The 57,059-nt window shown below is 71.2% G+C and carries 50 protein-coding genes and 2 tRNA genes (2 of these 52 running past the window's edge); 36 read left to right on the top strand and 16 right to left on the bottom strand.

The annotated features are described in order from the left end of the window. The 4 genes in view from dnaN to ACFYPG_RS11435 are tightly spaced (at most 40 nt apart) and all read left to right on the top strand, a layout consistent with a single transcriptional unit that may run on beyond the window. On the top strand, positions 1-900 hold the 3' portion of the coding sequence (gene dnaN, locus ACFYPG_RS11450) for a DNA polymerase III subunit beta (protein WP_210782097.1). The gene continues 234 nt to the left of window position 1, outside the view; the window shows 900 of its 1,134 coding nt (coding positions 235-1,134); its start codon lies off the left edge, out of view; the stop codon is at positions 898-900. Between the two features lie 40 nt (positions 901-940). Then, complete coding sequence (gene gnd, locus ACFYPG_RS11445; RefSeq protein WP_091396544.1) at positions 941-1,813, top strand: phosphogluconate dehydrogenase (NAD(+)-dependent, decarboxylating); 873 nt, start codon at positions 941-943, stop codon at positions 1,811-1,813. 16 nt (positions 1,814-1,829) lie between these two features. Then, positions 1,830-2,963: a DNA replication/repair protein RecF gene (gene recF / locus ACFYPG_RS11440; RefSeq protein ID WP_355004555.1), complete on the top strand. Its 1,134-nt coding sequence runs from the start codon at positions 1,830-1,832 to the stop codon at positions 2,961-2,963. Beyond that, complete coding sequence (locus tag ACFYPG_RS11435; protein ID WP_387351642.1) at positions 2,953-3,567, top strand: DUF721 domain-containing protein; 615 nt, start codon at positions 2,953-2,955, stop codon at positions 3,565-3,567. Before recF ends, ACFYPG_RS11435 begins: the two co-directional genes overlap by 11 nt. Positions 3,568-3,577: 10 nt before the next feature. Here the strand turns inward: ACFYPG_RS11435 and ACFYPG_RS11430 are convergent, their stop codons facing one another. Next, positions 3,578-3,805 carry a hypothetical protein gene (locus tag ACFYPG_RS11430; protein WP_355004557.1) on the bottom strand — a complete coding sequence of 76 codons (228 nt, stop codon included), beginning with the start codon at positions 3,803-3,805 and terminating at the stop codon, positions 3,578-3,580. Positions 3,806-3,930: 125 nt separating this feature from the next. On the opposite strand from ACFYPG_RS11430, the gene ACFYPG_RS11425 reads away from it, so the two are divergent. Continuing rightward, positions 3,931-4,419 carry a MarR family transcriptional regulator gene (locus ACFYPG_RS11425; protein WP_355004558.1) on the top strand — a complete coding sequence of 163 codons (489 nt, stop codon included), beginning with the start codon at positions 3,931-3,933 and terminating at the stop codon, positions 4,417-4,419. On the opposite strand, the gene ACFYPG_RS11420 is transcribed toward ACFYPG_RS11425, so the two are convergent. Then, positions 4,404-4,958: a hypothetical protein gene (locus ACFYPG_RS11420; protein ID WP_355004559.1), complete on the bottom strand. Its 555-nt coding sequence runs from the start codon at positions 4,956-4,958 to the stop codon at positions 4,404-4,406. The two genes, ACFYPG_RS11425 and ACFYPG_RS11420, sit on opposite strands and share 16 nt — an antisense overlap. 522 nt (positions 4,959-5,480) lie before the next feature. Here ACFYPG_RS11420 and gyrB point away from each other — a divergent pair. From gyrB to ACFYPG_RS11385, 7 genes are all read left to right on the top strand, one after another. Further along, on the top strand, positions 5,481-7,427 hold the full coding sequence (gyrB, locus tag ACFYPG_RS11415) for a DNA topoisomerase (ATP-hydrolyzing) subunit B (RefSeq protein WP_355004560.1): 1,947 nt from the start codon (positions 5,481-5,483) through the stop codon (positions 7,425-7,427). Positions 7,428-7,557: 130 nt separating this feature from the next. Next, positions 7,558-10,080 (top strand): DNA gyrase subunit A, encoded by a 2,523-nt coding sequence (gene gyrA, locus ACFYPG_RS11410; RefSeq protein ID WP_355004561.1) that lies wholly within the window; start codon positions 7,558-7,560, stop codon positions 10,078-10,080. Positions 10,081-10,084: 4 nt separating this feature from the next. Continuing rightward, positions 10,085-10,999 carry a DUF3566 domain-containing protein gene (locus ACFYPG_RS11405; protein ID WP_387351638.1) on the top strand — a complete coding sequence of 305 codons (915 nt, stop codon included), beginning with the start codon at positions 10,085-10,087 and terminating at the stop codon, positions 10,997-10,999. 151 nt (positions 11,000-11,150) lie between these two features. Then, positions 11,151-11,224: transfer RNA gene (locus tag ACFYPG_RS11400), tRNA-Ile, on the top strand. A 42-nt stretch (positions 11,225-11,266) separates the two neighbouring features. Then, on the top strand, positions 11,267-11,395 hold the full coding sequence (locus ACFYPG_RS11395) for a DLW-39 family protein (RefSeq protein WP_209444550.1): 129 nt from the start codon (positions 11,267-11,269) through the stop codon (positions 11,393-11,395). A 34-nt stretch (positions 11,396-11,429) separates the two neighbouring features. After that, positions 11,430-11,505: transfer RNA gene (locus ACFYPG_RS11390), tRNA-Ala, on the top strand. 317 nt (positions 11,506-11,822) lie between these two features. Further along, the gene (locus ACFYPG_RS11385) at positions 11,823-12,443 is read left to right on the top strand and encodes a hypothetical protein (RefSeq protein WP_355004564.1); all 621 of its coding nucleotides are present in this window, start codon (positions 11,823-11,825) and stop codon (positions 12,441-12,443) included. A 102-nt stretch (positions 12,444-12,545) separates the two neighbouring features. On the opposite strand, the gene ACFYPG_RS11380 is transcribed toward ACFYPG_RS11385, so the two are convergent. After that, on the bottom strand, positions 12,546-12,671 hold the full coding sequence (locus tag ACFYPG_RS11380) for a hypothetical protein (protein ID WP_387351636.1): 126 nt from the start codon (positions 12,669-12,671) through the stop codon (positions 12,546-12,548). Positions 12,672-12,759: 88 nt separating this feature from the next. Between ACFYPG_RS11380 and ACFYPG_RS11375 the strand changes: the two genes are divergently transcribed. Beyond that, complete coding sequence (locus ACFYPG_RS11375) at positions 12,760-13,692, top strand: GNAT family N-acetyltransferase (RefSeq protein WP_387351634.1); 933 nt, start codon at positions 12,760-12,762, stop codon at positions 13,690-13,692. Positions 13,693-14,029: 337 nt separating this feature from the next. Here the strand turns inward: ACFYPG_RS11375 and ACFYPG_RS11370 are convergent, their stop codons facing one another. Together ACFYPG_RS11370 and ACFYPG_RS11365 are read right to left on the bottom strand one after the other, a co-directional pair. Then, on the bottom strand, positions 14,030-14,812 hold the full coding sequence (locus ACFYPG_RS11370; RefSeq protein WP_387351632.1) for a hypothetical protein: 783 nt from the start codon (positions 14,810-14,812) through the stop codon (positions 14,030-14,032). A gap of 277 nt (positions 14,813-15,089) precedes the next feature. Further along, entirely contained in the window at positions 15,090-19,535 is a 4,446-nt protein-coding gene (locus ACFYPG_RS11365) for an HAD-IC family P-type ATPase (protein ID WP_387351862.1), read from the bottom strand. Positions 19,536-19,753: 218 nt separating this feature from the next. On the opposite strand from ACFYPG_RS11365, the gene ACFYPG_RS11360 reads away from it, so the two are divergent. The 5 genes from ACFYPG_RS11360 (at position 19,754) to ACFYPG_RS11340 (ending at position 23,316) form a co-directional block, all read left to right on the top strand. Beyond that, positions 19,754-20,014 carry a hypothetical protein gene (locus ACFYPG_RS11360; RefSeq protein ID WP_355004567.1) on the top strand — a complete coding sequence of 87 codons (261 nt, stop codon included), beginning with the start codon at positions 19,754-19,756 and terminating at the stop codon, positions 20,012-20,014. Between the two features lie 59 nt (positions 20,015-20,073). Then, complete coding sequence (locus ACFYPG_RS11355) at positions 20,074-21,462, top strand: MFS transporter (protein ID WP_387351630.1); 1,389 nt, start codon at positions 20,074-20,076, stop codon at positions 21,460-21,462. Between the two features lie 51 nt (positions 21,463-21,513). Then, positions 21,514-22,167, top strand: a complete 654-nt coding sequence (locus ACFYPG_RS11350; protein WP_387351628.1) for a GAP family protein — start codon at positions 21,514-21,516, stop codon at positions 22,165-22,167. Positions 22,168-22,477: 310 nt separating this feature from the next. Then, positions 22,478-22,672, top strand: coding sequence for a hypothetical protein (locus ACFYPG_RS11345; protein WP_355004570.1), 195 nt, complete (start codon positions 22,478-22,480; stop codon positions 22,670-22,672). Positions 22,673-22,767: 95 nt separating this feature from the next. Next, complete coding sequence (locus ACFYPG_RS11340) at positions 22,768-23,316, top strand: YbaK/EbsC family protein (protein WP_357194822.1); 549 nt, start codon at positions 22,768-22,770, stop codon at positions 23,314-23,316. Positions 23,317-23,390: 74 nt separating this feature from the next. Here ACFYPG_RS11340 and ACFYPG_RS11335 read toward each other — a convergent pair whose 3' ends face one another. The 4 genes from ACFYPG_RS11335 to ACFYPG_RS11320 are packed head-to-tail and all read right to left on the bottom strand — an operon-like array spanning position 23,391 to position 26,769. Next, the gene (locus tag ACFYPG_RS11335; protein ID WP_387351627.1) at positions 23,391-24,032 is read right to left on the bottom strand and encodes a DsbA family protein; all 642 of its coding nucleotides are present in this window, start codon (positions 24,030-24,032) and stop codon (positions 23,391-23,393) included. A gap of 20 nt (positions 24,033-24,052) precedes the next feature. After that, complete coding sequence (locus tag ACFYPG_RS11330) at positions 24,053-24,481, bottom strand: SufE family protein (RefSeq protein ID WP_357194707.1); 429 nt, start codon at positions 24,479-24,481, stop codon at positions 24,053-24,055. A 35-nt stretch (positions 24,482-24,516) separates the two neighbouring features. Next, a complete protein-coding gene (locus ACFYPG_RS11325) occupies positions 24,517-24,942 on the bottom strand; it encodes a CBS domain-containing protein (RefSeq protein ID WP_354945799.1) in 426 nt (141 codons plus the stop codon). Between the two features lie 57 nt (positions 24,943-24,999). After that, complete coding sequence (locus ACFYPG_RS11320) at positions 25,000-26,769, bottom strand: proline--tRNA ligase (RefSeq protein WP_387351625.1); 1,770 nt, start codon at positions 26,767-26,769, stop codon at positions 25,000-25,002. A gap of 141 nt (positions 26,770-26,910) precedes the next feature. On the opposite strand from ACFYPG_RS11320, the gene ACFYPG_RS11315 reads away from it, so the two are divergent. The 7 genes from ACFYPG_RS11315 to ACFYPG_RS11285 all read left to right on the top strand — a co-directional run bounded on the left by ACFYPG_RS11315 (position 26,911) and on the right by ACFYPG_RS11285 (position 33,853). Continuing rightward, positions 26,911-27,441, top strand: a complete 531-nt coding sequence (locus tag ACFYPG_RS11315; protein ID WP_355004575.1) for a SigE family RNA polymerase sigma factor — start codon at positions 26,911-26,913, stop codon at positions 27,439-27,441. Further along, complete coding sequence (locus tag ACFYPG_RS11310) at positions 27,438-28,610, top strand: hypothetical protein (RefSeq protein WP_387351623.1); 1,173 nt, start codon at positions 27,438-27,440, stop codon at positions 28,608-28,610. The genes ACFYPG_RS11315 and ACFYPG_RS11310 overlap by 4 nt, the downstream gene beginning before the upstream one ends. A 227-nt stretch (positions 28,611-28,837) precedes the next feature. After that, positions 28,838-29,965 carry a hypothetical protein gene (locus ACFYPG_RS11305; RefSeq protein WP_387351621.1) on the top strand — a complete coding sequence of 376 codons (1,128 nt, stop codon included), beginning with the start codon at positions 28,838-28,840 and terminating at the stop codon, positions 29,963-29,965. A gap of 176 nt (positions 29,966-30,141) precedes the next feature. Further along, positions 30,142-30,909, top strand: a complete 768-nt coding sequence (locus ACFYPG_RS11300; protein ID WP_355004579.1) for an SGNH/GDSL hydrolase family protein — start codon at positions 30,142-30,144, stop codon at positions 30,907-30,909. Positions 30,910-30,911: 2 nt separating this feature from the next. Beyond that, the gene (locus ACFYPG_RS11295; RefSeq protein WP_387351619.1) at positions 30,912-31,358 is read left to right on the top strand and encodes a hypothetical protein; all 447 of its coding nucleotides are present in this window, start codon (positions 30,912-30,914) and stop codon (positions 31,356-31,358) included. Between the two features lie 128 nt (positions 31,359-31,486). Continuing rightward, complete coding sequence (locus ACFYPG_RS11290) at positions 31,487-32,854, top strand: hypothetical protein (protein ID WP_355004581.1); 1,368 nt, start codon at positions 31,487-31,489, stop codon at positions 32,852-32,854. Positions 32,855-32,950: 96 nt separating this feature from the next. Continuing rightward, positions 32,951-33,853: a sulfurtransferase gene (locus ACFYPG_RS11285; RefSeq protein ID WP_387351618.1), complete on the top strand. Its 903-nt coding sequence runs from the start codon at positions 32,951-32,953 to the stop codon at positions 33,851-33,853. A gap of 112 nt (positions 33,854-33,965) precedes the next feature. Here ACFYPG_RS11285 and ACFYPG_RS11280 read toward each other — a convergent pair whose 3' ends face one another. From ACFYPG_RS11280 to ACFYPG_RS11270, 3 genes are all read right to left on the bottom strand, one after another. Further along, positions 33,966-35,159 (bottom strand): hypothetical protein, encoded by a 1,194-nt coding sequence (locus ACFYPG_RS11280; RefSeq protein WP_387351616.1) that lies wholly within the window; start codon positions 35,157-35,159, stop codon positions 33,966-33,968. After that, on the bottom strand, positions 35,156-35,704 hold the full coding sequence (locus ACFYPG_RS11275) for a SigE family RNA polymerase sigma factor (RefSeq protein ID WP_355004584.1): 549 nt from the start codon (positions 35,702-35,704) through the stop codon (positions 35,156-35,158). The genes ACFYPG_RS11280 and ACFYPG_RS11275 overlap by 4 nt, the downstream gene beginning before the upstream one ends. Before the next feature lie 70 nt (positions 35,705-35,774). After that, entirely contained in the window at positions 35,775-36,356 is a 582-nt protein-coding gene (locus tag ACFYPG_RS11270; RefSeq protein ID WP_387351614.1) for a TetR family transcriptional regulator, read from the bottom strand. Between the two features lie 67 nt (positions 36,357-36,423). Here ACFYPG_RS11270 and ACFYPG_RS11265 point away from each other — a divergent pair, with 67 nt between their 5' ends. Next, a complete protein-coding gene (locus ACFYPG_RS11265) occupies positions 36,424-37,620 on the top strand; it encodes an FAD-dependent oxidoreductase (protein WP_387351612.1) in 1,197 nt (398 codons plus the stop codon). Here ACFYPG_RS11265 and ACFYPG_RS11260 read toward each other — a convergent pair. Next, positions 37,617-38,840 carry an MFS transporter gene (locus ACFYPG_RS11260; RefSeq protein ID WP_387351610.1) on the bottom strand — a complete coding sequence of 408 codons (1,224 nt, stop codon included), beginning with the start codon at positions 38,838-38,840 and terminating at the stop codon, positions 37,617-37,619. The genes ACFYPG_RS11265 and ACFYPG_RS11260 overlap by 4 nt on opposite strands. Before the next feature lie 120 nt (positions 38,841-38,960). Here ACFYPG_RS11260 and ACFYPG_RS11255 point away from each other — a divergent pair, with 120 nt between their 5' ends. The 5 genes from ACFYPG_RS11255 (at position 38,961) to ACFYPG_RS11235 (ending at position 46,895) form a co-directional block, all read left to right on the top strand. Continuing rightward, complete coding sequence (locus ACFYPG_RS11255) at positions 38,961-40,748, top strand: HSP90 family protein (RefSeq protein ID WP_355004588.1); 1,788 nt, start codon at positions 38,961-38,963, stop codon at positions 40,746-40,748. Positions 40,749-40,750: 2 nt separating this feature from the next. After that, a complete protein-coding gene (locus ACFYPG_RS11250) occupies positions 40,751-43,636 on the top strand; it encodes a hypothetical protein (protein ID WP_387351608.1) in 2,886 nt (961 codons plus the stop codon). Positions 43,637-43,740: 104 nt separating this feature from the next. Beyond that, the gene (locus ACFYPG_RS11245; RefSeq protein WP_238669677.1) at positions 43,741-44,340 is read left to right on the top strand and encodes a TetR/AcrR family transcriptional regulator; all 600 of its coding nucleotides are present in this window, start codon (positions 43,741-43,743) and stop codon (positions 44,338-44,340) included. A gap of 71 nt (positions 44,341-44,411) precedes the next feature. Further along, a complete protein-coding gene (locus ACFYPG_RS11240; RefSeq protein ID WP_355004590.1) occupies positions 44,412-45,779 on the top strand; it encodes a biotin carboxylase N-terminal domain-containing protein in 1,368 nt (455 codons plus the stop codon). Positions 45,780-45,974: 195 nt separating this feature from the next. Then, the gene (locus tag ACFYPG_RS11235; RefSeq protein ID WP_387351606.1) at positions 45,975-46,895 is read left to right on the top strand and encodes a hydroxymethylglutaryl-CoA lyase; all 921 of its coding nucleotides are present in this window, start codon (positions 45,975-45,977) and stop codon (positions 46,893-46,895) included. Between the two features lie 57 nt (positions 46,896-46,952). Here the strand turns inward: ACFYPG_RS11235 and ACFYPG_RS11230 are convergent, their stop codons facing one another. Beyond that, positions 46,953-47,513: a snapalysin family zinc-dependent metalloprotease gene (locus ACFYPG_RS11230; RefSeq protein WP_387351604.1), complete on the bottom strand. Its 561-nt coding sequence runs from the start codon at positions 47,511-47,513 to the stop codon at positions 46,953-46,955. Between the two features lie 168 nt (positions 47,514-47,681). Here ACFYPG_RS11230 and ACFYPG_RS11225 point away from each other — a divergent pair, with 168 nt between their 5' ends. The 3 genes from ACFYPG_RS11225 (at position 47,682) to ACFYPG_RS11215 (ending at position 53,226) form a co-directional block, all read left to right on the top strand. Beyond that, positions 47,682-49,214, top strand: a complete 1,533-nt coding sequence (locus tag ACFYPG_RS11225; RefSeq protein WP_387351602.1) for an acyl-CoA carboxylase subunit beta — start codon at positions 47,682-47,684, stop codon at positions 49,212-49,214. Positions 49,215-49,292: 78 nt separating this feature from the next. Continuing rightward, complete coding sequence (locus tag ACFYPG_RS11220) at positions 49,293-50,441, top strand: acyl-CoA dehydrogenase family protein (RefSeq protein ID WP_387351600.1); 1,149 nt, start codon at positions 49,293-49,295, stop codon at positions 50,439-50,441. Positions 50,442-50,574: 133 nt separating this feature from the next. Further along, positions 50,575-53,226 (top strand): ATP-binding protein, encoded by a 2,652-nt coding sequence (locus tag ACFYPG_RS11215; protein ID WP_387351598.1) that lies wholly within the window; start codon positions 50,575-50,577, stop codon positions 53,224-53,226. Between the two features lie 263 nt (positions 53,227-53,489). Here the strand turns inward: ACFYPG_RS11215 and ACFYPG_RS11210 are convergent, their stop codons facing one another. Beyond that, positions 53,490-54,008, bottom strand: coding sequence for a MarR family transcriptional regulator (locus ACFYPG_RS11210; protein ID WP_355004596.1), 519 nt, complete (start codon positions 54,006-54,008; stop codon positions 53,490-53,492). Between the two features lie 99 nt (positions 54,009-54,107). Here ACFYPG_RS11210 and ACFYPG_RS11205 point away from each other — a divergent pair, with 99 nt between their 5' ends. Continuing rightward, positions 54,108-54,689, top strand: a complete 582-nt coding sequence (locus ACFYPG_RS11205) for a YceI family protein (protein WP_357222303.1) — start codon at positions 54,108-54,110, stop codon at positions 54,687-54,689. A 313-nt stretch (positions 54,690-55,002) separates the two neighbouring features. Beyond that, complete coding sequence (locus ACFYPG_RS11200) at positions 55,003-56,481, top strand: glutamate--cysteine ligase (protein WP_355004598.1); 1,479 nt, start codon at positions 55,003-55,005, stop codon at positions 56,479-56,481. A gap of 135 nt (positions 56,482-56,616) precedes the next feature. Here ACFYPG_RS11200 and ACFYPG_RS11195 read toward each other — a convergent pair whose 3' ends face one another. Next, on the bottom strand, positions 56,617-57,059 hold the end of the coding sequence (locus ACFYPG_RS11195) for a hypothetical protein (protein WP_387351595.1). The gene runs 988 nt beyond the window's last position; 443 of the gene's 1,431 nt are visible here — the last part of the coding sequence; its start codon lies beyond the right edge, outside the window — the gene reads right to left on this strand; its stop codon occupies positions 56,617-56,619.

Genomic DNA, 57,059 nt, shown 5'->3' with positions numbered 1-57,059 from the left:
AAGGCGTTGCCGGCCAAGCCGGTCGACATCGCCGCGGTCGGCGCGCATCTCGAGTTGGTCTGTGGCAGCGCCCGGTTCACGTTGCCCACCATGCCGGTGGAGGACTACCCCGCGCTGCCCGAGATGCCGCAGAGCGCCGGCACTGTCGACGCCGCGGCGTTCGCCACCGCAGTCGCCCAGGTGGCCATCGCCGCCGGTCGTGACGAGACGCTGCCGATGATGACCGGCGTCCGCGTGGAGTTGTCGGGCGACACCCTGTCGATGCTCGCCACCGACCGTTACCGGTTGGCGCTGCGCGAGATCCAGTGGCGGCCGGACGACCCCGAGGTGAGCATCAACGCCCTGGTGCCCGCCCGCACCCTGAACGACACCGCCAAGGCCCTCGGCCCGCTGGGCGGCGAGGTCACCCTCGCCCTCGCCCAGGGCGCTGCGGGCGAGGGCATGGTCGGCCTCGCCGGCGGCACCCGACGTACCACCAGCCGGCTGCTCGACGGCGCCAACTACCCGCCGGTGCGGTCACTCTTCCCGGCCACCCACAACGCCGCGGCGCGGGTGCCGGTCAGCACGCTGATCGAGGTGGTCAAGCGGGTCGCGCTGGTCGCCGAACGGACCACCCCGGTGCTGCTCAGCTTCAGCGCCGACGGCCTGGTGGTCGAGGCCGGCGGTTCCGAGGAGGCACGGGCCAGCGAGGCGATGGAGGCGACCTTCACCGGTGAACCGCTGACCATCGGCTTCAACCCGCAGTACCTCATCGACGGTCTGGCAAACCTGGGCGCTCAGACGGCCGTGCTCTCGTTCGTCGACGCCTTCAAACCCGCGGTGATCTCACCCGCTGGCGAGGATGGCGAGGTCATTCCGGGGTACCGGTACCTCATCATGCCGATCCGCGTCTCGCGCTGATCGCGCCCAGCAACACCCAGATCCACGGAGGTAGAAACACATGCAGCTCGGCCTGGTAGGACTCGGCCGTATGGGCGGCAACATGCGGGAGCGGTTGCGTTCGGCCGGGCACGAGGTGGTCGGCTTCGACCACAACGCGCAGATCAGCGACGTCACGACCATCGCGGGCCTCGCCGAGAAGCTTGAGTCGCCGCGCGCGGTCTGGGTCATGGTGCCCGCCGGTGTCACCGACGCCACCATCGACGAGCTCGCCGAGGTGCTCGGCGAGGGCGACATCATCATCGACGGCGGCAACTCGCGCTTCAGCGACGACGCCCCCCGCGCGGAGCGACTCAACCAGCGGGGCATCGGCTACATGGACGTCGGGGTCTCCGGCGGCGTCTGGGGCCGGCAGAACGGCTACGGGCTGATGGTCGGCGGTGCCCAGGAGCACGTGGACCGCCTGATGCCGATCTTCAACGCGCTCAAGCCGGAGGGTGAGTTCGGCTTCGTGCACGCCGGCCCCGTCGGTGCCGGGCACTACTCGAAGATGGTGCACAACGGCATCGAGTACGGCCTGATGCACGCCTACGCCGAGGGCTACGAGCTGATGGCCGCCTCGGAGCTGGTGACCAACGTGCCGGGCGTCATCAAGTCCTGGCGGGAGGGCACTGTCGTCCGTTCCTGGCTGCTCGACCTGCTCGACCGGGCGCTCGACGAGGATCCGGAGCTGGCCGATCTGAGCGGCTACACGGAGGACACCGGCGAGGGCCGGTGGACTGTCGACGAGGCGGTCCGGCTGGCGGTGCCGCTGAACGTCATCACCGCTTCGCTCTTCGCCCGGTTCGCCTCGCGGCAGGACGACTCGCCCGCCATGAAGGCCGTCTCCGCGCTGCGTCAGCAGTTCGGTGGCCACGCCGTCCACAAGCGCTGAGCGGTATCCACAACCTGTGTACGTTCACCGGCTGGAACTGGTCGACTTCCGCTCGTACGAGCGGGTGGCCGTCGACCTCCAGCCGGGAGCCAACGTCCTGATCGGGGCCAACGGCGTCGGCAAGACCAACCTCGTCGAGGCGCTGGGCTATGTGGCGACCCTGGACTCGCACCGGGTCGCCACCGACGCGCCTCTGGTCCGGATGGGCGCCACGTCCGCGGTGATCCGCTGCGCTGTGGTGCACGACGGCCGCGAACTCCTGGTCGAGCTGGAGATCGTGCCCGGCAAGGCCAACCGGGCGCGACTGGGCCGGTCACCGGCGCGGCGGGCACGGGACGTGCTCGGTGCGCTCCGGCTGGTGCTCTTCGCCCCGGAAGATCTTGAGCTGGTCCGGGGCGATCCGGCTGAGCGCCGCCGCTACCTGGACGACCTGCTGGTCAACCGGCAGCCCCGGTTCGCGGGCGTGCGGGCCGACTACGAGCGGGTCGTCAAGCAGCGCAACGCCCTGCTGCGCACGGCGTACCTGGCCCGCAAGACCGGTGGCTCCCGCGGTGGTGATCTCGGCACCCTCGCGGTCTGGGACACCCACCTGGCCCAGCACGGGGCGGAGCTGCTCGCCGGCCGCCTGGAGCTGGTGGCCGCGCTCACCCCGCACGTGGCAAAGGCGTACGACGCGGTGGCCGCCGGTCGGGGTGCGGCGGGCATCACCTACCGGCCCTCGATCGAGCTCGCCGAGCCGACCACCGATCGGGCCGCGCTGGCCGAGGCGCTGACGGCGGCGCTGTCCGCGTCCCGCTCCGCCGAGATCGAGCGGGGCACCACCCTGGTCGGCCCACACCGCGACGAGTTGGCGCTGAGCCTCGGTCCACTGCCCGCCAAGGGGTACGCCAGCCACGGTGAGTCGTGGTCGTTCGCCCTCGCGTTGCGGCTGGCCGGGTACGACCTGTTGCGCGCCGACGGCATCGAGCCGGTGCTGGTGCTCGACGACGTCTTCGCGGAGTTGGACACCGGCCGCCGGGAGCGGTTGGCGGAGCTGGTCGGCGGGGCGAGTCAGCTGCTGGTCACCTGCGCCGTGGACGACGACGTGCCGGCCGCCCTGCGCGGCACCCGCTACCAGGTAGGCGAAGGGACGGTACGCCGTGTCGGATGAGCCAGGCAGCAAACGACCAGCGGCCGGCGACGGTCCTGCTGCGCGTACCCCGAAGGCGGCACAGGGTTCGGCGGGCGGTGAGCCGGCGGCGGCCGCCAGCGGGCCGGAGCTGGCCCGGGCGGTGCTCGACGCGGCGCTGTCCCGACGGCAGGCGGCGGCCCGCGCCCGACGTACCCCCGGTGGTGGCGGCGACGCTGCCGGCGGCTCGGGGCGGCGGTTGCGCGGCTACTCCGGCCCTGGGCCCGACCCGCGCGATCCGCAGCCGCTCGGCGCCGTGCTCAACCGGCTGGTGAAGGCGCGCGGCTGGCAGCAGCCGGCCGCCGAGGCCACCGTGTTCGGCGCCTGGGAGCGGGTCGTCGGCGCGGAGGTCGCGCAGAACAGTCGCCCGGTGAAGTTGGAGAACGGCGAGCTGACGGTGGAGGCGCGTTCGACAGCCTGGGCCACCCAGCTGCGGCTGCTCGCCGGCTCGCTGCTCAAGCAGATCGCCAGCGAGGTCGGGCACAACGTGGTGCGCAAGCTGCACATTCACGGCCCGGCCGCGCCCTCGTGGGGAAAGGGGCCGCGCCGGGTACGCGGCCGGGGCCCGCGCGACACCTACGGCTGAGCTGCGCCGGTCAGCCTCGCCGGTCGGCCTCGCGTGCTGCCCGCTTGCGTTCCCGCTGTTCCCGGGTGAAGCGCTTGCGCTCGGCCAGGTCACGTTTCCACGCCTCACGGGCCTCGGCCGAGCCGCCCTGCACCGCGCCCTGCACACCCTCGGCCGGGCCCGCGAGGTGCCGGAAGGCCCACCGCATCAGTCGGCCGCCCTCGCCCGGGGCCTTGGTGACCGCGCCGTCCTCGCTCATCTGCCGCCCTCTTCCGCGCGTCGCCTCGCCGGTGCTCGCCCATCGCACGAGCAGACCTTTGGGGCACCAATGGTTGGTACACCAATGATCGGTACGATAGTCACCGTGCGCAGGGAGGGCAACCGATGAGCGAACGACCGGGCGGCGTCGACCCGCTGGCCCTGGAGCAGCAGGTCTGCTTCGCCCTCTCGGTCGCCGCGCGCAGCGTGGTGGCCGTCTACCGGCCACTGCTGGAGCCGATGGGGCTGACCCATCCGCAGTACCTGGTGATGTTGGCGCTCTGGCAGCACGCGCCACTGTCCGGTCGTGACCTCAGTCGCCTGCTCCAGCTCGACCCGGGCACGCTGTCACCCCTGCTCAAGCGGCTGGAGGCAGCCGGCTACCTGCGCCGGGAACGCGACCCGAGCGACGAGCGCAGCCTCGCCGTCACCCTCACGGCCAGCGGTGCCGCGCTGCGGAGTCAGGCCGAGCTGATCCCGGCCGCGATAGTGCAGCGGCTCGGGCTGCCCGTCGAGGACCTGCAACATCTGCACGCCGTGCTCACGAAGGTGATCTCGGCAGCCAACCGGCCGGCCGCCTCGGAGACCGACGCGGCGGCTCAGGCGTCGGCGTAGACGGCGAACCCGCGCTCGGCGCAGCGCCGGTAGAACGCCGCCAGCACGCCCAGCTCGGCGCAGGTGAAGTTCCACTGCGGCGGGTCACCGCTCTCGTCGCGCAGCGCGTCGAGCCGGCTCTCCAGCCAGCGCAGCTGCTGCTCGGCCAACCGACCGTCGCCGAGCAGGGAGCGCAACACGGTGCTCACCGACTCGAAGGTGACCGCCTCGCCGGTCGGACGGTGCGCGGCCACGAACCGTTCGATGCCGCTCGCGATCCAGGAGCAGCCGTCCGGGTCGATCACCGGGTCCTCGTCCTCGGCGGCGGCGTCTGTGGCGTACAACACACCTTCGAGGCCGAGGAGCAGATCCACCAACTCGGTGTACGCGGTCGCCCGGATGGTGCCGGTCTTCGCGATCAGCTCGGCCAGCGCCGCGGTCGGCGCGGAGATGCGCGGCAGGTCGACGATCTCGCCGAAGTCGACGAACTCGGCCGGCGCGACCGGATCGTAGAAGCGGCCGGTCCGCGGCCAGTGCACCGCGACGTTGTCCAGCCCCATCTGTCACCTCTTAAAGAGCACGTGTCGGGTCGATCGGGTCGATCGTCCCGGTTCCAACCGGTAAAGATCAAGGCCGGTTCCGGGGCGCCGCAAACGTACGGCACCGAGGCTTCGGCCGCGACCCCCGACCCGCCCGACCGCGGGTCAACCCGTCCTGGGGCGGCGCGTGCGATGGGGGTCAGGCGTGTGGGGGGAGTCGTGGGCGGCAGGGTTCTGCCGGCTATGGACTTCTCAGCCGCCTCGCTGAGGGTGCCGAGTGGCGGTTCTGTCCCCCGCGCACAGTAGGATTGACAGCGAGACGAAGACCCGGTGCGGGAGTGCGACGGGGCCGGTGGGCCCCAGATTCATTCTCCACGTCGGGTCGAGCCGATCGCGATCCGCGGGCAACCGCGGCGACCGGCGCGTTCGACCCGCTGTCCGGAGTTCTTCGGCACAGGTCTGCGCGCCGACGTCGCGTCCTGTCCGCCGAACCCGCGCCCGACGCGCCCTACCGGCGCGGCTGACGCGAGAAAGTGGCCGAGGGTGGCAGCGCAGGACAAGCAGGAGTACGGCGCAGAGTCGATCACCGTTCTCGAGGGGCTGGAGGCAGTTCGCAAGCGGCCCGGTATGTACATCGGGTCCACCGGCGAGCGCGGTCTGCACCACCTCGTCTGGGAGGTCGTCGACAACGCTGTCGACGAGGCGATGGCCGGCTACTGCGACACCATCGACGTGGTGCTGCTCGCCGACGGCGGCGTCCGGGTCACCGACAACGGCCGTGGTTTCCCGGTCGACCTCCACCCGAAGCTCAAGAAGCCGGGTGTCGAGGTCGCGCTGACCGTGCTGCACGCGGGTGGCAAGTTCGACGGCAAGGCGTACGCGGTCTCCGGTGGTCTGCACGGCGTCGGCGTTTCCGTGGTGAACGCGCTGTCGACGAAGATGGCCGTGGTGATCCACAAGTCCGGCTTCGTCTGGCGGCAGCAGTACACCAACTCCAAGCCCGGCCAGCTGGAAAAGGGCGAGACCACCGACAGCACCGGCTCGGCCGTTTCCTTCTGGCCCGACCCGGACGTCTTCGAGACGATCGACTTCGACTTCCAGACCATCTACCGACGCCTGCAGGAGATGGCCTTCCTCAACCGGGGCATCACCATCCACCTGCTCGACGAGCGGGTGGCGGAGGACGAGGAGGGCAAGACCCGCGAGGTCACCTTCCGCTACGACGGCGGTATCGCCGACTTCGTCCGGCACCTCAACGCCTCCAAGAACCCGATGCACAAGACGGTGGTCGAGTTCGAGGCCGAAGAGGAGGGCATGTCCCTCGAGATCGCCATGCAGTGGAACGAGTCGTACGGCGAGTCGGTCTACACCTTCGCCAACAACATCAACACACACGAGGGCGGCACCCACGAGGAGGGCTTCCGGTCGGCGCTGACCAGCGTCGTCAACCGGTACGGCACCGACAAGAAGCTGCTCAAGGGCGACGAGAAGCTCTCCGGCGAGGACATCCGCGAGGGCTTGGCCGCGATCATCTCGGTCAAGTTGACCAACCCGCAGTTCGAGGGCCAGACCAAGACGAAGCTGGGCAACACCCCGGTGAAGAGCTTCGTGCAGCGGGTCTGCAACGACCGGCTTGTCGACTGGTTCGACCGCAACCCGGCCGAGGCCAAGACGATCATCCAGAAGGCTTCCCAGGCGGCCCGGGCGCGGATTGCCGCCCAGCAGGCGCGCAAGCTGGCCCGGCGCAAGTCGCTGCTGGAATCCGGCTCGATGCCGGGCAAGCTGGCCGACTGCCAGTCGACCGACCCCCGCGAGTCCGAGGTGTTCATCGTCGAGGGTGACTCGGCCGGCGGCTCGGCCAAGCAGGGTCGCGACCCGCGGACCCAGGCGATCCTGCCGATCCGCGGCAAGATCCTCAACGTGGAGAAGGCCCGGATCGACCGGGTGCTGAAGAACAACGAGGTCCAGGCGCTGATCACCGCGCTGGGCACCGGCATCCACGACGACTTCGACATGGAGAAGCTGCGGTACCACAAGGTGGTGCTGATGGCCGACGCGGACGTCGACGGCCAGCACATCCAGACGCTGCTGCTCACCCTGCTGTTCCGCTTCATGCGTCCGCTTGTCGAGATGGGCAACGTCTACCTGGCCGCCCCGCCGCTCTACAAGATCAAGTGGAACAAGAAGGGCGACGACGCCCAGTACGCGTACTCCGACCGCGAGCGGGACGGTCTGATCGCGCTGCGCCAGCAGAAGAAGCCGAATGCGAAGCCGGATGACATCCAGCGCTTCAAGGGCCTCGGCGAGATGAACTATCCCGAGCTGTGGGAAACCACGATGAACCCCGCGACGCGTACCCTGCGTCAGGTCACTCTCGACGACGCGGCGACCGCCGACGAGTTGTTCAGTGTGTTGATGGGTGAGGACGTCGAGGCGCGCCGGTCGTTCATCCAGCGCAACGCCAAGGACGTGCGGTTCCTGGATATCTGACGGGCTGCGCCGGATCGGCCGGGCATCGCTCGGCCGATCCGGCGGTCCACAGAGTTATCCACAGCTTGGCCGGTATCCACAGCCGTTATCCACAGCACGAAAACGACTCTGAGTCTGATAAGGGTACACAGTGACTGATTCGCCCGAGTCCACACCGAACGAGCCAGAGGTCCCCGCCGAGGCCATCGCCGCGGTGGTCGCGCACGACCGGATCGAACCGGTCGGGCTCGAGGTGGAGATGCAGCGCTCCTACCTCGACTACGCGATGAGCGTCATCGTCGGTCGCGCGCTGCCGGACGTCCGGGACGGCCTCAAGCCGGTCCACCGCAAGATCCTCTACGCGATGTTCGACTCTGGCTACCGCCCGGACCGCGGCTACGTGAAGTGCTCCCGCGTCGTCGGTGACGTGATGGGTCAGTTCCACCCGCACGGCGACTCGGCGATCTACGACGCGCTGGTCCGGATGGCGCAGTCGTGGTCGCTGCGCTACCCGCTGGTCGACGGCAACGGCAACTTCGGCTCGCCGGGTAACGACCCGGCCGCCGCCATGCGATACACCGAGTGCAAGCTCGACCCCCTCGCCATGGAGATGCTGCGGGACATCGACGAGGACACCGTCGACCTGCAGGACAACTACGACGGCCGGGCCAAGGAGCCCACCATCCTGCCGTCGCGGATCCCCAACCTGCTGGTGAACGGCTCCGAGGGCATCGCTGTCGGTATGGCCACCAAGATCCCGCCGCACAATCTGCGGGAGATCGGCGCGGCGGTGCAGTGGTGCCTGGAGCACCCGGAGGAGGACGAGGAGACCACCCTCGAAGCCCTGCTCGGCATCGTCAAGGGCCCGGACTTCCCGACCTACGGCCTGATCGTCGGCACCACCGCGATCCAGGACGCGTACCGCACCGGTCGCGGCTCGATCCGGATGCGCGCCGTGGTGGAGGTCGAGGAGGACAAGCGGGGCCGCCCCTGCCTGGTCGTCAGCGAGTTGCCCTACCAGGTCAACCCGGACAACCTCGCCGAGCGGATCGCCGAGCTGATCAAGGAGGGCAAGCTCGCCGGGATCGCCGACATCCGCGACGAGTCCTCCGGTCGTACCGGCATGCGGATCGTCCTGGTGCTCAAGCGCGACGCGGTCGCCAAGGTCGTGCTGAACAACCTCTACAAGCACACCCAGCTCCAGGAGACCTTCGGCGCCAACATGCTGGCCCTGGTCGACGGGGTGCCGCGCACGCTCAACCTGGCCCAGTTCCTCCGCTACTACGTCGAGCACCAGATCGACGTGATCCGCCGGCGGACCGCGTACCGGCTGCGCAAGGCCGAGGAGCGGGCACACATCCTGCGGGGCCTGGGCAAGGCGCTGGACGCGCTGGACGAGGTGATCGCCCTGATCCGGCGCTCCCCGACGGTGGACGACGCCCGGCAGGGCCTGATCCGGCTGCTGGAGATCGACGAGATTCAGGCGACCGCGATCCTGGACATGCAGCTGCGCCGGCTCGCCGCCCTGGAGCGGCAGCGGATCATCGACGACCTGGCGAAGCTCGAGATCGAGATCGCCGACCTCAAGGACATCCTCGCCAAGCCCGAGCGGCAGCGGAAGATCGTCTCGGAGGAGCTGGGCGAGATCGTCTCCAAGTGGGGCGACGACCGCCGGACGCAGATCATCCCGTTCGACGGCGAGGTCTCGATGGAGGACCTCATCGCCCGCGAGGACGTGGTCGTCACGATCACCCGCACCGGGTACGCCAAGCGGACCAAGGTCGATCTGTACCGCTCACAGCGGCGCGGCGGTAAGGGCGTCAGCGGCGCCACGCTGCGGCAGGACGACATCGTCAGCCACTTCTTCGTCTGCTCGACCCACGACTGGATCCTGTTCCTCACGAACAAGGGCCGCGTCTACCGGGCCAAGGCGTACGAGTTGCCGGAGGCCAGTAGGGTAGCCAAGGGCCAACACGTGGCCAATCTGCTCGCCTTCCTACCCGACGAGCAGATCGCGCAGATCATTGAGATCCCGAACTACCAGGTAGCCCCCTATCTGGTACTGGCCACGAAGAACGGCCTGGTGAAGAAGACGCGGCTCGAGGAGTTCGACTCCAACCGTTCCGGCGGCATCATCGCGATCAACCTGCGCGATGAGGACGAGCTGGTCGGTGCTGCGCTGGTTGCGCCGGAGAACGACCTGCTGCTGGTCTCCAAGAAGGCACAGGCGATCCGGTTCAACGCCTCGGACGAGGCGTTGCGGCCGATGGGCCGGGCCACCTCCGGTGTGATCGGCATGCGCTTCACGGACGACGACGTCCTGCTCGCCATGGAGGTCGTGCGGGAAGGTCTGGACGTTCTGGTGGCCACGAACGGGGGATACGCGAAGCGGACCCCGATCGAGGAATACCCGGTGCAGGGCCGGGGAGGTAAGGGCGTGTTGACTGCAAAGATCACCGAACGGCGCGGTGGTCTGGTTGGCGCTGTGGTGATCGATCCGGACGACGAGCTGTTTGCGATCACCAGCAACGGTGGTGTCATTCGGACTCCGGTGAAGCCTGTACGGCGTACACGTGACCGGAACACAATGGGGGTCAAGCTGATGGACCTCCCGGACGGCGTGACTATCGTGGCGATTGCTCGCAATGCCGACGAGCCTGACGAACAGGACTAGTTGAATGACGGAGACACAGGCGAAGTCGGGGAACACGGGGACCTCGGCCAAACCGGTCGACGAGGAGGCCGCCAAGGGCGGCACACCAGCGACCGGCCGCGCGGCCGTGGGCCGGGCAACGGTCCCCGCCGATGCGCCTGCCCCGAAGTTCACCAGGGCTCCAGGTATGACACCCCCGCCGGAGCAACCGGGCGAGGACGGCGAGTCCGGCGACAAGACCGAGGCGTCCAGCGCCGAGGCGCCGACGTCGGCCGCCGCCAATCCTCCGGGTCCGGCGGCGGCACCCTCGGCACGTCCGGCGACCACCCAGCCGATCGGTCTCCGGGCCGGTCAGGCGGCGTCAACCGGGTCCACCGGCACCCAGCCGCGGATCACACCCGGGATGACCCAGCCACAGCCGGACGCGGCGCGGGCGACCGCCACCGCCGGCCGCCCGGCCAGCGGCGGTGGCCTGCCACCGGGGATCGGCAACGCGTCCGCCGTCGGCGCAGCCCGCGTCGGTGACGCGGTGCGTGCGGCGCGTACGTCGGTCAGTTCGGCCGCCTCCCGAGGACCGCGACGGGCCCGGCTGAACCTCAAGCGGATCGACCCGTGGTCCGTGATGAAGTTCGCATTCGCGGTGTCGGTGGTGCTCTTCATCGTCGTGGTGGTAGCCACCTCGGTGCTCTACCTGGCGCTGGACGCGATGGGTGTGTTCCAGAGCGTCAACGAGAGCCTGAGCGATCTGGTCAACGCCGGCGGTGGGCAGAGCACCAGCGGCTTCCAGATCACCGCCAAGGGCGTGATCCTCAGCTCGGCGCTGATCGGCCTGGTCAACGTGGTGCTGTTCACCGCGCTGGCCACCCTTGGCGCGTTCGTCTACAACGTCTGCGCCGACCTGGTCGGCGGGATCGAGCTGACCCTCGCCGAGCGGGACTGAGCGACCGGGACGCCGGGGCACCGCGGAAAGCGGTCGCTCCGGCGTCCCGTACTCGGGTAGGTTTTGCAGGCGGCGACGGGCCTGGCTCGCAAGCCGGACCCCCGATTTGGGGCCGGCGGAGCGGATGGGTTAATCTTGCTCGTCGCAACGCGGGGCTATAGCTCAGTCGGTTAGAGCGCAGAGCTGATAACTCTGAGGTCGATGGTTCGATTCCATCTAGCCCCACCGCATGTCGTCCGACGGTAGTCGAGCGCGAGGGGTCGCCCCATGTTCAAGAAGCTGCTGATTCTGGCTGGCGTCGTCGGTGTGGCCGCCGTCGTGTTCAACAAGATCAAGGCATCGAACGACGAGCGTGCCCTGTGGCACGAGGCGACCACCGCGCCCGACCTGCGCTGACGCTCGCGCCGCGCGCCAATCGCCGCGCAATCGCGGGGCCCTAGCTCAACTGGCAGAGCACTGCCTTTGCAAGGCAGGGGTTAGGGGTTCGAGTCCCCTGGGCTCCACCAGCACTTTCCTTGGTTGATCTCGGTCCCGAGTACAGCCATTCGTCCGGATCGTGGAGTGCCCGAGCAGCTCCATGACTGTCCGCAGCTCCTCGCCCTGGTCGAGCAGGAACGTGGCGAAGGCGTGCACCTTGATGATGCTGGCCGGCGCTAGGTTCCCGCGCAGCCCGGTGAGGAACCGCTCCACGTCCCGAGGCGTCAGATGCCGCCGCAGATCACCTCACCGGGCACCACGAGGGCTACCAGCCTACGACTGCCCGACGAGGAGATCCGCCTCCCTGCCTGGTTGCTACGCTTCGCGGCCTGACAGGGAGGGAACCGTGAGCAAGTTCCTAGACCGCTTTCGCAAGGTTGACCGAAGTGAGCCTGCTCCGGGCCTCAACCCGGAAGGCGCTGCCCTCGGTATCGCGGCGGCCCGTCGGCTGAGGGAACTCGGACACGTCAAGATTCAGCGCGGTCTGACGGAAGCGGAACTTGCTCACGTGGAACACGCCTTCGGCTTTCAGTTCGCCGACGACCACCGCGCCTTCCTGGTCGCCGGGCTACCGACCGGGCCTTCTTGGCCAGACTGGCGAAGAGGAGACCACGCGGCCCTCCGTGATCGCCTTGCGTGGCCCGCTCATGGCGTGTTGTTCGATGTCGAGCACAACGGCTACTGGCATGAGAGCTGGGGGGAGCGGCCCAGTAACCGCCGTGAGGCTGTAGCAGCTGCCGAGCCGCACCTTCAGAACGTGCCGCAGATGGTTCCGGTGTTCGGGCACCGTTTCCTGCCCTCCGGCCGCGGCTCGTACGGGCACCCGGTCCTGTCGATTCATCAGACCGACATCATCTTCTACGGCGACGACCTGGAGGACTACATCTATTCGGAGTTTGGTGGACCAGCACCGGACCGAGACCAGGAGCCGCAAGCCACCGTCCCCTTCTGGAGAGACTTCCTCTAGCTGGTCCTGTACAGCCATCTGTACAGCCAAGCCGGCTGACAGCCAGGAGTGACCAGCGACGGCGGTCGACAAGTCGAGCCGGTCAGCGGCACCGGCCGACGCTTACCTACAGTCCAGTCCGGCCGCCGCGCGGAGCTGCTCGGAGCGCCGGTTGACGTTCCGTGGCTCCATCGCGGTGCCGATGGCGCTGGCGAAGTCCAGATAGGTCGCGGCGGCGACCTGACGCACCAGCGTCCGAGGGATGGTGTGTAGCCGAGCGAGAGGAGCCTCCTGTGCCCCTGCGAATCATGGTGCTGAGCTTCGCTAGCCTCTGCACGTGATCTTCTACCGCGCTGCCGCCCTCGGAGACATCGACCGCGTGACCTCGTGGATCGTGACCGAGCCCGTTGGGTGGATCCCCGCCGACCGTTACCTGGCCGAACTGGCCGAGGACATGTACCGGCCGGAATGGACATGGATCGCCGAGCATGACGGCCAGGTCGTGGGGCGGGCATTGTGGTGGGGGCCGAAGGGCAGCCTGTATCCGGTCGCGCTTGACTGCCTCGATGTGGATCCTGCCGTGGGTGACCGCGCCGCTGTCGCCGCCGAGCTGATCAGGGCGGCGCTGGCTGGGTTCCCGGAGCCGGTTCAGTACCAGATCAAGGTCACCGGTGGCTGGCGTGACGATCCGGCTACCTCGGCTGCGGTGGAGTGGCGGCGGGCGGCGGCGCACGCGGCGGGCCTCACCCGGGAGGTGGAGCGGCTGCAGTTCGAGTGGGCACCCGCCGACGGGGTGCCCCCCGCGGCCGGCAGGCTGCGGTTCACCGAGGCCTCCGACGAGGAGTTCCTCGCGGTGTTCAGGAGAATCGCCGAGGGGAGCCTGGATGCCCAGACCCGTGCGAACCTGGCCGCCAAGGGCGTGGACGCGACCGCGCGCGAAGAGATGGACTTCTATCTCAGGGCGCCGGGGAAGCGGGAGTGGTGGCGGATCGCCTACACGCGCGAGGGCGAGGTGGCGGGCATGGCGATTCCCTCCGCTACCCCGTACAACGTGAACGTCGGCTATCTCGGGGTTGTGCCGGAGTTCCGCGGGCGCGGCTACGTGGACGAGGTGCTCGCCGAGATCACGCGCCTTCACGCGACCAACGGGGAGTCGCGCATCACCGCCACCACCGACATGGGCAACGCGCCTATGGCGGCCGCTTTCGGTCGCGCCGGATACCGCACCACGGAGATCCGGATCAACCTTTCCAACGACGTCGAGCACTAGACGAGGAAAGGTCGGTGCCGACGTTGCAGCACCAGCAGACGCCGACCGACAGCAGTCTTGACCTTTGCAAGGCAGGGGTTAGGGGTTCGAGTCCCCTGGGCTCCACCGCCGCTTCCCTGTTCAGTCCTGCTGCCGACGGCCGGATGGGCCGGCGTCGAGGTCTGGACCGAAGCCCTCAGTTCGCACTGAGTCCGCAGCAGCTTCCGGTGGGGTGTGGTGGTTGTGGAGGACGTCAACCCGGCCGCGGACGCCAGCAGCGTCGGGACCGGGATCGGAGCCGGTGGGGAGACGAGGGTCTGGCCGAGGTCGCCGCCTGTTCGCTCAATCGCGTCCGTGGTCAGGAGGTCGTCGGGGCGTGGCCCCGAGGGGCTGCTTCCCAACGCACGCCGGGCGGGATGATGCCGAACCAGGCTCCGGTGGCGGCCATCAGGGCGACGAGGTACGCCGCCCACCACCCGAGCAGCGCCCACATACCGTGGGCGAGGGCGTTGGCCAGGCCGGGCACGAGGAACACGAGAAAGAGATAGGCCAGACGGCCGTACGAGAGGCTGGCCCTCTTCGGCAGCCCCCGGGCCTTGCGGAACGGAATGAGCCCGACCCCGTAGGGACGACGGCGCAGCGTGAAACTCGCCGGCCAGAGCCGCCCGTACCCGGCCACGTCGATCACGCTGACGCCGGGCCCGTGCCGGACCGTAGCCTGACGCGACCTGGTCAGCTCCCGCAACCACGGTTCCCAGACGACACGTTGGTGCAGGACACCGCCCCCGCCCCGGCCGCTCACCGTCAGCCACACGGAGTATCCCTTGGGGCTGGTGTTGATCCCGCCGGCGGCGCTTACGGCGTGCGCCGCAGCGGTGACCCGCCCCGCGCTTCCCTGCGCCAGATGCGCGGTCACCATGGCGCGCCTCGCGGGAGCACGAGCGGCACTCCACCACTGCACCAGGCGGACGAGCCAGGACAGCATCAGAAAGGCTCCCGGAGCCAGCGCCACGCGGATGACGTTCCCTCCGTGCCCGACCCGCGGGCCGGTACTGAGCAGGTACCCCAGCGCGATGAGGGCGGCCAACGCCACGACGCTGCCGATCACGAACATCGGCGCGCGAGCACGCCGGTTCGCCAAGCTAGCTGTACTTCCGCTGCTGGCCATCGCGTCGTCCTACCTGTTCGCCCCGAGACGTAGCCACGACGCTAACAACGCCGAGCAACACCGCGTTGTACGGCGGTGGCAGGCTCCCGTGCAGTGCGGTGCAGTGCAGTGCAGTGCAGTGCGGTCGCGGACGGGCCCCTGAACCGATCGCTTCGAGCCCGTCGGGGCGATTCCATTCTGGTCAGCGTGATGACTCAGGGGCATCGTGATGACTCAGGGGCATCGCGCACTTTGCCGCGAGCGCCGCCAGTCAGCCTTCGGAGCCACCGGCGGCCCTGGGACGGGTTTCCGGGAGGCGTTCCACCAGCTTGGTGAGCGCGCCGTTGGCGAAGGTCGCGCCGAGCGCCGACCCGGCCCCGATGGTCCAGCCCACCGGCCCGAGCGGGGTGCAGCCGAAGAACTGGCTCACCCCCGGGGTCTGCACCACCACGACCAGGACTCCCAGTGACGCCACAGTGGAGGCCAGCACGGTCGGGCTGGTGCCGCCGGCCAGGATGGTCTGCCCGAGTTGGGTGCCGACCAGGGAGACCAGGGCGACGGTGCCGGCCCGCTGCCGGCGTCCGGTGTAGCGGGCCAACGTCCAGCCCGCAGTGGCGCCCAGCGTGGTGGCTGCCGCCCGCAGCCCGATCTCCCTGGTCAGGCTCTCGCCGAGCGCAGTGTCCGGACCTTCCTTGAGTAGCGCGTCGGTCCGGTCCGACGCGGGTGGCCGCACCGCGATGGCCAGTGCCGGCGCCAGGTCGGTGAGCAGGTTGACCAGCAGGAGTTGGCGTCCGGTGAGCGCGGAACGGCCGGTCGCGGCAGCGGTGAGCACACTGAACGCGATCTCGCCGAGGTTGCCGCCGACCAGGATGCTGAGCGCGTGCCGCACCGACGACCACATGGCCCGCCCTTCGATGAGGGTGGCGATGATGGTTTCCAGCCGGTCGTCGGTGACCACCAGGTCGGCTGCGGCGCGGGCTGCCGGGGTGCCCCGTTGGCCGAGGGCGATGCCGACGTCGGCCAGCCGGATCGCCGGGGCGTCGTTGGCGCCGTCGCCGGTCATCGCCACGGTCCGTCCGCACTTCTGCAACGCCTGGATGATCCGCACCTTGTGCGCAGGGGTGCAGCGGGCCACCACGTCGGTGTTGGCCAACCGTTCGGCGAGCGCGTCGTCGTCCAGCTGGTCGAGTTCAGCGGCGGTCACCACCCGCTGCTCGTCGTGTTCACTGATGGTGGCGGCGATCGCCTCGGCGGTGGCTGGGTGATCACCAGTGATCATGATGGTGTGCACGCCGGCCTGCCGGATCCGGCGTACCGCCGGGGCTGCGCTCTCCCGGACGCCGTCCGCCAGGGCCAGGAAGCCCACGAAGGTCAGCCCGCGGACGTCGGAGTCGGTCACCTTCGGGTCGTTCACCGGGCACTCCGCGACGGCGAGGATCCGGTTTCCCGCACCGGCCCGGTCGGCGAGCATCCGCTCCAGCTCCGCGCGGCCGGCGTCGTCCAGTGGCTCCTGACGACCGTCCATGCGTCGGGACGAACAGCGCGGCAGCACCGTCTCCGGAGCACCCTTGACGCTCAACAACAGGTGACCATCGGTCTGTCCGATGCTCGCGTGGTAGCCGCGGGACGGCTCGAACGGCAGCCCCCCGGCGGCCCGCCACCCGACGGCACCGGTCTGCTCCACCACCCCGGCCTCCCCGGCGCCCTGGCGGACCGCCCGGTCGGTCTGCAACGCCAGCTCCTCCGGGTTCTTCGCGGCCGGGGTGGCCCGCAGTGCCGCGGCCAGCGTCATCCGGAGCCGGTCGTCCAACCGGTCCAGCGGGGCGTACCGGTCGCCGACGCTGTCGCCGACCCCGGCCAGCAGCAACTGGCCCTCGGTGAGGGTGCCGGTCTTGTCGAAGCAGAGCACGTCCACCCGGCCCAGCGCCTCGATGGTGCGCGGGTTGCGGACCAGCGCGCCGTGCTCGGCCAGCCGCCGGGCCGCGGCCAGCTGCGCCGCGCTGACCAGGAACGGCAGCCCTTCCGGCACCGACGCCACGGCGAGGTTCGCGGCGGTCGCCGCCGTTTCGGCCAGGGGTACGCCTCGAAGCAGGCCCGCGCCGGCCACCGCCACCGCGGAACCGGCCGCCAACGGGATGGCGGCGCTGGTCAACGCGCCGAGCCGAGCTTCCACTCCACTGGCCGGCGGGTCCTGCTTGACCAGGGCGAGGCTGCGGCCGGATTCGGTGTCCGACCCGGTCGCCACCACCACGGCAGTGCCGTGCCCGGCGGCGACGGTGGTGCCCTCGTAGAGCATCGAGTGTCGGTCGGCGATGGCGGCGGCCACCACCGGTCGGTTGGACTTGGCGACCGGCAACGACTCGCCGGTCAGCGACGACTCGTCCGCCTCCAGACCCACCGACTCGAGCACGCGGCAGTCGGCTGGCACCGAGTCGCCCGGCTCAAGGGTGATGACGTCCCCGAGGACGAGGTCTTCGGCGGCGAGGACCTGCTCGGCACCGTCCCGGCGGACCCGGGCGGTCACCGCCGACCGCGACAGCAGTTCCGCCAGCGACCGCTCGGTGTTGCGCTCGTGCACCGCCCCGATCAGGGCGGACCCACCGACGACGCTGCCCACCAGCGCGGCATCGACAAGCGAACCGAATGACGCGGAGAGCACCGCCCCGGCGGCCAGCACCGGGGTGAGCGGGTTGGACAACTCGTCCACGAAGGCACGCAGCAGCCCCCCGCTCCCCGGTGCGGCATTGCCGTTCCCGCCAGCGCCCTGGTGCCGGCGCTGCGCCTCCGCGCTGGTCAGACCGTCGGGCGTGGAGCGCACGTGGTCGAGCACGGTGCCAACCGGCATGAGGTGCCAGGCGGTCGTGACCGGCGCCGGGGTGTCCGACTGGTCGTGCAACCGGCGGGCCTGCCAGACCCCGTTGGCGAAGGCCAGCCCGGCCGCGCCGTTGACCGCGACGAGCGACCGGCCGGGCAGCTCGGTCGGCGGGGCCGTGAACGCGCCCAGCGCCCCGAGACCGGTGCCGGCCATGGCCAGCCGGATGTTCTGCTGGGCCGTACGCCGAGCCACCCCGGTCGCCTCGATCACCAGGGCCACCACCCGCAGGTCGGCACCGACCAGCAGGTGCGCGCCCCACGGCGGCAGCTCCTCCGGTGCGGCGAACCCGAGACCGCAGTCGGACGCGCCGAGCGCCTTCCGGTCCGCGGAAACGAGCATCACCACCGCGCCGTCGCGCTGCAACGCGCGTACCGACTCGGCCAACTGGTCCCCGCCGGGGAGTATCGCGTCGGCGAAGCCGTACCGCTGCTCGTCGCCGCCGGCGACGACCAGCCGCAGGCCGGCATGTCGGGCGGCGGAGGGCAGGCCGTCGACGCCCGGCGCGGGTTCCGGCTCGACCCGCAACAGTGCGACGAGCCGGTCGCCGCGGGCGAGGCCGAGCAGTTGGCCGCCGGCCGAGCGCAGCCGGTCGCCGTCCGGGACGGTGCCGGGGTCGTGGTCCGGCATCTGGTCCAGCGGCCCGAGCCGCCAGCCGTCCGACGCACGGGAGGCGGCCGGGTCGTCCGGGTCGAACAACGCGAAGGCCCGCTCGGCAACCTGGTCGACGTCCGCGTCGGCCGCTGGCGCCAGATCGGCCAGAACGCCCCGGTCCGAGCCGAGCACCGCGGCGTCCAGCACGAGCGTGTCGATGCGGTCCAACTCCCGCAGCACACTGCGGTCCATCGCGATCACCCCGCGCCTGGCCAGCATCCGGCCGAGCTGGGCGCCGTACCCTTCGCGTCCGCTTCCGGGCGCCTTCGGCAGCGCCGACAGGCCCAGCGCGGCGGCCCGCTTGCGCCCGGCGAAGGGCACCGCCGCCGCGCCGGCCGCCGTACCGGCGGCGAGGGCCCGGTTGATGTACCGCTCGACCGGGCCGTGTGGCTTGGGTCGGGGACGGTCGGCTATCGGCCACCGGGCGACGGCACGCTCGGGGGCGCCGGTCAACCGCGGTTCGGCGCTCTCCCAGGCGGAGAACTGGGCCCGGTCCTCGCTCCACTCCACGAGCCGTTGGGCGCTGTCGACGACGATGCCGGTCCAGCGGCCGGCCAGGCCCTGTACGACAGCCTCGGCCAGGGGAAAGAGAATCTCCGCGCGCGGGTCGGAGCGCAACGTCCTGCCAAGGAACGCGTGCAGCTTCGGCTGAAGATCCACCGCGGCGAGCAGACCGGCCACCTCACCGGGCAACGGCGCGAACGGCAGGATCCGGGTGGCCGCCCAGAGGGTCAGACCCAGCGCGTCCGAGGCGAGCGCGCCGAGGGTGCGCGGGTTGTGTGGGCCCTCCTCGGGCGGGTGCGGGGGCGGGATCTCCGGGTCGGGCTCGTGGTCGCAGGTCCGTTCGACGCGGTCGATGGTGGCGATGAGGTCATCGAGATTCGGTTCGGGGGCCCGCACGGCCACCACCACCCGCCCGGAGGGAGCGTTCACCCGGGCCCAGGCCACCCCGGGCATCCGCTCCAGCGCGCCCTCCACCTGGCGGGCGAGCTGGTCGCCGCCCTCCTGGCAGACACCGTGCACCTCGATGTGGTGCCGGCCCGGCCGGGACCAGACCCGACGCCGCGTCAACCCGACCGTCCGGGCCAGCCGGACCGCGGCCGAGCTGACCGACCGGGACGCCTCGCCGACCAGGTGCGGCACGCCGAAGGACGGCAGGATGCGGCCGGCAGCGCGACCCGCCGCCGTCATCGAGGCGTACGGCTGGACGGGCGCCGGCCCGGCTCCCTGTTGCCGCTCGTCCTGAGCTTGGCCATGTCGTCCTCCCACCGCACTCACGTCCGGCGGCCTGGCTTCCCGACCTGCCATCCGTTATGCCCCCTGGGTGGCGGAATTTTCCGCCGTCGCTGGCGCATGGACGGGATGGGCCGTGGAACCCGACCATCATCACCGGACATGGGGAGGCCGGCATGAGCACGCTGACGCGACATCTCAACGGTGCACGGGAGAACGTCAACATGTACAACCGGCGGGTGCACCTGCCGATGCTGGGTGAGATGGCGGTGCCGCCACCGGACAAGGTCATCTACTACGCCGGGCTCGGGGCGCTCGCCGCGCTACAGGTCATCGAGTGGCCGATCGCTGTGGTGATCACCGCTGGCCACCTGCTGGCGGACCAGCATTTTTCCGGGCTGGCGCGCGGTGTCGGGGAGGTGTTGCAGGACGCCTGACGAGAGCCGGGTCACCGGACTGTTGACATGAATCCGGGTTCAGGTCGCATGCTCGGTCGATGCCGAGCACCGCCGTCACCGATGCACCCGCCGCACCAGGACTCTTCGCCCCCCGGCTGCGCGCGATGACGGTGGGCAGCGTCGCGCTGATCTCACTCCTCGCGTTCGAGGCGTTGGCGGTCGGCACGGCGATGCCGACCGTCGCGCGCAGCCTGGACGGGCTGGCGCTCTACGGGATCGCCTTCGGTGGCCCGTTCGCCAGCGGTGTGCTGGCCATGGTGGTCTCCGGCATCTGGTGCGACGCGCGGGGTCCTCGGGGGCCGATGTGGCACGGCGTCGCGTGGTTCGTGGTCGGGTTGCTGATCGCCGGGACCGCGCCCGTGATGAGCGCGCTGGTCGTCGGGCGGGTCGTGCAGGGTTTCGGCTCCGGGCTGCTCTCGGTGGCGCTCTACGTGATCGTCGGCCAGGCGTACCCGCCGGACCTGCACCGGCGGATCTTCGCGGCGTTCGCGGCGGCGTGGGTCGTACCGTCGCTGGTCGGGCCGGCGGTTGCCGGCCTGATCGTGCAGCACCTGGGCTGGCGGTGGGTCTTCCTGGCGGTGCCGGCGGTGGCGGTGCCGGCGGGCCTGCTGATTCATCCCGGGCTGCGGTCGCTGGGCCGGAGTGCGGCGACGAGCCCGCCGGCGGGCGCGGCGGCACGGATCGGTTGGGCGTGCGGGGCCGCGGTGAGTGCCGCACTGCTGCACATCGGGGGACAGCAGCGCGGCGCCACGGCCCTGGTGCTGGTCGCGTCCGCCGTGGTCGGCCTGCTGGTCTGTGCCCCGCGCCTGCTGCCGGTCGGGTTCCTTCGGGCCGCACGAGGGTTGCCCACCGTCGTGGGACTGCGTGGCCTGGCGTCGGCGGCCTTCGTCGGCAGCGAGGTGGTCATCCCGTTGATGCTCTCCCGGGAACGAGGTTTCTCGCCGACTGCGGCCGGGCTGGTCCTCACTGTCGGCGCGCTGGCCTGGTCGGCGGGCTCCTGGTTGCAGGGCCGGATCCCGGTGCCGGCGTCGCGGGCGAGCCTGCCGCGCGCCGGGTTGACCTGCATCACCGTCGGCACGGCCACCGTGGCGCTGGCCGTCCGGCCCGAGCTGCCGGTGGCCGTCGCCGTGGCCGGTTGGGCGATCGCCGGTCTGGGCATGGGGTTGCTCTATCCGCCGTTGTCGGTGCTCACCCTGGAGTTGTCCGCGCCAGGTGAACAGGGCCGCAACAGCTCGTCACTGCAACTGAGCGACTCCCTCTTCGCGGCGACAGTGCTCGCGCTGACCGGGGCCGTGTTGGCGGCAGGAAGTGCGCCGGGCCCGGCGAGCTACGCGACGACGCTCGTGGTGACGGCGGGCCTGGCGCTGCTCGGGGCGCTGCTGGCCGGCCGGGTCGTGGTGGGCGGGGGTGCGCGACAGGCCGGGTGATCGGCGGATTCCGCCGCGTCCCACCTGCTCGTGCCGGGAGGATGGCGGGCGATGAACTTCCTGACCGTGCTGCCGCTCGCCGTGGTCATGGTCGCCGGGACGCAGTTGGTGGTGGCGGTCTTCCTGGCCTCGTCGGATCGGCCCCGGGCGGCGTCGCTGGGCTTCCTCGCCGGCGCGGGGCTGGTGGTCACCGCCGGGGTGACCCTTGCCTGGTTGTTGACCAAACTGGTCGGCGGCGCGGCCGCCGACGCCAGCGCCGTCGCCGGGAAGGTCGACCGCGGCCCCGCCATCGACCTGGTGGTGCTGGTCCTGCTCGTGATCCTGGCCGTGCTGATCTGGGTACGCCGGAACCGCTCCGGACCGCCGCGCTGGCTGGGAAGCATCGAGCAGGCCGGTCCGCCGCAGGCGCTGCGGCTGGGTGCGCTGCTCTTCGTGGCGACGCCCACCGACGACCTGACCATGGCCACCGTCGGGGCGAGCGTGGCCCGACACGACCTGCCGTGGTGGCACCTGGTGCCGTTCGTGTTGGTCACCGTGCTCCTGCTCGCGCTGCCTCTGCTGGCGTTGCTGCTGTTGGGGGGCAGGGCCTCGCGGGTGCTGACCCGGATGCGGGAGTGGGCCGAGGGGCACGCCTGGATCGTCAACGAGATCGTGATCGCGTTCTTCGCGCTGCTCACCGTGTTGGACCTGATTCGATCGGGATGATTGGCCGCCCGCCGTCAGGGGTTGCCGCGATGTCTCGTCAACGCCAGGTAAGGGCCGGACGGGTGTGCAGGAGGACGAGATGAAGGTTCTGGTCACCGGGGCGTCCGGCAATCTGGGCCGTGCGGTGCTGGGCCGGTTGCGCGACGACGGATTCCCGGCCGGCTCGGTCGCGAGCTGCGGGCCGGTGGTCTGGCCACCGAGGTACTGCCCCGGGGCGTGCGTACCTGGGCCGACCTTCTGGCCGACACGTACGGGGGAACCGGCCGGAAATGAGAGCAACAACGGTTCACGTTCGTCTTACCGTGACGCCATGTTCGCTGTCGTCACCACTGTGATTCTCTACGTCTTCGGCTTCGTCTTCCTCTACGGCGTGATCCGGCTGGGTGTCCGGCACGCGTTCGAGGATCTGGAGCTGCAACGGGCCAAGGCCCAGCGCGAGGAGGAGTTGGCCGCTGGCCGCGACCGCTCCTTCATGCGCGACAACGCGTTCCTCGCCGGCAGTTGAGCGCCGGATCGATCCGACCCCGGCCGGTGGCGTCGCCGGGGGGTCGGGGAGCCGCTGGGCGGTTCAGCGTCGCGGATGCGAGGATCGCACCCGTGATGGGAACGCTGAAGACCGAACCGGCCCGCGCCCGCCTGGATCTGCTCGCCCCGCCGGTCGCGGAGGCCATCGCGCAGTGGCCGGCCGACGCGCCGGTGGACGTCAACGATGTGCTGGTCGCGCCGATCGACGCCGACCTCGCCGACACCGCGGCGTTCTGCGCGGCGTACGAGGTGGGGTTGGACGTGTCGGCCAACTGTGTCGTGGTGGCGGGCAAGCGCGAGGGAGTGGTGCGCTACGCGGCGTGCATCGTCCTGGCCACCACGCGGGCCGACGTGAACGGGGTGGCCCGCCGGGCGCTGGACGTCCGCAAGGCGAGCTTCGCCCCGATGGACGACGCTGTCGAGTTGACCGGCATGGAGTACGGCGGCATCACCCCGATCGGGCTGCCGGCGCAGTGGCCGATCCTGGTGGACTCGCGGGTCATCGCCACACCGCACGTGATCGTCGGGTCCGGCGTACGGCACAGCAAGATAGCGCTGCCGGGGCCGGCGTTGGGCGCGCTGCCGGGAGCCCAGGTGGTCGAAGGGCTGGCCAGGCCGGCCTGACCAGGCATCGGCATCGATGTTGTTGCACGTGAAACATCGTGATCATCGATGCCGGACGCCCGACCCCCGGTGACTCAGTGTGAGTGCGCTGCGGACTCCCGCTGCTCGACCTCGGCGAACGCGGCGAGCAACGTCTGCACCTCCTGCGCGCCGGAGACCGCGTACTTCCCGGCCAGCACGAAGGTCGGCACGCTGGTGATGCCCAGTTCCCGGGCGGTGGCCATTGCGGCGGCGACGTCGGCGACGCGCTCGTCGGAGTCGAGGAACCGGCGCGCGTCGGCCGCGTCGAGGCCGATCTCGCCGGCCAGGGCGGCCAGAGCCTCCCGCGAGCCGACGTCGACACCGTTGTTGAAGTGCGCCTGGTAGAGCGCCTCCACCATCTCGGGCGCCCGGCCCTGGTCGGTCGCCCACGAGACGAGGCGGTGCGCGTCGAAGGTGTTGGCGATCACCGCGCGGTCGTAGTCGAGCCGCAGCCCGTCGGCCGCCGCGACCTGGGTCACGTGGTCGACCATCTGCCGGGCGCGCTCCGGGCCGCCGAACTTCCCGGCCAGCGCCTGCACCAGCGGCAGGGGCTGCGGCACCGGCGACGGGTCGAGCTGGAACGGCCGGTAACGGACCGTCACCGCGCCGTCGTAGCTGGCGAGGGCCTCATCCAGGCGGCGCTTGCCGATGTAGCACCACGGGCAGATGACGTCCGCGTAGATCTCGATCTCCATGCTCGGTGGCAACCCCGCGGTCAGCCGAGTTGTTCCCGGATCTGCCGCTTGAGGCGGCCCAGGATCGCGGTGCCGCCACGGACTCGTAGTGGGCTGATCGCCTGGGCCAGCCCCATCCGCTGATAGAGGTCGTCCGGAACGGCCAGCACCTGCTCAGCGCTCGCCCCCGCCAGCCCCTCGGCGAGGATCCCGGCGAACGCCCGGGTGGTGGGCGCTTCCGGAGGGCAGTCGAAGAGCGTCTCCACCGTGCCCTCCGCAGTCACCTTGGCCCGCAGGAAGAACGCCGTCTGACACTCGGGCACCTGCTCCATGCCCTCGCGCTCCGCGGCGCCCTCCGGCAGCGCCGGGATGACGTCCGCGTACTCCAGGAGCATCTCCAGCACCAGGTCGCGCGGCGCGGCGGCGAACTCGTCGACGATCTCGGCCAGTCGGGCCGGCATGTCAGCCATGCGTCGAGGCTACCGCCGTCATGCCGGGGCCCCGCTCACACCGTCGGTGACTGCTCGCTGATCTCGCTGAGCGCGCTGGTGGGGTCGAGCTGCATGGCCAGGTCGCCGAGCGAGACGATCCCCACCAGCTTGCGGTCACTGTCACAGACCAGCACCCGTCGGATGCCCCGATCCCGCATGAGCGCCGCCGCCTCACCCGCCGTGCAGTGCTGCTCGATCATGACGACCTCGCGGGTGACGATCGAGCCGATGGTGGTGGCCGCGGGGGAGCTGTTCTCCGCCACGGCCCGCACCACGATGTCCCGGTCGGTGAGCATGCCGGCGAGGCTGGCGCCGTCGGTGACCACCACATCACCGATGTCGGCCTCCTTCATCACCCTGGCCGCCTCGTCCAGGGTGGTCTCCACCGGCAGGTACACGACCTGCTTGGTCATCACGTCACTGACCCGGTAACCGGTCATGAGAGCCTCCGAAGACGTATCCAGCCGATCCGACTGCTCTACCCCGTGACACCGTCGCTACACCAGGTTCGCACGTTCCTGCCGTACCTCGTCGACGAGTCGATCCAGCAGACCGGCCAGCGGCAGCTCGATGCGCTCGCCGCCGGCCCGCTCGCGCAGCTCGACGTACCCCTCGGCGAGCCGGCGGCCGACCACGACGGCCCGGGGGATGCCGATCAGCTCGGCGTCGGTGAACTTGACCCCGGCCGAGACGTGCGTGCGGTCGTCGACGAGCACCCGCAGGCCGGCGGCGGCGAGACGCCCGCCGAGCTCCACCGCCGCGTCGAGCTGCGGGCCCTTGCCCGCAACCACCAGGTGTACGTCACACGGTGCGATAGCTGCCGGCCAGACCAGTCCCCGGTCGTCGTGGTGCTGCTCGGCGACGGCCGCCACCGCCCGGGAGACCCCGATGCCGTAGCAGCCCATTGTCGGCCGGACCGGCTTGCCGGCCGGCCCGAGCACGTCGACGGCGAAGGCGTCGGTGAAGCGGCGACCGAGCTGGAAGATGTGCCCGATCTCGATGCCCCGCCGGATGGTCAGCTCGCCCGCCTCGCACGCGGGGCAGGGGTCGCCGGCGCGGACGTCGGCCCCCTCGATGGTGCCGTCGGGGGTGAAGTCCCGTCCGCACACCACGTCGGTCGCGTGTCGGCCCGGCTCGTTCGCCCCGGTCAGCCAGGCAGAACCGGTCACCACCCGAGGGTCGACCAGGTAGCGGATGCCCAGCTTGTCGAGCAGTTGCGGTCCGAGGTAGCCGCGAACAAGCTCCGGATGCTCGGCCCACTCCTCGAAGACGGCCACCTGTGCCGGGTGCAGTGCGGCGCCGACCCGCTTCAGGTCGACCTCCCGGTCACCGGGCAGCCCGACGACCAGGAGCTCGGCCCGGTCGGCACCCGGCTGACGAACGGACAACACGACGTTCTTCAGGGTGTCGGCGGCGGTCCAGCCGTCCCGACCGCCCAACCGGCGCGCATTGGCCAACTCCACCAGGCTCGCGATGGTCGGAGTCTCCGGAGTGTCGTGCACCTCGACGGCCGGCTGCGCGCTCGGATCACCGGCGCTCGGCACCCGGGTGGCCACCGCCTCGGTGTTCGCCGCGAAGTCGCAGGAGGTGCAGCCGACGAACGTGTCCTCGCCGACCGGCGTCGCAGCCAGGAACTCCTCCGACGCGGAGCCGCCCATCGCGCCGGACATCGCCCGCACCACCGTGTAGTCCAGCCCCAACCGATCGAAGATCCGCTGGTACGCGGCACGATGCCGCCCGTACGCCTCCCGCAGCCCCGCCTCGTCCAGGTCGAAGGAGTACGCGTCCTTCATCAGGAACTCCCGGCCGCGCAGCAACCCGGCCCGCGGCCGCGCCTCGTCGCGGAACTTCGTCTGCACCTGGAACAGCGTCACCGGGAAGTCCCGGTACGAGTTGAACAGGTCCTTGACCAGCAGCGCCGCCATCTCCTCGTGGGTGGGTGCCAACAGGTGCTCGGCACCGCGCCGGTCGGCGAGGGTGAAGATGTCGTCGCCGTACTCCGTCCACCGGCCGCTGGCGCGGTACGGCTCGGCGGGCAGCAGCGCCGGAAAGTGCACCTCCTGGTCGCCGATCGCGATCAGCTCGGCGCGTACGACGTCGGTGATCCGATCCAGCACCAGCTTGCCCAGCGGCAGCCAGGTGTAGCCGCCCGGTGCGGCACGACGGATGTAGCCGGCGCGCAGCAGCAGCCGATGACTCGGCACCTCCGCGTCGGCCGGATCCTCGCGCAGGGTCCGCAGCAACAGGGTCGACATGCGTAGCAGCATCCGCGCAGCCTACGGCCGGTAAGGCAGGATGAGCGATCCATTTCGATCCGAACCGGACCCGACGCCGGCAACCATCGACGCCGTTGCTGACGTCTGCAAGGACACCAAGCCCTCGTACCTCGACCTGAAGGATTGGCCCGTGTGGACCCTCTGCTGAGTGAGTTCGACTCGTTCGTCCGTGCCCGCACCCCGGCGTTACTGCGCTCGGCCTACCTGCTCACCGGCGACCAGCACCTGGCCGAGGACCTCGTCCAGTCGGCCCTGGCCCGGACCCACCGCTCCTGGAACCGCCTGCACCACAGCGGCAACGCCGAGGCGTACACCCGCAAGACCATGTACCACCTACAGGTGTCCTGGTGGCGACGGCGCCGGGTACCCGAGTCGATGCCGGGCGATATGCCCGAGCCACGCGGAGGCGACTCGGCCCCGGACCACGCCCACCAGACCAGTCTGCGGCTCACCCTGCGGGCGGCACTGGCGAAGCTCTCCCCGAAGCAACGTGCCGTCCTGGTGCTGCGGTTCTTCGAGGACCGCACCGAGGCTGAGGCGGCGGACCTGCTCGGCGTCACGATCGGCACCGTGAAGAGCCAGACGGCCAAATCACTGGCCAGGCTGCGCGCCGTCGCGCCCGAACTCGCCGAGCTGTACGTCCTGGAAGGGAGTACCCAATGAACGACCAGCGCCTTCGGCTCGACCTGACCGCCCTGGCCGACGAGGTCACCTCCGTCGACCTGCGGGACCGGACCCTGCGTACGTCCCGTCGGCTTGGTATCCAACGGGCGGTTGCCACGTCGGCCGCCGCGCTGGTGCTGATCGCCGCAGCGGCCGGCACCGCCTTCGCCATCCGGCCGGACCAGTCCCCACCCCCGCTGCCGGCTGACACCCCGTCGGTCACCGCGTCGCCGTCGCCGACTCCGACGCCCACCCCGACGCCGTCCAGCAGCGCCGGCGACACGCCTGGCGCCCCGCCCAGCGGCGGGTCCAGCACGAACACCCCGTCCGTGCAGTTCGGCAAGCTCTTCTACGGCCCCGCCAGCGTCGCTCAGGTGAAGACCGCGAACCTGCGGTCCTGGCGTCCGGGTGACAGTTCGGTGCGTTTGCTGGCTCTGCCCGACATCGCGTTCATGGGCTTGAGCGTCTCGTCGGACGGCCAGCGGGTGGCTTGGGTGGACGACAACAGTGACCTCGTCGTCGCCGACGTTGACGGCTCGGACAAGCAGAAGATCCGCTCGCGTGTCGATCCGTACTGCGTCGGCGCGGCTTGGTCGCCGGACCGGCGGCAGTTGCTGTTCCGCGAGTTGTTAGAAACGAGCAGACCCGGTCGGTACGGCATGTTGGACATGCGCTCGGCGGTAAAGGCGGTGCGCTGGTGGACCAGTGAATTTGTACCCTGTAACGCCGTCTGGTCGGCGGACGGCAAGACCATCGCCATGAACAACGACTACGGGGTCACGCTCTACGGCGCGGACGGCACGAAGAAGCGGGTTGTCCCCGGCTTCTCCGAAGACGGATGGCAAACCAACAACGTCGTCAGTCTCGCCCCGGATGGCTCGCTGATCGCGCTGCTGCGGCACAAGCCGGATGGGGATGACGGCGACGTGGCTCGTGATCTGCGGGTCAACGTTGTGCTGGACACCCGTACGGGCAAGCAGGTCTCGTTGCCGTTGGGTGGGCGCACGCTGGATCAGGTCTACTTCCAGACCGACGGCTCGATGGTCGTGCGGGTCAAGACCGGCAGCGGACACGCGGTGCTGCTGGTGGACGAGGACGGAAAGAAGATCTCCGAGACCGTCGAGCCGGCGACTCTGAAGGACATGCAGATCCTGGCCGTCGTGGACTGAACGACCAGCGCCAGATGGGCGGGTCACCCTCGGGTGGCCCGCCCTTTCTGCGTCTGGGCACCGCCCGTGAGGCGGTGTTGATCACGGTCGGTGATCTGCGGAAAAGGTTGCCGGTGCGAGCGGATCCGACTGTCCGGTAGTAGCGCGCCGCGACGGCAACTCGCCACGGCCAGCCGCTCGTCTTGGGTGGTGTCAGGCACGGTAAGCCTCCACAAAGGACGACGACGATGAACCTCGGCCCGTTCACCCACACCACCCGCCCCGCCTCGGCCCGCCGATCCGGCGCGCTCGCCGGCACGGCCGCCCTGCTGCTTCTGGCGTTCGGCGCTGCGGCCTGCGGCACCGCCGACCCGAAGACCGCGCCCGCTCCGACCGAAAGCGTCACCGGCACCACTGTTCCCGCGACCGGTGACGCCCCGGCCGCCGGCACGGGCGGCGCCGTGCCGGATGCGGCCCCGGCCGTCGCGCCGGCCCGTCCGGCGGTCGGCTCGACGCAGTGGCCGCAGATGACCTGGTACACCGCCGAGGAGTACGGCCAGAAGCAGAACGACCCGGCCCGGATCTGGCGGCGTACCGCTGCTGGGACGTGGCAGGTGGTGCGTTCGGGTCGTCTCGGGAACAGCATGGACGCCGGCCCGCTCGCCGTCTCGCCGGACGGCCGACGGGTGGCCTGGCTGGAAGGGTCCGCCCGCCGCCTGGTGATCAGCGCGTTCGACGGCACGAAGCGGCACGTCATTCCGACCCAGGGTCAGCAGACCTGCGCGCCGAGCTGGCTCGACTCCGGGCGGGTGCTGTACGGCCTGGGGCGGGAGAAGGAGCTGACGCTCATCGCGGTCAACGCCGACGGGACCGGGCAGAAGGTGCTCGCCACCCACCACCCGAAGTGCCCGACGGTGTCCGGTGGGTGGATCGCCCAGGTCGGCGCGCAGACCGTGGCGATCTCTGACGAGCGAGGCGTCCGACGGGCGGTCAGCCCGCGCCTCCCCGCCGGCCTCGTCATCGGCGGAGTGGCGGCGATCTCCGGTGACAGCCGGACGCTGGTGATCAGCGCCCACACGACCAGCCCCGGCGGATGTGCCTGCAGCGAGCGGTTCCGCAACTACCGGCTCGACGCCGCCAGCGGGGCTCTCACCGAGCTGGCGCCGTTGGACCCGGCGTGGAAGAAGCCGACCGGGCACGGCCAGGCCATCGACGGTGTCGTCCTGGCCGACGGCGGTCTGGTGGTGCAGGTCAACGCGGCGACGCCGGCCGACGGCGCGCCGGCGTACCGGCTGGTCCGGTACGCGGCCAGTGGCCGGGTGCTGGCCACCGCGTCGGTGCCCGCCGGCCAGCCGTGGGGTGGCCTGCTGGGCTGAGCTCCCGGTGCAGCGTCACCGGGTAGGAGGGACCGGCCACTCACGGGGGTGGCCGGTCCCTCCCGTCGTCGTCGGCGCAATGACCTCCGACACGTAGTGGATTCGGGGCGGTGCCGGGCGTTGCCGCGGTGACAGACTGGTCGCCGCAGGCAACGGGTGGCGTAGGGGAGGCGCGGGTGCGCTGGCGCAGTTATGTCGCGGTCGGGGACAGCTTCACCGAGGGTATGGATGACGCGTACCCCGATGGCACCTTCCGGGGTTGGGCGGACCTGGTGGCGACCCGGCTCGCCGCCGACGCGGGGCCCGACTTCCGGTACGCGAACCTGGCCATCCGGGGCCGGCTCTTCCCCGGCGTGGTCGCCGAGCAGGTGCCCTCCGCCGTGGCGATGAAGCCCGATCTGATCAGTTTCGCGGCCGGTGGCAACGACGTGCTGCGGCGCACCTTCGATCCGGACACGCTTGTCGCCCGCTTCGACGAGGTGGTCCGGCAACTGCGCTCGGGTGGCGCGGACGTGCTCCTCTTCCGGTTCGCGGACGTGATGGCCCGACTGCCCGGTCAACGCCTCGTCGCCCCCCGGGTGCAGCTGCTCAATCAGGCGGTCGGTGAGACCGCCGAGCGGCACGGCGCCATCATGGTCGACCTGTACGCCGACGACACGTTCCTCAACCCCATGCTGTGGAGCACCGACCGGCTGCACCTCTCCCCGGCCGGGCATCGCCGGGTCGCCGGGCAGGTGCTGAACGCCCTCGGGGTTGGTTGCGACGAGGAGTGGCTGATGGTTCCGCCGCACCCGGCGCCGTCACCATGGTTGGCCGCCCGCGCCTCCGACCTGCGGTGGGCCGGTCAGTACCTCGCCCCCTGGGTGAAGCGACGGTTGACCGGTCGGTCGTCCGGCGACACTGTGACGGCGAAGCGCCCGCAACTCGGCCCGCTCGTCGACTGATCATGCTCACAGTGCACACGGCAGCCCTGCTGCGCCCTGACCCGGACCGCGACCTGTTGCCCGACCACGCCGTGCTGGTCAGTGGCGACCGGATCGAGGCCGTCGGCCCACTGGCCGAGCTGAGTTCGGCGTACGCCAACGCCCGGGTTCGCCGCTGGCCCGGCTCGCTGGGGCCGGGTCTGCTGCACGACAGTCCGCTGCCACCCGCTCCGACCCCGCGTGAGCGGGTGCACGCGCTGCTGCGTACCGGGGTGACGGCGGCGCTGGCGGAACACCTGACCGACCCCGCCCTGCGCGCCGCTGCCGAGCGCGGCGACCTGCTGGTGCTGGCCACCGCCGTGGCGCCGACGCTGCGTCCGGGCGGGCGGGCCGACCTCGCGGTGCACGGCCTCGACGGCACCTGCCTGGTGACCGTCGTCGCTGGTCGGATAGCCCACCGGCGCGCCTGAGCAGGGCCGTGGCTTCCACTGTGGATTGACCTGGCCGGATCGGGGTCGCCCGATGTCCGCCTTCCTCGATAGCATCCGCTGCCCCCGCTGATCGGAAGGCGGGGACATCGGGGAAAGGTAGATGAGGGATGACCTTCATGCCTGGCACGACGACATCCGCAAGACCGGCCCGGGCCCTGCTGACCGTGGGGCTTTCCGTGGCGGTCGCCGCCGGGATCCTCACGCTCCCGGCCGCGCCGGCCGCAGCGAACGAGCTTCCCATTGGTGCCAACAACCCACCGGGCGCGCCGACCGAGCTGCAAACCTCCGGCGAACCGTGTACGACGGCCGAGCCGTACCAGTTGTGGCAGAACGACGATGTGGCGCTCTCCGCCATCCTGCATGACCAGGACATCAACGAGAGCGGTGGCACCGACAGGTTGACCACCACCTTCGCGCTCTGGCCTGTCGACGAGCCGACCGCTCGGATCGAACGGTTCGGCCAGTACGGTCGGGAAGGTGATCGGGAGAGCGTCCTCGTCGAACGGGAGACGCTCACCCACGACCGGGTGTACGCGTGGCAGGTGCGGGCGGCGGACAGTTGGGCAACCGGGGAGTGGAGCGGCCTCTGCTATCTCCGGACCGACTTCCAAGGCCCGGTGGTCGCCCCGATCGTCACCTCCACCGACTTCCCCGTCGAGGGCTGGACCCCGGCGCTGCCGGGTCGGTTCACCTTCGACGCGGCGGCGACACCGGACGCGGTCGGCTTCCGGTATGAGCTGCTCGGCGGGGACGGCGTCCACGCGGTGTCGGCGGACCACCTCGGCGGCTCGGCAACCGTCACGCTCCACCCCGATGCGGGCCCCAACACCCTCCTGGTGTGGAGCCTGGATGCGGCCGGGAACAGGTCTCCCGAGGCGAGGTACGAGTTCCGGGCCAGCGACGTCGCACCGATCGTCACCGGCAGACTCACTGAGATCGGCGTGCCGACGACGTTCACAGTGCAGCCGCAGATGGCTGGGGTGGTCCGCTACCGGTTCCAACTGGACGGCGACCCCGAGCAGACCGTCGAGGCGGCGGCCGACGGCACCGCAGCGCTCACCGTCACCGCCACCAGGGGCGGCAACCGGACGCTCTCCGTGACCAGCGTGACCGCCGACGGCGTGACCGCCACCACGACGAGCACCTTCGTGCTGTCCACCACCCCGAAGATCACCGCGACGGTCTATCGGCAGGGCGCCACCAGTGGGGCGCCGGGTGTGCCCGGTGTCTTCACCTTCACGCCGCGCCAGGCTGACGTGGTCAGCTACCGCTACAGCTTCAACACGGTGACCAGCACCGTGGCCGCGGCGGCCGACGGCACCGGATCGGTGACCTGGACGCCGGCCAAGGCCGGGCTGACCATGCTCACCGTCTGGAGCATCGACCGGAGCGGCACCGAGTCGGCTTCGGCATCCTTCATCTTCTTCGTCGGCAACCCGCCGCCCAGCAACCCGGCGCAGGCCGGCGACCAGTAGCCAGTGGATCGGCCGACCGGCCCACCACCCCGTGCGGGTGGTGGGCCGGTCCCGTTACAGCGGTCGCTGGCGGCGATCCGGCGTACCTTGGGGATCATGTCTGTGCCGAACGATCCCGATCCCCGCCTCCAGTCGTACGCGGACCCGCAGCGGCTGGTCACCACCGAGTGGCTGGCCGAGCATCTGGGCGATGAGGGCCTCGTCGTCGTCGAGTCCGACGAGGACGTGCTGCTCTACGAATCCGGTCACATTCCCGGTGCGGTCAAGGTCGACTGGCACCTGGAGCTGAACGATCAGGTGACCCGGGACTACCTGGACGCCTCGAGCTTCGCCGAGATGTGCGCCGCGAAGGGCATCGGCCGGGGCGACACCGTCGTCTTCTACGGCGACAACTTCAACTGGTGGGCCGCGTACGCCCTCTGGGTCTTCTCGCTCTTCGGTCACGCCGATGTGCGACTGCTCGACGGCGGCCGGCAGAAGTGGATCGCCGAGGGACGCGAGGTGACCCGCGACAAGCTGGCTCGCCCGCGCGCCGACTATCCGGTGCCGTTGCGTGACGACGCCCCGCTGCGGGCCTTCCGGGAGCAGGTCATGGCGCACGTCGCGTCCGGCCGGCCGCTCGTCGACGTCCGGTCGCCGGGCGAGTACACGGGCGAGATGCTGCACATGCCGGACTACCCCCAGGAGGGTGCGCTGCGCGGTGGGCACATCCCGGGCGCGGTCAGCAAGCCGTGGAAGTCCGCCGCCAACGAGGACGGCACGTTCAAGTCGGCCGACGAGCTGAAGGTGATCTACGCCGACCAACTCGGGCTGAGCCCGGACGACGACGTGATCGCGTACTGCCGGATCGGCGAGCGGTCCAGCCACACCTGGTTCGTGCTGCGGCACCTGTTGGGCTACCCGCAGGTGCGCAACTACGACGGCTCGTGGACCGAGTGGGGCAACCTGGTCCGGGCGCCAGTGGTCAAGGGCGATCAGCCCGGCGGCCTGGCCGTCTGACCGGTTCGTCGTGTGATCGACTCGGGTTCCCGGATGTCGGGCTGTCCCCTTCGCTGGGACACCGCGGTATCCATGAACCCGAGTCGATCACGTCGAGGCGACGCGACCCCTGTCAGCTGGCCAGCACGATCACGCCGCGCAGGTCGCGGACGATTCCGGTGATCTCGCCGGTCTCCGGATGCCAGCGCGCCAGGGCGGCCGGTTCCAGTCGGAGCAGCACCGCGCCCCTGTTGTCCCAGCCCAGCACCTCGCAGCAGCCCTTGCCGCGCTCCCGGCCCAGGTCGAGCAGGTGGAGCACCGCCCCGGTCCGCGCGTCCAGCACGGCGGCACCCTCGGCACCGTCGATCTCGCCGCTGGTGATCCAGGCTGCTCGGGCCAGCCGCTCGCCGTGCAGCCAGCCCCGGCCGTAGAACTCGTTGACCTGGTAGGGCGACGGCAACGCCGAGGCGTTGATCGGCTGTTCGGAGCGGAGCTTGCCCTCCCGGGCGGTTCGGCTGCGCAACTGCAGGCTGGTCCCCTCGCCGTACGTCTCAATGAGCGGGGCCTCGCGGCCGGCGGCCGGGTCAGGCGCGATCAACTCCCAGGTCGACACGTCGATCGTGCTGGCCGCCCCGGTGGCCCGGTCCACCGCGTACGTCCGGTCGTCGCCCCCGACCAGCACCCGGTCGTGCGCCCACACCACCTGCTCCAGGTAGCCGTCGAGCGGTATCCGGCGGACGGCCGCCGTGGTGAGGTCGATCATGATCAGCTCTTTGGTCTGCGCGAACGCGGCCGACCGGCCGTCCGGCGACAGCACCCCCGGCTTGAGGGCCGCTGCCGCGTTGCCGCTCGCGTCCCGGGTGGGTGCCAGCGGCACCACGTCGAGGCTGCGCACCACGCCGTCGTTGCCGAGCACCCGAACCGGGCCGTCCTCGCGACCCTCCTCGTCAAGCGGCTGGAACAGTGCCAGTGCCCGCTGGACCGGCCGCTCGGAGAGCGGCACCGTCGCCGGGGCACCGAGCTTCGCCAACGGATCGGGCGGGTAGGTCAGGTCTGCGGGCGGTCGCTGCACCGGACCAGCGTGGGTGGGATCGGCCGTCGGCGTCACCGTCGGGCCGACCGGTGGGACCGGTGCCGGATCGGCGGGCGGTCGCAGCGCCGCAACGGTGCCACCGCCGACAAGGAGCACGGCCAGGGCGACCACTCCGACGGCCCGCCGGTTACGCCGGGTACGCCGAGCCCGCTCCCATCCGGCGGCGGCCGGCTGGCTGGGCAGCACGTCCTCGACGCTGACTGTCAGCAGTTGGCGCAGTTCCTGCTCGTTCACGGGTTCACCTCCAAGCCGCTGGCCAGATCGGCCGAGCCCTGGCTCGGTCGGGCATCGCGGGCCAGGTCCGGGGCGACCTCGCGGAGTCGGCGCAGCGCCGCGTGGCACTGGCTCTTCACGGTGCCGACGGTCACCCCGAGCGCCTCGGCGGTGGCGACCTCGGTCAGGTCCTCGTAGTAGCGCAACACCAGCACGGCCCGCTGCCGTGGTGGCAGCAGGCCCAGCGCGTCGTGCATCGTCAGCCGTAACGCGCCGTCACGGTCGTGGGCCACCTGGTCCGGCGGTGCGGCGCTGAGCCATTCCCGCCGTCGGCGACGCCACCACGACACCGAGTCGCGATAGAGGATGGCCCGCACGTACGCGGAGGGGTCGCCGTTGCGGACCGAGGGCCAGCGCAGCGCCAGCTTCAGCAGCGCGTCCTGGAGGAGGTCCTCGGCCTGATGCTGGTTGCCGCAGATCAGGTAGGCCGCGCGGAGCAGCCGGTGCTGGTGGTTCTCCACGAAGGCGAGGTAGCCGTCGCGTCCGTCGTCCTTCGGCGGCGCCATCCGCCCCCCTCCCGGCCGTCGCGCTGTGCGCGTCAACTGGCAGACGCACGGGAGGTGGGAAAAGGTTGGGTCAGCCCGGTGGCATTCCGGTCAGATAGCGCTGGAGCGTCGGCGCGATCCAGGAGACCAGGTCGTCCGGCGGGGTGTCCACCATGGGCGGCAGGCGGACGATGTACCGGGTGAAGGCGAGGCCGAGGATCTGACTGGCCACGAGGCCGGCCCGTCGGGCGGTCAGCGCCGGGTCGCCGCCGAACGTGGCCACGGCGGCGGTGAGCTGGTCGGCGAAGATGCCGCGCATGCGTTCGGCCGCGCCGGGGTTGGTGCTGGCGGCCCGCAGCAGCGCCACCAGGGTCTCGTCGCCCTCCCAGCGCGCGAGGAAGTGCCGGACCAGCACCTCACCGAGTCGAGCGGGCGGCACCGAGGTCAGGTCGGGCAGGCGTAGGTCGAACTCGGCCGCCGCCGCGAACAGCCCCTCCTTGCTGCCGTAGTAGCGCATCACCATCGAGGGGTCGATCTGGGCGTCGGCGGCGATGGCCCGGATCGTGGCGCGCTCGTAGCCGTCCGCCGCGAACCGTTCCCGGGCCGCTCGCAGGATCGCCGCCCGGGTGGTGTCGGAGCGTCGGGGCGGGGTCGACTGGGCGGACCGGGTCATGCCAACGACCGTAGGCCAACAAGTGTTGACACGCAATCGGGCGGGTCCTAGCGTTGCCAACAAGCGTTTGCCAACAACTGTTGGCAACGGTTTCCTGGAGGTGGCCATGCTGCCCACGAGCACCGACGTCCTGGTGGTGGGTGCCGGCCCCACCGGTCTCGCCACCGCGTTGACGCTGGCAAGGCGCGGCGTCGAGGTGACAGTGCTGGACCGGCTGGCCGCGCCGCCGACGACCTCCCGCGCCGCCGTCGTGCACGCGTACACCCTGGAGGTGCTGGACCGGATCGACGCCGCGGCGCCGCTGATCGCCCAGGCGGTGCGGACGCCGCGCTTCACGGTGCGCGACCGGGACCGGGTGCTGCTGTCGGTGCCGTTCCACGAGTTGCCGTCCCGCTTCCCCTACGCGTTGCTGGTCTCCCAGTCGGTCACCGAGGCCGTGCTCACCGAGAAGTTGGCTGAACGCGGTGTCCAGGTACGACGGCAGTGCCAGCTCACCGGGCTGAGCCGCGCCGGTGACGGCATGCTCGCGCAGGTCGACGGGGCGGCGCTGCGGGCCCGGTTCGTGGTCGGCGCGGACGGCCTGCACAGCACGGTCCGACAGTTGGCCGGCATCGGCTTCACCGGCAGCAGCGACGAGGAATCCTTCGTGCTCGCCGACGTGCGGGTGCGCAGCGTGCTGCCCCGCGACGAGGCGGCGCTCTTCCTCGCCCGCCCCGGGCCGCTGGTCTGGGCGCCGCTGCCCGGCGGGGTGGTCCGGTTGGTCGCCGCCGTGGCGGACGCCCCGACCGAACCGGACGCGGCCTACCTCCAGGCGCTGCTCGACGAGCGTGGCCCGGCGCGACGACCCGACCGGGTGACCGAGGTGCTCTGGGGCTCCCGGTTCCGGGTGCACCACCGGATCGCCGACACCTTCCGAGTCGGACCGGTGCTGCTGGCCGGCGACGCCGGGCACGTGCACAGCCCGGCCGGCGGGCAGGGCATGAACCTCGGGATCTGCGACGCGGTGGCACTCGGCACCGCAGTGGCGGACGTGCTCGACGGCGGCCCGGAGACGCTGCTCGACGACTACACCGCCCGGCAGCGGCCGATGGCCGAGGACGTGCTGAGCTTCGCCGCCGGGCTGACCAGGATGGCCGGTGTCTCACCGGCTCGTCGGCCCGCCCGGGACGTGCTGCTCCGGCTGCTCGGTGCCGTTCCACCGGCCCGCCGACGCATCGCGCTGCGCCTGTCCGGGCTGTCGCACCGGGAGCGGACGCCGGGCTAACCCGCGCCGCTCGACACGGCGGACACAGCCGGTCGCAGTGTCCGCCACGCGGCGACGGTGACCAGCGCGAACGTCGCCGCCGCAGCGCCCGCCACCGGCGCCGTGCCGTACGACGCGGCGCCCAGCCCGGCGAGCGCTGCCCCGAGCGGTGCGGTGAGCAGACCGACCATCCGCTGGGCCGCACCGACCCGCCCTAGCAGTTCGCTCGGCACCTGCCGCTGCCCGTACGACGCCCACAGGCTGTTCCACACCACGGTGCCGGCGGCGAAGACGGCGAGCGCGATCCCGCCCGACACCGGATGCCGAGCCAGCGCGAAGCCGGTCAACGCCACGGTCTCCACTGCCAGCACCGCACGCAGCGCCGGCACCGTGCCGAGTCGGGCGGCGAGCCGTCCCGCCCCGAGCGCCCCCGCCACACCCCCGACGATGGCGGCGGCGGCGAACAGCCCGTACCCGGCCGGTGGCACCCGGAGCACGTCCAGCGCGTAGAGCACCAGCACCGCCATGATTCCGCTGATCGCCAGGTTGCTCGCGGCGGTGAGCACGGTGACCCGCCACAGGGTCCGGTGCGCCACCAACCACCGCAGCCCCTCGACGATCTCGCCCCACACAGTGTCGCGCCGCCGTGCCGTTTCCGGGGTGCTGGCGGGAGGCGCACTGAGGGCCAGCACGAGCAGGGCTGCCGCCGCGAAGGTGACGGCGTCGACTGCGAACGGAAGTGCCGGGGCGACGGCGAACAGGACACCGGCGGCGGGCGCCCCGAGGAAGCCACCGGCCACCGCCGCCCCCGCCTGGAGCCGACCGTTCGCCCGGGGCAGCGCGTCCGGTGGCACCAGCGCGGGGAGTAGCGCGAACGACGCGGAGTCGAAGAGAGTGCCAAACGTGGCGAGCAGAAACGCCACCACCAGCAGCACCAGCACGCTGACCCGGTCGAGCGCGACCACCACGGCCAGCGCCGCCACCACTGCCGCGCGTACCCCGTCGACCACCGCCATCGTCCGACGGCGGTCCCAGCGGTCCGCGTACACGCCGCCGAGCAGGCCGAAGAGCAGCGGCGGCAACTGCCCGGCCACGGTGACCGCCGCGATGATCCGCGGATCACGGGTCACTGTCGCGGCCAGCAGGGCCAGCGCCGGGGTACGCAGCGCGTCCCCGAACCGGGACGAGACGGCTGCGGACCACAGGAGCTGGATGTCCCGGCCCAGAGCGGAGGAAGTCATGCCGGCGACCGTGCCGGTTCGACCGGGTCGAGGGTCAAGCCGCCGGGCAGAGAGGGGACCGCGCCGGTCGGTGATCATGGGTACGGTGAGCGCCGATATCGGGACGGGGAGACAACAGGCGTGGATCACACTTTCCAGGTCGACCTACGTGGCGTGGTTGACCTGCTCAGTCATCACCTCTACGGCAGCCCGCGGGTCTACGTCCGTGAGCTGCTCCAGAACGCGGTGGACGCGATCACCGCCCGCCGCAGGACCGAACCGGACGCGCCGGCGCTGGTACGCATCGAACCCCCGGACAGCACCGGCGACGGCACTCTGCGGGTGCACGACACCGGCATCGGCCTGACCGAGGCGCAGGTGCACGAGCTGCTGGCCACCATCGGCCGCAGCTCGAAGCGCGACGAGCTCGGCTTCTCCCGGCACGAGTTCCTCGGCCAGTTCGGCATCGGTCTGCTCTCCTGCTTCCTGGTGGCCGACGAGATCCAGGTGCTCACCCGGCACGGCGACGAGCCCACGGTTCGCTGGACCGGGTACGCCGACGGCCGATACGCGGTGACGGTGGCCCCGCCGGAGGCCGCTCGCGCCGAGCCGGGCACCACCGTCACGCTGGTGCCCCGCCGCGACGCGGACCAGTGGTTCACCACCGCGACCGTCACCGACCTGGCCCGGCTCTTCGGCGCGCTGCTGCCGGTCACCGTCCGCGTCGGCGACGTCGTCACCACCGCCGGGGAGCCGCCCTGGCCGACCACGCCGGGAGCGCCGCTGGACCGCGCGGCGCTGATCCGGTACGCCCGGGAGACGCTCGGCGTGGACCCGTTCGACGTCCTGCCGCTGGCCGTGCCGGAGGCCGGGCTGACCGGCGTCGCCGTCATCCTGCCGACGCCGGTGAACCCGGCGGCCCGGGCCGGGCACCGCGTCTACCTCAAGCGGATGCTGCTCACCGAGAACGCCGACGGGCTGCTGCCGGAATGGGCGTTCTTCGCACACTGCGTGGTGGACGCGACCGAGCTGCGCCCGACCGCCAGCCGGGAGGCCCTCTACGAGGACACCCTGCTGACGGCGACCCGGGAGGCACTCGGCGACCAGGTGCGCGGCTGGCTGGTCCGGTTGGCCCGGCACGACCCGCACCGGCTGGCCGAGTTCCTCCAGGTGCACCACCTCGGCGTGAAGGCCCTGGCGCTGCACGACGACGAGATGCTCCGGCTGGTCGACCGGTGGTGGCCCATGGACACCAACGTCGGCACGCTCACCCTCGCCGAGTTCCGGGAGCGCTACGGCGTGGTCCGCTACGCGGCCAGCCTGGACGAGTTCCGTCAACTGGCCGCTGTCGCCGCCGCGCAGGACCTGGCGGTGGTCAACGCCGGCTACACGTACGACACCGAGCTGATCGAGCGGCTGCCGGTGGTGGACCGCTCGGTGCTCATCGAGCGGCTGGAGCCGAGTGACCTCACCACCCGGTTCGACGCGCTCGACCCGCAGGTGGAGTTGGCGTTGCGACAGTTCCTCGCGGCGGCGCAGCGGGCCGTCGAGCGTTCCGGCTGCGAGGTGGTCATCCGGGCGTACGACCCGGTTTCCCTGCCCGCGCTCTACCTGGTCAGCCGGTCGGCGGCGTTCAACGACCAGCTCGCGGCCAGCCGGGACCGGGCCGACGAGCTGTGGGGTGGAGTGCTCGACGCGCTCGCCGCCACCGCCCCGCCGGACCGTCCGCAGTTGGTGCTCAACCACCGCAACCCGCTGGTACGACGGGTGACCGTGCTTAGCGATCCGGAGCTGGTCGGTCTGGCCATCGAGGCGCTGTACGGGCAGGCGCTGCTGCTCGGCCACCATCCGATCCGCGCCGCCGACGCGGCGTTGCTGAACGATTCCTTCCTCGGCCTGCTCGGCCGGGCTGTCCCGGGACGGGAGTGAGCATGAGCGACGAGGATCTGTGGCGGGTGCTTCGCGGCATCGCCGACATGCCGTACGGGGCGGGGCAGATCGCCGCCCTGGAGCAGTTGCTGCGCCGGGTGGACGCCGCCGACGACCGGCACCTCGCATTCGTCACCCGGATGCAGGCCACCACCGGCTACATCTACGGCGGTGAGCCGGCCAAGTCCTTCGTGACCTTCTCCTGGTGCCTGTCCGAGTTCGACAGCGACCCGCAGCCGTACCACCAGGGGCACCTGCACAACCTGCTCTGGCACTTCAAGTACATGATCAACGGCCTGCTGAACTTCCCGGAGGTGCCGCTCGACCGCACGTACGCCGTGCTGGACGACATGGAACGCCGCTACCGGGCCGGCGGGCACAGCCTGCAGGCCGTGCACAAGCACCGTTTCCGCGTCGCCGACCACGTGGGCGACGTCGAGGCCGCGGCGCACTGGTACCGCCTCTGGCAGACCACCCCGCGCGACGCCCTGTCCGACTGCGCCGGTTGTGACCCCACGAGCCAGGTGGGCTACCTCGCCGACACCGGGCGGGACGTCGAGGCGGTGGAGCTGGCCGAGCCGGTGCTCGCCGGCCGGCTCAACTGCAACGAGCAGCCGCAGTCGATCCTCACCGCGCTGCTCCTGCCGTACCTGCGGACCGGGCGGGTCGAAGAGGCGCGGGACGCGCACCGGGAGGCGTACCGCCGGCAGCGCGGCAATCTCGCCAACCTGTGGGACATCGCGGACCACGTCGAGTTCTGCACGCTGACCGGCAACGAGGCGCGAGCCATCGAGCTGGTCGAGCGGCACCTGGACTGGCTGGACCGGCCGCCGTCGCCGGCCGCCGCCATGCACTTCTCGGCGGCGGCCGCCGCGGCCCTGCGTCAGGCCGGCCCGTCGGCCGTGTACCGCCGGGCCGCCGAGGGCCGGCCGGCCGCCGAGGTGTCGGCGGCGTCGTTGGCGGACGAGCTGGCCGAAACCGCTGCCGGTCTGGCCGCCCGCTTCGACGCCCGTAACGGCACGAGCCACCAGTCGGAGTGGATCGCCAGTCGGCTGGCCGTGCGGGCGAGCGGCGAGCATGTGCCGCTGTCCGCGAGCGTCCGCCGCCGTCCGGCCCGACCGGTCGGGGACGAGCCGGCCGGCGCGCCGGGGACAGCGGCGTCGTCCGCGGACCGGGCCCGGCGGGTGCGAACCGGCAGGGCTGAACCACAGGTCGTGACAGTGCCTGAAGACGCCGGCCCGGACGATCTGCTGGACCTCGCGGAGCGGAGCTGGGGCCGGCACGACCGGGGCACCTTCCGGGCGGCGCTGGTTGCCTTCGACGACCGGTTCGGCTCCGCCGAGCTGCCCGTCCGCACGTCCGCGCACCGGCTGGCCCTGCGCGCGTCGGAGCGTGGCGACGAGGACGACATCGAGGGTGCGATCACGCTGAATCGGGCGGCGTTGGAGCTGTACCGGGAGGCGGGCGAAGAGGTGGCGGCCCAGACGGTCGCCGGGCGGCTCGGCGTGCTGTTGACCCGGTCCGACGAGGACACCGAGGAGGGCCTGCTGCTGACCCGGGAGGCGGCCGACGTCCTGGACCGGCTCGGCGACGCCCAGCAGCGGGCGGCCGGACACGACCGGGTGGCGTTGGCGCTGCTGCACCGCGAACGTTGGGCGGACGCGCTCGCCGCGCTCGACCGGGTACCGGCCGACGCGGGCGGCGATCGGCACCTGGCGGCCCGGATCGCACTGCACCGGGGGCACCTGCTGGAGCAGTTGGACCGCGTCGACGAGGCCCGCGCCGCCGTCGACGAGGCACGCCGGATCGGCCGAGAGTTGGGTGTCGGCGAGGTGATCACCGGTGCCTGCCTGGCGTACGCGCGGCTGGTCGACGATCCGGCGGACGCCGTGGCCGCCTGCGACGAGGCGTTGGAGGCGGCACCGGCGGACGCGGAGCTGCCCGTCCGGGTCGCCCGCGCCCGTGCCTTGCTGGCGGCCGGCCAGGCTGCGGACGCGGTCGACGACTTCGTCGAGGCGGTGACGCTGTGCGTGGAGCGGGGCGCCGAGGGGGACGCGTTCCTGCGGTGGGAGCTGGCGAACGCGTACCGGATCGTGGGCCGGCTAGCCGAGGCCGCCGAGGTCGCCGAGGAGGCCGTGCTCGGTCTGGACCGGTTGGGCGCTCAGGCGGAGGCCGACCGCTGCCGGCACCTGCTGGCCGGCGTCTACGCCGGACTTGGTGAGATCGATCCCGCGTTGGCGCTGTTGGAGCAGTTGGCCGGCAATCTGGACGGACCGGACAACCTTCCGCACCGGGCGCAGGTTCTGGAGGAGGCCGGCGGGATCCTCTACGACGCAGACCGGGACGCGGCGGCGGGCGAGCGGTTCGCCGCCGCGGCCGAGGCGTACCGGCTCGGTGACCTGCCGCTCGACGAGCTGCGTGCTCGCCGCCGGGAGACGTACGCCTGGTTCTGGGCCGACGACCGGGACGCGGCGTTGCGCACCGTCGAGGTGATGGACGCGTTGGCGGCGAAGCTGGCCGGGCAGGCCGAACCGCCGGTGCTGTACGAGCTGGCACTGGCGGCCGAGGCCGGAGCGCGGGTGCTCACCGGTGCGGACCGCCCGGACGAGGCCCTGGGCCGGCTCACCGGGGTGCCGGACCGGTTGCGCTCGATCGAGGCGTTCGGCGAGGCCGCCCAGGTGGAGGCCCTGATCGGTGAGCTGCTGCTGCGCCTGGACCGGCCGGCCGAGGCGGAGCCGCTGCTGCGCCGCGTACTCGGCGGGTTGCCGGCCGCCTCGCGGCAGGTCCGCCAGACGGCCTGGCTGCTGGCTCGGGTGTTGGATCTGCTCGATCGGCCCACGGAAGCCGCGGCGCTGCGCGCCGAACACGACCTGGACGAGGACGACTGACCTCGGCGGCCGCCCCTGGCCAGGTCAGGGGCGGCCCGGTCCGGGACGGACGGACGGGACTGACCGGCAACCATCGCGGGCTCCTCGCGGTCTAGGCTTGTCCGGTGACGGTGGAGCAGCAGGCACGGGGTGCGGCGGGCGCGGGCCGGCGCAGGTCCCGCAAGGACGAGATCCTGGAGATCGCGGTAGGTCTGTTCGCGGCGCGTGGCTATCACGGCGTCTCGATGGACGACATCGGCGCGGCCGCCGGGGTCACCGGTCCGGCGCTCTACCACCACTTCGCCGGCAAGGAAGCCATGCTGGCCGCCGCGCTGATTCCCGTCAGTGAGGGGTTGCTGGCCGGTGGGCGGGAACGCGCCGTCGGGCGCTCGGACGACCCGCGCGGCGTCCTGGAGTCGCTGATCGACTTCCACGTCGAGTTCGCGCTGGCCAACCCGGCGGTGATCGCGTTGCACCTGCACGAGCTGGACCGCCTGCCCGAGGAGCCGCGGCGGCGGATCCGTCGCCTGCAACGGCTCTACGTCGAGGAGTGGGTGACAGTGCTCACCGCGCTGCACCCGGGGATGCCCGACGGGGAGGCCCGGGTGCTCGCGCACGCCGCGTTCGGCCTGATGAACTCGACGCCGTTCCTCGGTGGTGAGGTGGACCGGCGACGCCGCGCGGAGCTGCTGCGCGGAGCGACACTGGCCGCGCTGCTCGCCTGAGCCGACTCGTCAGAACCGTGCCGGTCATGATTCCCTGACATCGTCCCACCATCCGGACGCCGGGAGGAAACATGATCGAGTCACTGCTGGTCGCCAATCGGGGCGAGATCGCCCGCCGGATCATCCGGACCGCCAAGCGGCTCGGCATCCGCGTGATCGCGGTGCACTCGGAGGCCGACGCCGACCTGCCGTTCGTCGCGGAGGCGGACGAGGCGGTCCTCATCGGCCCACCGAACCCGGCGCTGAGCTACCGCAACACCGAGGCGATCCTCGCCGCCGCCAAGTCGACGGGCGCGCAGGCGATCCACCCCGGGTACGGCTTCCTGTCGGAGAACGCCGAGTTCGCCCGTACCGTCGAGGCGAGCGGCCTGATCTGGGTCGGACCCGACGCGGACGCGATCACCGCGATGGGCGACAAGATCAACGCCCGGAACCTGATGGCGGCGGCCGGTGTTCCGGTCGCGCCGGGCACCACCGACCCGGCCGCCGACCTGGACGCTGCGGTGACGGCCGCGGCCGAGATCGGCTACCCGGTGATGGTCAAGGCCGCCGCCGGCGGCGGCGGCATGGGCATGGGCGTGGCGGTCGACGAGGCCGCGCTACGCACCGAGTACGACAAGGTGCGCGCGTTCGCCGAGCGGATGTTCGGCGACGGCTCGGTGCTGATCGAGCGGTACTTTCCCCGGGTTCGGCACGTCGAGGTGCAGATCCTCGGCCTGGCCGACGGCCGGGTGGTGGCGCTCGGCGAGCGGGAGTGCTCGGTGCAGCGGCGCAACCAGAAGTTGGTCGAGGAGTCCCCGTCGCCGGCTGTCTCGCCGGAGCTGCGATCCCGGCTCCTGGCGGCGGCGGTGCGGGCCGGCGAGGCGGTCGGCTACCGCAACGCGGGCACCGTGGAGTGCCTGTTGGTCCCGCGTGAGCGGGACTCCGAGGGCGACGCTCCCGGCTCCGAAGACTTCTTCTTTCTGGAGATGAACACGCGGTTGCAGGTGGAGCACCCGGTGACCGAGTACGTGTACGGCATCGACCTGGTCGAGGAGCAGTTGCGGGTGGCCTCCGGGTTGGCGCCGACGTTCGACCCGGACGCGTTGACCCCGAGTGGGCACGCCATCGAGATGCGGATCAACGCGGAGGACCCGAAGCGCTTCCTGCCCGGCCCGGGTGTGATCAGGACGTGGGTGGAGCCGACGGGTGAGGGTGTCCGGGTGGACTCCGGCTACACCGAGGGCAACACGGTCACCCCGTTCTACGACAGCCTGCTGGCCAAGCTGATCGTCAGCGGCGCGACCCGTGACGAGGTGCTCGATCGCGCCAAGGCAGCCGTCGCGGCGTTCCAGATCGAGGGTCCGAAGAACAACGTCCCCTTCTTCGCCGAGTTGCTGGAGAACGAGGAGTTCCGCTCCGGCGCCTACGACACGGGCATCGTCTCCCGCATGCGCTGAACGGGTAGGCCGCTGGGGCGGTGCGGTCTGGCCGTGCCGCCTGGCGGCCGGGCAAGACTGGTTTGTGGGCCCTTTGCTCTGCTTACCTATATGCGCCAGCCGCTGCCCGATGACGGACAGTAGCCGGCGCACATAGGGCGGCAGAGCAAAGCGGCCGACGTGCTGTCCCGATCCGACGTCACAGCGAGGTGACCGATGAGCCAGTTGCCAGATTCCGTCTCGATCCGTGAGGTCGGGCCGCGCGACGGGTTGCAGAACGAGGACCCGATCCCGACCGACGCCAAGGTGCGGCTGCTCGACGCCCTCTCCGGCACCGGCGTACGCCGAATCGAGGCGGTGTCGTTCGTGCACCCGAGGGCGATCCCGCAGATGGCCGACGCCGACGAGGTGTGGCAGCGGGCGGTGAAGGCCGACGGGGTGCGGTACTCCGCGCTGGTGCCGAACACCCGGGGCGCCCAGCGGGCCCTCGCCGCCGGGTTCACCGAGATCGAGGTGGTGGTCTCGGCCAGTGACACGCACAACCGGCGCAACGTCAACCGGTCCACTGACGAGTCGCTGGACGACATCGCCGAGCTGATCGACCTGCTGCACGGCGCGTCGGCGCGGGTCGAGGTGATCGTGGCGACCAGCTTCGGCTGCCCGTACGAGGGGGACATCGATCCGCAGCGGGTGGCCGGGATCGTGGACCGGGTGGTCCGCGACGGCGCCGACCGGGTCGCGTTCGGCGACACCACCGGCATGGGCACCCCACGTCGGGTCCGCGAGCTGCTGACCGCGGTACGCGACCGCAACGCGCACGTGCCGGTCCTGCTGCACTTCCACAACACCCGGGGTACGGCGCTGGCCAACCTGCTGACCGCGCTGGAGCTGGGGGTGACCGAGTTCGACGCGAGCGTCGGTGGCCTCGGTGGCTGCCCGTACGCGCCGGGGGCGAGCGGCAACCTGGCCACCGAGGAGGCCGTGCACATGCTGCACGACATGGGCATCGACACCGGCATCGACCTGCCGGCGCTCATCGAGGTGGCGGAGTTGGCCGAGGAGTTGCTCGGCAAGAAGCTGCCGTCGGGTGTGTTGCGGGCCGGTCCGCGTACCCGGCTGACGCCGCTGCCGAGCTGAGGACGCGACGAAGGGGCCGGCGCACGCGCCGGCCCCGTCGTTTTTGGGCGGGTTCGGTCAGTTCACCGTGGTGAGCGCGCTCGGCCAGCTGTCGCGGAAGATGTCCGCGCTGCGGTCGGTGGCGCTGAACGTGCCGGCGAAGAGGTTGCTGACCCGGTTCGCCTCGGCGGTGCTCGGGTAGGCGTTGGTGCAGCTGGTGCCGGCGCTGCCGCCGGACATCAGCAGCGAGCAGTTCCCGTTGTAGTTGTCCGGCAGGCCGAGGATGTGCCCGATCTCGTGGGTCATGATCCGCAGCACGCTGTACTGGGCGGCCTGCTGGGTGTCGATGTAGACCCGGCCGTTGCCGAGGCTGGTCCGCTGGGCGTACGAGCCGCCGCCGGTGATCCGGTAGATGCGCAGGTTGGAGCCGCAGTTGGCGGAGAGTGTCAGGTTGACTGTGGCGTTGTTCCAGATCGAGGCGGCCTGGTTGGCGACGCTGGCGTAGCTGCCCGCCTGGCTGGTGTTGTAGCAGATGGTCATGGCGGCGGACGCGGGCGACGGGTTGGCGACCGTGATGCCGAGGGTGGCGAGTGTCGTCGCGAGCATCGCGACGGCGAGCCGGTTGAGTCGTGAGGTCATCGCTGACTCCGATCTGAAAGAAGGGGTGTCAGGAGCCTAGCGATATGTATTCACGTTTTTCAATGTCTTGCTCTCGGCTCAACTGTCTGGTTCGCTCGTAGGTCGCCGACAACCGCACCGATGCGCTAGCCTAACGATCGTTCAGGTCAGTATGGCGGAGGAGTCGGCGTGACGCTCGACGGTGAGGCACTGGAGCAGCTGCGCAAGCGGGCCCGGTCCGGCGGCGCGGACAAGTACCACGCGGCCAACGCGGCCAAGGGCAAGCTCTTCGCCCGTGAACGGGTCGCGCTCCTGGTCGACGAGGGCTCGTTCGTCGAGGACGGCCTCTACGCCAACACGATGGCCGAAGGGCTGCCCGCCGACGGCGTGGTGACCGGCACCGCCACCATCGACGGCCGACAGGTCTGCCTGATGGCCAACGACTCCACGGTCAAGGCCGGCAGCTGGGGCGCCCGCACCGTCGAAAAGATCATCAGGATCATCGAGCGGGCGTACGGCGCCGGCGTGCCGATGGTCTACCTGGTCGACTCGGCCGGCGCCCGGATCACCGACCAGGTCGATCTCTTCCCCGGTCGGCGTGGCGCCGGCAAGATCTTCTGGAACCAGGTCCGTGCCTCCGGCTCGATCCCACAGGTCTGCGCGCTGTTCGGCCCGAGCGCCGCCGGTGGTGCGTACATCCCGGCGTTCTGCGACGTGGTGGCGCTGGTCGACGGCAACGCCAGCATGTACCTCGGCTCCGACCGGATGGTCGAGATGGTCACCGGCGAGAAGACCACCCTGGAGGCGATGGGCGGGGCGAAGGTGCACACCGCCGAATCCGGCGTGGGGCACTTCCTCTGCAAGACCGAGGCCGACGCGCTCGACGTCGTGAAGACCTACCTGTCGTACCTGCCGGCGAACTGGACGCAGGCGCCGCCGACCGCACCGGCGGTCGCCGCGCCCGCGAAGGCCGACCTGGCCGCCTTGGTGCCGGCCAGTGAGCGGCAGGCGTTCGACATGCGGCGGTACGTCAAAGGCCTGCTCGACGAGGGGTCGTTCTTCGAGATCCAGGCGCTGTGGGCCAAGGAGCTGACCATCGGCTTCGGCCGCCTCGACGGCCAGGTCGTCGGTGTGGTCGGCAACAACTCGATGTTCAAGGGCGGCGTGCTCTTCGTCGACTCGGCCGACAAGGCCACCCGGTTCGTGCAGCTCTGCGACGCGTTCAACGTGCCGCTGCTGTTCCTCAGCGACGTGCCCGGCTTCATGGTCGGCAGCGCGGTGGAAAAGCAGGGCATCATCCGGCACGGCGCCAAGATGATCACCGCGATCTCCGAGGCGACAGTTCCGAAGATCTGCGTGGTGGTCCGCAAGGCGTACGGCGCCGGTCTCTACGCGATGGCCGGGCCCGGGTTCGAGCCGGACGCCACGATCGCGCTGCCGACCGCGAAGATCGCCGTGATGGGCGCCGAGGCCGCCGTGAACGCGGTCTACGCCAACAAGATCGCCGCCATTGCCGACGAGGACGAGCGGGCGGCCTTCGTCGCCGCCAAGCGGGCCGAGTACGAGCAGGACATCGACGTCGTCCGGTTGGCCAGCGAGCTGGTGGTGGACGCCATCGTCGAGCCGCAGGACCTGCGCACCGAGCTGGTCCGTCGATTCGCGGCGGCGGGTACCAAGGATCGGCACTTCTCCCGCCGTCGGCACGGCGTCACCCCGGTCTGACCATCGACTCAGGCCCGCACAGCGACCCGCCCCCGGCGTCACGAGCGCCGGGGCGGACCGTCCTTACAGGAGGATGAGATGGACTTCCGGCTCACCGACGAACAAGAGGCGCTGCGCGAGAGCGTGCGGGAATTCGCCCGCGAGGTGATCGCCCCGGTCATCGCCGAGCACTACGAGCAGCACACCTTCCCGTACGAGGTGATCCGGCAGATGGGCAAGATGGGCCTGTTCGGTCTGCCCTTCGCCGAGGAACACGGCGGCATGGGCGGCGACTACTTCGCGCTCTGCCTGGTCCTGGAGGAGCTGGCCCGGGTCGACTCCAGCGTGGCCATCACCCTGGAGGCGGCGGTCTCGCTGGGCGCGATGCCGATCTACCGCTTCGGCACCGAGGAGCAGAAGACGACCTGGCTGCCCCGACTGCTCAGCGGCGAGGCGCTGGCCGGCTTCGGTCTCACCGAGCCCGGCACCGGCTCGGACGCCGCCGGCACGCAGACCCGGGCCGTGCTGGACGGCGACGAGTGGGTGATCAACGGATCGAAGGCGTTCATCACCAACTCGGGTACCGACATCACCGCCATGGTCACCGTCACCGCGGTAACCGGCACGAACCCGGACGGCTCCAAGGAGCTGTCGACGATCATCGTGCCCACCGGAACGCCCGGGTTCGTCGTCGCTCCCGGCTACTCCAAGGTGGGCTGGACCGCCTCGGACACCCACGAGCTGACCTTCGACGACTGCCGGGTGCCGGCCGCCAACCTGCTCGGCGCCCGGGGTCGGGGTTTCGCGCAGTTCCTGCGGATCCTCGACGAGGGCCGGATCGCGATCGCCGCGCTCGCCGTCGGCCTCGCCCAAGGCTGTGTCGACGAGTCGATCAAGTATGCGAAGGAGCGGCACGCCTTCGGTCAGCCGATCGGCGCCAACCAGGCCATCCAGTTCAAGATCGCCGACATGGAGCTGAAGGCGCACACCGCTCGCCTGGCGTACTACGACGCCGCCGCACGGATGCTGGCCGGCGAGCCGTTCAAGCGGCAGGCCGCCATCGCCAAACTGCACGCCAGCACGATCGCCGTGGACAACGCCCGGGAGGCCACCCAGATCCACGGCGGGTACGGCTTCATGAACGAGTACCCGGTGGCCCGGTTCTGGCGGGACTCCAAGATCCTGGAGATCGGCGAGGGCACCAGCGAGGTGCAGCGGATGATCATCGCTCGGGATCTGGGCCTCTGAGCGGCCAGGCCGAGCTGATCGGCCGGTCGTCCCGGACGGGCTGTCCGTACGGCTGTCGGGTTTCGGCGAGCGGGCGTCAGTAGCCCGACGTTCGACTGCCGACGGTCGTAGTCCATCCGTACTCTTCGAGCCCATGACTCCGGATCATGAATGGTCGCGGAGCCCGGCTGGACGTACCACCCTGCCGGAGCTGCTCCGCGGGCATCGACGCGCCGCCGGCCTCACCCAGGCCGAGCTGGCGTCCCGAGCCGGGGTGGGTGTGCGGACGGTCCGTGACCTGGAGCGTGGCCGATCGAACCGGCCACAGCGCACCACTGTGGAACTGCTCGCCGGGGCACTGGCGCTGACCGGCACCAGTCGGGCGGCGTTCCTGGCCGCTGCCCGCGGCGCCGGTGCCGAACCGGCCTCGCCGGACGCCACTTCGACGCCGCTGGCGGTCGGCGGCAACGCCACGTCGGCCGCCGCCCCCGCCAACAGGGCGGTCGCGCTCCCGCCGCCGGTGGAGTTGATCGGCCGGGAGCGCGACCTCACCGAGTTGGCCGAAATGCTGACCGCGGAGCGGGGACCCCGGTTGGTGAGCCTCGTCGGGTTGGCCGGCGTCGGCAAGACCGCCCTGGCGACGTCGGTGGCGCACCTGGTGGCCGCCGCTCACCCGGCCGGTGTTGCCGGGGTGCTGGTGGGCGAGGGCGCCGACGGTCCGGACGTGCTCGCCGCCTCGATGTCCGTGCTCGGTGTGGCGCGCCTGTCCGAACTCGTGGCGCTGCTCGCCGGGCGGCCGACGCTGCTGGTGATGGACGCTGTGGAGCGCGCGCCGGGCCCGGTGGCCGCGACAGTGCACCGGTTGCTCGGAGCGCTGCCCTCGCTGCGGGTGCTGGTCACCGGGCGGCACCCGGTCGGGTTGCCCGGCGAGCGGGTCTGGCCGGTCGCGCCACTCGACGTGCCACCACCGGAGGCTGAGCACTCCGGGCTCGAATCGTGGCCGGCTGTCGCGTTGTTCACCGCCCGGCTCGCTCAGGTCCGCCGAGAGCCGCCCACCCCCGCTGAGCTGCCGGCGCTCGCCGCGTTGGTGCGCCGGTTGGGCGGGCTGCCGTTGGCCATCGAGCTGATGGCCGCCCGGGGCCGTCTCCTCGACCTCACCGAACTGCTCGACAGGTACGGCGACCGGGTGCTCGACCTGGCCACGCCCGCGGACGCGTCCGCCCACCCGGCCTGGGACGCACCGGAGGCGCTCGGCAGCCGGACGAGCGGACCCGACACCAGTGCGGCGGTCTCGGTCGCCGTCACCCTGCGGGACGCGGTGGCGTTCAGCTATCGCCTGCTGGCGTCTGACGAACAGGCCGCGCTGCGGAAACTGGCCGTCTTCGGTAACCGCTGGTCGGTCGAGTTGGCCGAGGAGATGCTCGTCGACGAGGCCGACCGGGACGGCACCGCGGCGATCGACCCGGTTCCACTGTTGGACCGCTTCGTCGAGTTGGGGCTGCTGAGCGTACGCGGAACCGGGTCGTTCCGGTTCCGGCTGCTCGACGCGGTTCGGGACTACGCCGTCGAGCAGGCGGCCGGCGGAGGTGAGCTGACCTGCATCCGGCGTCGACACGCGGAGGTCATCGCGCGCCTGGTGGCCCGTACCGCCAGTGACCTGATCGGCCCACGGTTACCCGACGCGGTGCACCGGCTGGACGAGATGAGCAGTGACATCAGCTCGTCGTTGGCCCACGCGGCCACCGACGACCCGTTGACAGCGCTGCGGCTGGCGGCCTGCCTGACCCGCTGGTGGCGGTTCCGCGGACGCGACGTCGTCGGGCGGCAGTGGCTGCGGCGGCTGCTGGCGGACCCGCGGACCGCCGACGCCGATCCTCTCCTGCGTGGCTGGGCCGCCCTCGGCGTCGCCCGGCTGGCGGCGGAGCACGGCGCCGGTGCCGAGGAGTTGTCGACGGCCCGTGCGGCGTTGGACACCTTCCGGCAGGCCGGCGACGTCACCGGGGAGTTGGAGGCGCGAAACGTGCTCGGCACCCTGCTGATCTCCGTCCGGCGGCAGGACGAGGCTCGCGAGCAGGCCGAGGCGCTGCTGCGGTTGGCCGCCCGCAACGGGCGGACCCGGGACCTGGCGGTGGCCCAGAACAGCCTCGCCTGGCACGAGATCCGCGCGGGCGATCTGGCTGCGGCCCGCCGCCGACTCGCCGCCGTGGACCGACTCGCCGCCGAGAGTGGGGAGCAGCGGCTGCGGGTGCTGGGCTGGGCCAATCGAGCCGAGGTCGCCCGGCTGGAAGGCTGGTACGCGGACGCCATCGACCGTGGTCGGCGAGCGATCGCTGCCCTGTCCGAGCTGGGTGATCCCGGGCGTCGCCGGCGGGTGCTCGGGACCGTCGGGCTGGCGCTCGCCCAGGACGGGCGGGCCGCGGAGGCGACAGCGGTGCTGACCGAGTTGCGCGCCGGGGGCGGGGAGGCGCTGCCGGCGCGGACCGTGCCGCGACCGCGTTCGGACGACTCGGCGCTGGTCTGGGGTGGCCCGGAGGCCGGGCTCTGTGCGCTGATCGAGGGGAACCTGGCGCTGCACCGAGGGGACCGGGAGTTGGCTGCCGAGTGGTTCGCGGCCGCCGCCGACCATGCGGGGCAGGATCGCCGCGACGTGGTGGAGGCGCTGGTGGGGCTGGCTGCGAGCACTGCGGACCCGTCGGTGCTCGATCGACTGGACCGGGTCTGTGTGGAGAGCGGCATCAGGCTGTTGCCGCAGGAGTCGGGACTGCTCTACGCGCTGATCGCCGCCCGGGGTGGACCGGCTCAGTAGCCCTGCGCTGTCCCGGAGCGGATCGGGCCCTGCGCTGTCTCCGAGCGGATCGCGACGGGAGAGTGGCGCGGGCGAAGAGCCCCCTTTGGTGCTACCCCTCGCTGATCGCCCGCGCCGTCACCCCCCGGTGATCCCCGGTGCTCGAAGCCTGCCACCGGCGGGGTGGCAGAAAGTCGGCTTGGACCGAATTCTCCAGCTTGGCTGGATCAGTTCTGCCGGTCTTTCTGCCGCTGCCGCTGCCGCCGCCCGACGGCGAGTGGTGATCAGTGCCGTCGGGTGGCTTCGTCGGTGGCGGTGGCCTGCTCCGGGCTGACGTCGTCACTGCCGGCGGTGGCGCACGGATGAGCGGCGTCGCGGACGCGGCGCAACCCGTCGAGGAGTGCCACCAGCGCCTCCGGGTCGAGTTGCCCGGTGAACCACTGCTCGATCATCTGAAGGTGCCCGGGCAGCGTCTCGTTGAGGCGTTGCATCCCGGAGGCGGTGACCACCGCGTACGAGCTGCGGCGGTCGTTCGGGCAGGCCCGGCGGGTCAGCAACCCGTCGCGCTCCATCCGGTCCACGACCCGGGTCACTCCGCTTGTCGACAGAGAGGTCTGTGCGGCAAGGTCGGTCATGCGTAGTTGGTTGCCCGGCGAGCGGGCCAGTCGCGTGATGACCTCGAACTCGACCGCGGAGAGGCCGTGCTCCTCGAGTTGGGCGTTGAACCGGGCGGACAGCCCGGCGTGTGCCTCGAAGAGCAGGCCGACGGCGGTGATCCGGGGATCGTCGAAGACGTTGGTCACCCGTTCATCATACCAGTGCTTGACACGGGGAATATTGTTGCGGTTATAGTTGCTCAGGCAGTCGTTGGGCTATTAAACAATCCCCTGGAGGACAGCAGCATGACCAGCAGCATCGAGACGGTTACCCGCGACTGGGACGGCCTCACCATCCCGGCGGCCGGCACCTACGCGCTCGACGTGGCGCACAAGCGGGTCGGCTTCGTTGCCCGGCACATGATGGTGAGCAAGGTTCGCGGTGAGTTCAACGACGCGACCGCCACCATCACCGTCGCCGAGGACCCGCTGCAGTCCTCGGTCGTCGCCACCATTCAGGCCGCCAGCGTCGACACCACCCAGGCCGACCGGGACGCGCACCTGCGCAGCCCCGAGTTCCTGGACGCCGAGAAGTTCCCGACGCTCGAGTTCCGCAGCACCGGGGTCAAGTCCCGTAGCGGCAGCGAGTTCGTGCTCACCGGTGAGCTGACCATCAAGGACGTCACCCGTCCGGTCGAGCTGGAGGTGGAGTTCGAGGGTGTCGGCCGCAGCCCGTTCGGCCAGGACATCTTCGGCTTCTCCGCGAGCACCGAGATCGACCGCGAGGAGTTCGGCCTGACCTGGAACGTCGCCCTGGAGACCGGGGGCGTGCTGGTCAGCCGCAAGATCAAGATCGAGATCGAGGGCGAGGCCGTCCGCCAGGCCTGACCCCCGGGGATCGCCGGAGGGCCAGGGGAATCCTCCCGGCGATCCGGTACGCAGGGCCCGCGCCGCACGTCGGCGCGGGCCCTGCGTCGTTCCCACTGGCGGTGGTAATTGTCACGGGTTGTTCTCACCGCTTTCGGGTCCAGCCGGTCGATGGCGGGGTACAGATGGCGCCACGAGCGCGTCCGCCCCGGTCGACGTCGGATCACCGCCGTCGGCCTCTGGCCCCGGTCAGGTGGGCGCTCTTACCGTGGATGCTTCACAAAGCGCTTCCGGGACGGGATGATCCCGACCGCGCCGGCCGTCGGGAGGACACATGGGCAGGGACGTCTCAGAGGGCGCCTTCACCCGGGATGATCGCGTCCGATATCGGCAGAAGGTACGGCGGTGCCTGGACGTCTTCGCCCTGATGCTGGACGACTTCGGCTTCGACGCCGACCGGCCGATGACCGGTCTGGAGATCGAGCTCAACCTGGTCGACTCGGCCGCCGAGCCGGCGATGCGCAACGAGGAGATCCTCGCCGACATCGCGGACCCCCTCTTCCAGACCGAATTGGGGCAGTTCAACCTGGAACTGAACGCCGAGCCCCGACTCATCGAGGGCAACGGCTTCGCCGACTACGAGCACGACCTGCGCGGCAGCCTCTCCCGGGCCGACGAGCGCGCCGCCAGATCCGACGCGAAGATCGTCCTGGTCGGCATCCTGCCCACCCTCACCGAGGGGCACCTGGTCGAGGACAACCTCTCCACCAACGAGCGTTACCGGGTGCTCAACGACCAGATCGTCGGCGCCCGGGGCGAGGACATCGAGCTTGACATCCGCGGCGTCGAGCAGTTGCGCACGCACACCGACTCGATCGCCCCCGAGGCCGCCTGCACGAGCCTCCAGTTCCACCTCCAGGTCGCCCCGGACAGCTTCGCCGACTACTGGAACGCGTCCCAGGCCATCGCGGGGGTGCAGGTGGCGGTCGGTGCGAACAGCCCCTTCCTGTACGGCCGCCAACTGTGGGCCGAAACGCGGATCGCCCTGTTCCAGCAGGCCACCGACACCCGACCGGACGAGCTGAAGGCCCAGGGCGTACGGCCGCGGGTGTGGTTCGGCGAACGGTGGATCACCTCGATCTTCGACCTGTTCGAGGAGAACGTCCGGTACTTCCCGCCGCTGCTGCCGATCTGCGAGGACGAGGACCCGGTGGAGGTTCTGCACGCCGGCGGTGTGCCACAGCTCGGGGAGTTGCGGTTGCACAACGGCACGGTCTACCGGTGGAACCGTCCCGTCTACGACATCATGAACGGCCGACCCCATCTGCGGGTGGAGAACCGGGTGCTGCCGGCCGGCCCGACTGTGGTGGACATGTTGGCCAACGCTGCCTTCTACTTCGGGCTGGTACGCGGCCTGGCCGAGGCCGACCGCCCGATCTGGAGCCAACTCACCTTCAGCTCCGCCGAGGAGAACTTCCACGCCGCCGCCCGACGTGGCCTCGACGCCGTGCTGCACTGGCCCGGGCTCGGCGACGTGCCGGTCACCAAGCTGGTCCTGGACCAACTACTGCCCACCGCTGCCACCGGCCTGGACGGGTTCGGCGTCGCCCCGGCGCAGCGGGACCGGCTGCTCGACATCATCGAGCAGCGCTGCCGTACCGGCCGCAACGGTGCCGTCTGGCAGACCGAGGCGGTCTGGGCGGCGGAGCGGCGCCACGGCATGGACCGGCCTGCCGCGCTGCACCACATGGTCCAGCGCTACGCCGAACTCCAGCGCACCAACGAACCCGTCCACACCTGGCCAACCACCTAACCCCCTACACCCCTGCACCCCACCCACCCCCCTCGAAGCGCGTTGATCATGAAGTTGTTGCCATGACACGCCGAGCGAGGTGGCAATAACTTCATGATCAACAGGGTGGGGGCGGCCGGGTGGGGGCGGGCGGGGTTAGTCGGTGGTGGGGCGGCGGGCTGCGCGGGTGCGGCGGCTGCTCGGGGCCGTGTCCATCGTCGTGGCTTCGGTGGGAGGGGTCGGATCCGAGCGGTCGGGGTCCGTACGCGGAGCGGGCACCTGCGGTGCAGCGGTGGCTTCGCCCGGCAGCGAGCCTGTCCTGGGCATCTGCGACGGAACGCTGACCCTCCTGCGCCGTCCCGTGGTTCCAGCCGTCGAGGCCGAGGCTCCGGCAGTCGACGCAGTGGGTTCGCCCGTCGCGCCGGAGACCGGCGGCTCGGGCTCGGTCCCGGTCACCGGGGCCGGGTCGGTCACCGTGTCCCGAGGCACAGCACTCGGCCGGGCCGGGTGGCTCTGTTCGGCCGGGCGGTTCCGTTCGCTGCGCTCGCCGAGTCGGGCGGCCAGAACAGAGCCGCCGATACCGGCGATCACCGCGTACG

The sequence above is a fragment of the Micromonospora sp. NPDC005553 genome (assembly GCF_042871765.1).
Classification (GTDB): domain Bacteria; phylum Actinomycetota; class Actinomycetes; order Mycobacteriales; family Micromonosporaceae; genus Micromonospora.
The sequence above is the reverse complement of the archived record's forward strand: the minus strand, read 5'-3'. Positions and strand labels throughout refer to the sequence as shown.

What these genes read in the sequence shown, in the direction of transcription:
- ACFYPG_RS11200 (WP_355004598.1), top strand. Translation starts at nt 55,003, where the DNA reads ATGGGCAGGGACGTCTCAGAGGGCGCCTTCACCCGGGATGATCGCGTC.
- ACFYPG_RS11350 (WP_387351628.1), top strand. Translation starts at nt 21,514, where the DNA reads ATGAACTTCCTGACCGTGCTGCCGCTCGCCGTGGTCATGGTCGCCGGG.
- ACFYPG_RS11330 (WP_357194707.1), bottom strand. Translation starts at nt 24,481, where the DNA reads ATGGCTGACATGCCGGCCCGACTGGCCGAGATCGTCGACGAGTTCGCC.
- ACFYPG_RS11365 (WP_387351862.1), bottom strand. Translation starts at nt 19,535, where the DNA reads ATGACGGCGGCGGGTCGCGCTGCCGGCCGCATCCTGCCGTCCTTCGGC.
- ACFYPG_RS11420 (WP_355004559.1), bottom strand. Translation starts at nt 4,958, where the DNA reads ATGGGGCTGGACAACGTCGCGGTGCACTGGCCGCGGACCGGCCGCTTC.
- ACFYPG_RS11205 (WP_357222303.1), top strand. Translation starts at nt 54,108, where the DNA reads ATGACCAGCAGCATCGAGACGGTTACCCGCGACTGGGACGGCCTCACC.
- ACFYPG_RS11295 (WP_387351619.1), top strand. Translation starts at nt 30,912, where the DNA reads ATGCTCACAGTGCACACGGCAGCCCTGCTGCGCCCTGACCCGGACCGC.
- ACFYPG_RS11260 (WP_387351610.1), bottom strand. Translation starts at nt 38,840, where the DNA reads ATGACTTCCTCCGCTCTGGGCCGGGACATCCAGCTCCTGTGGTCCGCA.
- ACFYPG_RS11230 (WP_387351604.1), bottom strand. Translation starts at nt 47,513, where the DNA reads ATGACCTCACGACTCAACCGGCTCGCCGTCGCGATGCTCGCGACGACA.
- ACFYPG_RS11345 (WP_355004570.1), top strand. Translation starts at nt 22,478, where the DNA reads ATGTTCGCTGTCGTCACCACTGTGATTCTCTACGTCTTCGGCTTCGTC.
- gnd (WP_091396544.1), top strand. Translation starts at nt 941, where the DNA reads ATGCAGCTCGGCCTGGTAGGACTCGGCCGTATGGGCGGCAACATGCGG.
- ACFYPG_RS11215 (WP_387351598.1), top strand. Translation starts at nt 50,575, where the DNA reads ATGACTCCGGATCATGAATGGTCGCGGAGCCCGGCTGGACGTACCACC.
- ACFYPG_RS11355 (WP_387351630.1), top strand. Translation starts at nt 20,074, where the DNA reads ATGCCGAGCACCGCCGTCACCGATGCACCCGCCGCACCAGGACTCTTC.
- ACFYPG_RS11250 (WP_387351608.1), top strand. Translation starts at nt 40,751, where the DNA reads ATGAGCGACGAGGATCTGTGGCGGGTGCTTCGCGGCATCGCCGACATG.
- ACFYPG_RS11240 (WP_355004590.1), top strand. Translation starts at nt 44,412, where the DNA reads ATGATCGAGTCACTGCTGGTCGCCAATCGGGGCGAGATCGCCCGCCGG.
- ACFYPG_RS11340 (WP_357194822.1), top strand. Translation starts at nt 22,768, where the DNA reads ATGGGAACGCTGAAGACCGAACCGGCCCGCGCCCGCCTGGATCTGCTC.
- ACFYPG_RS11325 (WP_354945799.1), bottom strand. Translation starts at nt 24,942, where the DNA reads ATGACCGGTTACCGGGTCAGTGACGTGATGACCAAGCAGGTCGTGTAC.
- ACFYPG_RS11320 (WP_387351625.1), bottom strand. Translation starts at nt 26,769, where the DNA reads ATGCTGCTACGCATGTCGACCCTGTTGCTGCGGACCCTGCGCGAGGAT.
- ACFYPG_RS11310 (WP_387351623.1), top strand. Translation starts at nt 27,438, where the DNA reads ATGAACGACCAGCGCCTTCGGCTCGACCTGACCGCCCTGGCCGACGAG.
- ACFYPG_RS11360 (WP_355004567.1), top strand. Translation starts at nt 19,754, where the DNA reads ATGAGCACGCTGACGCGACATCTCAACGGTGCACGGGAGAACGTCAAC.
- ACFYPG_RS11430 (WP_355004557.1), bottom strand. Translation starts at nt 3,805, where the DNA reads ATGAGCGAGGACGGCGCGGTCACCAAGGCCCCGGGCGAGGGCGGCCGA.
- ACFYPG_RS11270 (WP_387351614.1), bottom strand. Translation starts at nt 36,356, where the DNA reads ATGACCCGGTCCGCCCAGTCGACCCCGCCCCGACGCTCCGACACCACC.
- ACFYPG_RS11395 (WP_209444550.1), top strand. Translation starts at nt 11,267, where the DNA reads ATGTTCAAGAAGCTGCTGATTCTGGCTGGCGTCGTCGGTGTGGCCGCC.
- ACFYPG_RS11235 (WP_387351606.1), top strand. Translation starts at nt 45,975, where the DNA reads ATGAGCCAGTTGCCAGATTCCGTCTCGATCCGTGAGGTCGGGCCGCGC.
- ACFYPG_RS11335 (WP_387351627.1), bottom strand. Translation starts at nt 24,032, where the DNA reads ATGGAGATCGAGATCTACGCGGACGTCATCTGCCCGTGGTGCTACATC.
- ACFYPG_RS11275 (WP_355004584.1), bottom strand. Translation starts at nt 35,704, where the DNA reads ATGGCGCCGCCGAAGGACGACGGACGCGACGGCTACCTCGCCTTCGTG.
- ACFYPG_RS11220 (WP_387351600.1), top strand. Translation starts at nt 49,293, where the DNA reads ATGGACTTCCGGCTCACCGACGAACAAGAGGCGCTGCGCGAGAGCGTG.
- ACFYPG_RS11425 (WP_355004558.1), top strand. Translation starts at nt 3,931, where the DNA reads ATGAGCGAACGACCGGGCGGCGTCGACCCGCTGGCCCTGGAGCAGCAG.
- ACFYPG_RS11305 (WP_387351621.1), top strand. Translation starts at nt 28,838, where the DNA reads ATGAACCTCGGCCCGTTCACCCACACCACCCGCCCCGCCTCGGCCCGC.
- ACFYPG_RS11285 (WP_387351618.1), top strand. Translation starts at nt 32,951, where the DNA reads ATGTCTGTGCCGAACGATCCCGATCCCCGCCTCCAGTCGTACGCGGAC.
- ACFYPG_RS11290 (WP_355004581.1), top strand. Translation starts at nt 31,487, where the DNA reads ATGACCTTCATGCCTGGCACGACGACATCCGCAAGACCGGCCCGGGCC.
- ACFYPG_RS11405 (WP_387351638.1), top strand. Translation starts at nt 10,085, where the DNA reads ATGACGGAGACACAGGCGAAGTCGGGGAACACGGGGACCTCGGCCAAA.